Genomic DNA, 57,671 nt, shown 5'->3' on the forward strand with positions numbered 1-57,671 from the left:
CGCGCCGGCACAGGTCCGCCAGGTTGCGGCTGCGCGAATGCGCCACGGTCACCGTGCAATGCTCGCGCAGCAGCAACTGCGCCATCGGCTTGCCGACGATGTTCGAGCGCCCGATCACCAGGGCGTCGAGGCCCGACAGGTCGCCTAGGCGGTCGCGCAGCATGATCAGACAGCCCAAGGGCGTGCACGGCACCAGCCCGTCGCCGCCGGTGGCCAGCTTGCCGGCATTGATAACGTGAAAGCCGTCCACATCCTTCTCGGGCGCGATCGCGGCAATCACCGCCTGCTCGTCGATCTGCGGCGGCAGCGGCAGTTGCACCAGAATGCCGTGCACGGCGGGGTCGGCGTTGAGCCGGGCGACCAGCGCCAGCAAATCCGCCTCGGCCGTGCCGGCGGGCAGTTCGTGCTTGACCGAGGCCAGCCCCGCTTCGGTCGCCTGGGCGACCTTGTTGCGCACATAGATCTGGCTGGCCGGGTTGTCGCCGACGATCACCACATGCAGCCCCGGCGTGAGGCCGTGGCGCTCTTGGAGCGTCGCCACGTCGCGCGCCACATGGGCGCGCACCCGGGCGGCCATGGCCTTGCCGTCGATCAGGGTCGCTTGGGGGTCGGCCGGTGTCTGGGTCATGGGCGCAGGGTACTCTCCAACAGCGGGGCAAGGGCGTCGGGCGCGCCGACGATGAACACCGTCTTGTGCCGGGACGTGGCGCCGGCTTCAAGGGTCACGTCGCGTTTGGCGAGCCCGAGCCGCTTGGCCAGGAACGCGGTCAGCGCGGCGTTGGCGCGGCCCTTCTCGGGCACGGCGGTGACCTGGACCTTGAGCGCCGGGCCTTGGGCCGTGGTCTCGACGCCCTGGATGCCGGTGCGACCGGCCTTGGGCGTCAGTTTGACGCGCAGGCGCAAGCCGCCCTCGGCGCGGGTTGCCGCACCGTCGAGCACGGCCCAGCCCGCGCGCCCGTCTGCGCCCGCATCCGTCAAACCACCAGCGGCACCAGCGAGGTGGCGATGAACCGCTGCAGGAAGATCAGGATCAGGATCAGCACCAGAGGCGAGATGTCGACCCCGCCCAGATCGGGCATGATCTGCCGGATCGGGCGCAAGGCGGGTTCGGTGATCCGGTAGAGGAAGGTCCCGACCATATTGACGAAGTCATTGCGGGTGTTGACCACGTTGAACGCCACCAGCCAGCTCAAGATGGCCTGGAAAATGACCATCCACTGGTAGAGACCGATCGCGAGCATCAGGACTTCGAGAAGCGCCAGCATGGGCGAACCTCCATCGGTTAGACAGGCAGTCCCCCTTACTGGTTTGGCATGTAACGTGCAACCCATGGGCCCGGAGAGCGGCAACCCGGCAAATTTAGCCGCTTATCGCGACCGCCGCGATACGTTATAGTACGACGTTCAGTAGGGGGTTTTTGACCATGGCGATCTTGCCGCCGTCCAGCATTGCGACCTTGTTCCAGCCGCTCAGCAGCGGGTCGAACTCCGGATCCCTGTCGCTGTTCGGCAACCGGGGCAACACGTTCCAGGGCGTGTCGATCGGTGGGTCGCTGCTCAACCAGGCCGCCAATGCACGCATCGAACAGCAGGTGGCGCGCCTGCTCGACCCCGACGATTTCAAGCTTCAGCAGGGCCCGGACATCCAGCGCACGCCGTTCGACGAGCCCGAGGACGAGCGCGGCATCCGCGCCCAGGCGCGCGAGGTGCTGCGCAAGGACAGCTTGATCGACTTCGATAACCGCATCGTCGCCGACGCGGCCAACGAGCCCGACGCCCAGGCCACCTTCGTGCTCTACAACGCGCTGCGCGACCTCGAAGTCCTGGCCGAGGCGGCGAGCGAGAAGACCGCCACCGACGATTTCCGCGCCCGGCTCGACGAGCGGTTCCAGGCCGGCCTTGAAGAGGTGCGCCGGTTCATCAACGACAACCGCTCTGAGCAATTGTTCCTGCAATCGGGCGAGCGCGGCTTTTCCACCAAGAGCGAGACCTCGGTGGGCCGGGTGTCCAGCTTCGTCGACGGCGCGATCATCCAGACCGGCGCCAAGGGCTCGCCGGTGCCGGGGATCGAGGGCGACGAGGTGTTCGAACTCGACATCACCGGCAGCGACGGCTTCAACACCCGGGTCACGGTGGACCTGGCGACGATCTCGGGCGACGTCACCGTCGACGCGCTCAAGGAGGCGCTCAACGCCGCGATCACCTCGGTGCCCAAGCGCGACGATCTGGGCAATGTGGTGGTCGACGACGACGGCAACCCCGAACCGCGCTTCATCAGCCGCTTCGAGGTGTTCGAGAATGACGACGGCGATTTCGGCCTGGAGTTCCGCGGCTCGACGTTCGAGGACGTGCGCTTCGTGCCGCCCGCCGGCACCGAGCCCGGCCTGGTGGTCGCCGGCAGCCAGGGCCCGCTGATCGGCGAGGGCGCGCAGACCGGCCTGCTGGCGGAATTCAGCGACTTGTTCGGCGACCTGACCGCCGGCGAGGTCAGCGATTTCCAGAGTGTCGACCCGTTCGCCACCGAGACCGCGCGGGCCGAGGCCAATGAACGCGCCAAGGAATTCGACCCGCTCGGCCTGACCGACGATGATTTCGTCCTGCCGTCGATTCGCGACGCGCAAAACGCCGTGGTCGGTGCCGAGACGACGATTCGCGACATGGCGGTGGACAGCGACGGCTTCGTCTATGTGGTCGGCTCCGCGCAGGGCAATCTGGGCCAGAACCTCAATGTGGCGGAACAGGACGACCTGTTCCTGTCCAAGCTCGATTCGAGCGGCAAGGTGATCTTCAGCCGCTCGCTCGGGGTGTCCAAGGACGCCGATGGCGTCGCCCTGGCCATCGACAGCCGCGACAATGTGGTGGTCACCGGGCGCACCACCGACGAGGCGACCGAGGGCGACGTGTTCTCGGGCACCGACACGCTGGTCGCCAAGTTCGACGGCGAAGGCGGCGAATTGTTCCGTCGCCAGTTCGATTCGCCCGCCGACGATGAGGGCCTGACCGTCAGCGTCGGCGCCAATGACGAGATCTTCATCGGCGGGCTGGTGCGGCCCAATCAGATCGGCTCGTTCACGCCCACGTCGGACGCGCGGCTGCTGCGCCTCGACGGCGACACCGGCGAGATCACCGACGAGGCGGTGTTCGGCACCACCGGCGACGACCGGGTGGTCGACACCGTGCGCGCCAATGACGGCAGCCTGTTGGTGTTGAGCGAGGAAGACGGCCGCGCGGTGCTGTCCAAGCGCGACGCCGCCGACCTGTCCACCGAGGTGGCGCGGCTCGACCTCGGCGTGCTCGGCGAGGGCGGCGCGGCGGGGCGGCTGACCGTCGATCCCGGCGACGGCTCGATCTATGTGACCGGCACCACCGCCAATGCCGGCTTCACCGGCGGCGGCGCCACCCAAGCCAATGCGCCGAGCGGCGGCCAGGACGGCTTTTTGCTGCGCGTCGCCGACAATGGCGCCAGCCTGGCGTCCGATTATCTTTCGTTCGTGGGGTCGAGCGGCACCGACAGCCTCAACGATGTGGTGGTCAGCGGCGGCAAGGTGTTCGTCACCGGCACCGGCAAGGGCAGCGTCGAGGGCGCCGAGCGCAGCGGTTCGCAGGATGCCTTCGTCGCCCGGCTCGACGCCGCCACCGGCGCGGTCGAGGAGGTGGAGCAGGTCGGCAAAACGTTGACCAACTTCACCGGCGACGCGCTCGCCTTCGTGCCCACCGGTCGCTCGGTGATCGAGAAGCTGGGCTTCGCGCAGGGCAAGATCGTCCAGGACCAGCCGCGCGACATCGTCTCGCGCGCCGCGGTACGCGACGGCGACAGCTTCTTCATCCGCGCTGGCAACGGTCCGGCCAAGCGCATCACCATCGAAAGCGGCGATACGCTGCGCGACCTGGCACGGCAGATCAATGTGGCGGTGTTCCGGGGTGCGCGGGCGGAACAGCAGCCGGGCAGCAACGCGCTGCGGATCGAGGCGCTCGAAGGCCAGTCGGTGCAACTGCTCGCCGGCCCCGAGGGGCGCGACGCGCTCGCCCGGTTGGGCCTTGACCCCGAAACGCTCTATGGCAAGGACATCAGCCTGGGCCTGGGCGACGACGATGACGATGCGGGTGGCAGCGATCTGGGCGGCACCTTCGCGTTCAACCTCAACCAGCCGCTCAACCTCAAGGACGGGGCGGCGGCCAAGTTCAGCCTCAAGCAGATCGAAAGCGCGGTGTCCACCAGCCAGCGCGCGTTCCGTTCGTTGATCCCCAACCCGCTCAAGGACCTGTTGGAACAGCGCCAGAACATGTCCGGGACGCCGTCGCCGGCCCAACAGGCGCGCATCGCCAATCTGCAATCGGGGCTGGAGCGTCTGCAAAGCAGCCAACAACAATTGGCGTTCGGCAACCCGCTCAGCCTGCTGGTCTGAGGCCATTCGCCAACGCGTCTGCCGATGCGACCAGCGCCCGCTCGCCGCAGCCATCATGGCGAGCCGCCCTCTGGCGGCGCGGCAATCCATCGGGGCCGGCGGTCGGGCGGGACCGCGGCGGTGGCCCGGGGCCCAGGCCCGCGGCGGTTGGATGGCCTTGCTGCGCTTGGCCCGCGGCCACTGGCGGGGGATTGGCGCCTGGGGTGGCGCGATCGTCGCGCCGGGCGCAACCGACCTTGCGCTCGGCGGCTGGGCTGGCTACCCAGACGCCATCATGTCCGACCGTTCCGCTTCTTCTCCGCCCGCGCCGCCGCAGCCGCGCTTTGTCTACAAGATCATGACCGCCGACGAATGGGCCGCGGCGCGCGGTGCCGGGCGCTATGACGGGGCGGCCATCGACCGTGCCGACGGTTTCGTACATCTGTCGGCCGCCGATCAGGTGGCGGGCACGCTGGCGGCCCATTTCGCCGGCCGCGCGGATCTGGTGCTGGTGGCCTTCGCCGCCGCCGATCTGGCCGCCGCCGGTCTGGTGTGGGAGCCGTCGCGCGGCGGCGCCTTGTTCCCGCATCTCTACGGGCGGCTCGACCCGGCGCGGGCATGTGCCACATGGCCGCTGGCGCTCGACGGCGCCGGCCGGCATGTGCTGCCGGGCGCGGTGGCGGCCGACGCTGACAGCGCCCAAGGGGCGGCATCATGAGCGGGGCGTTTGGGCTGGTGCGGCCCTTGCTGCACGCGCTGCCGGGCGAGACCGCCCACGCGCTGACGCTGGCCATGCTGCGCACCGGCCTGGTGCCGCGTGCGCCGGCGCCCGACCCGGCGCTGGCGCGCACCGTGTGCGGCCTGCGGTTTCCCACACCGGTCGGGCTGGCGGCCGGGTTCGACAAAGACGCGCTGGCGCCGCGCGCGCTGTTCCGGCTCGGTTTCGGGTTTGTCGAGGTGGGCACGCTGACGCCGCGCCCGCAGCCCGGCAACCCGCGCCCGCGGCTTTTCCGCCTGACCGCCGACCGCGCGGTGATCAACCGCATGGGCTTCAACAATGCCGGCCACGAGGCCGCCGCGCGCCGGCTCGACGCGGTGCGCGCGGCGGGGCCTTTGCCCGGCCCGTTAGGACTCAATATCGGCGCCAACAAGGACAGCGACGACCGCATCGCCGACTATTGCGCCGGCGTGCGCCGGTTTGCCGCTTTGGCCGATTATCTGACCGTCAACATCTCGTCACCCAACACGCCGGGCCTGCGCGGGCTGCAAAGCGCTGCCGCGTTCGCCGAACTGGTCGACCGGGTGCTGGACACGCGCGCCGGCCTGGCCCAACGCCCGCCGGTGTTCGTCAAGGTGGCGCCCGACCTGACCGAGGCCGACATGGACGCGATCGCGGCCCAGGCGATCGACGCCGGCGTCGACGGGCTGATCGCCGGCAACACCACGGTCAGCCGCCCGGCGGGGCTCGGCGCCGCCGAAGCGGGGGAGACCGGCGGCCTGTCGGGCCGGCCGCTGTTCGACCTGGCGACCGCGACGCTTGCGGGCCTGTGCGCGCGGCTCGACGGGGCCGTGCCGGTGATCGGCGTCGGCGGCATCGACAGCCCGGCCACCGCGCGCGCCAAGCTCGACGCCGGCGCGGCGCTGGTGCAGCTCTACACGGGATTGGTGTTTGAAGGTCCGGGCCTGGTCAGCGAAATCAATCGTGGGCTGAGCGCGCCCACTGCCGCGTGAGTCGGTTGCCCCGGCGGTTCACGGACCCGGTCGCAAACTGAGCCGCGGATCGGGGTGCCGCTCCCCGCGACCGTGACCACCGTGACCGATGACGCCCTGTGGGCGGGCGGCCTGCGCCTGAGGCGGATGCGACGCGCGGTCTTCCAGGCGGTGGCGTCGCTCGGGAGGGCCTATGGCGCCGGCCGGGCCGTAAGGCGCCGGCCGGCGGGCTTCGCGCCGGGATGGTCGAACCAACCGCCCGGCGCCCGGTGTAGTCGACGGGTCGGGCTCAGTCGTCGCTGTCGCCGTCGCCCATATTGGCTTGGATATAATTCTGGATGCCGGCGCTGGCGATCAGCTTCTGCTGGGTTTCCAGCCAGTCCACATGCTCTTCCTCATTGTCGAGGATGCGGCGGAACAGGTCGCGGCTCACATAGTCGCGGATGCTTTCGCTATATTCGATGGCATCGCGCAGAGTCGGGATGGCGTCGTGTTCGAGCGCCAGGTCCGAGGCAATCACCTCTTCCACGGTTTCGCCGATCCGCAACGGGTGGAGCGATTGCAGGTTGGGCAGACCGTCCAGGAACAACACCCGCTGGATCGCCCAGTCGGCGTGGTTCATTTCCTCGATGGACTCCTGATATTCCTTGTCGCCCAGCCGCTTGAGCCCCCAGTCGTGGAGAATCCGGCTGTGCAGGAAATATTGATTGATCGCCGTCAGCTCGTTCTTGAGCACGGCGTTCAGAAATTCGATGACCTTCGCGTCGCCCTTCATGTCTGTCTCCCAAACCGGACCAAGCTGGTTGGGAAAATACTTACGCGATGCGCTAAGTCAATGGAAATAAACGCAAAAGCGAATGCGAGGCGTTTTCAAGCAGAGGCTGTCACCGCGCCGTCGCGGCGCACGCTCCCCGGTACTTGGTCGCCTAGAAGCTGCCGCGCCCGGCACAAGCAGCCACCGCACTTGGGCGCCTTCTGCAACCGGCCATAGGCTTCGATGGGACAATTTGTCGGGGTACCGGACAGCGCCGCGGTTTTCACCTGCTCGACACTCAGGGCATTGCAGCTACACAAGATCATCGGTGTTCACAGCCTCTCTCAAGACATCCGAAAGGTGGTGCAATTGAGAGTGATTGTCAATGGCGATCGTTGAACTGTCAAGTATTTTTGACGGAGCGATCTGTCAGCCTAACTGGACAGTCGCTCGGCGCACCATGCCCCCACCGCGGCCATCAGCGCGGCGGCGTCGGGCAGGCCGCGGCCCAGTTGCAGGCAGTCGTGGAACAGCCCCTGCGCCGGGTGCAGCTGGCTTGAAACCCCGGCGGACGACAGGGTGTGATGATAGGCCACCGTCTCGTCGTGCAGCATGTCGGCGGTGGCCGGCACCACCAGCGCCGGGCACAGACCGTCCGGCACCGGCGCGAGGGCAGGCGAGATGCGCGGGTCGCGACGGTCGGCGCCGGGGATGTACTGCGCCTTGAACCAGTCGTAGAGCGCCCTTGTCAGGATATGACCAGTGGCGAATCGGTGCAGGCTCGCCCGGTCGGTGACCATATCGAGGACGGGATAGAGCAGCACCTGCCCGGCCAGGGCGGGGCCGCCGTCCGTCGCTGCCCGGCGCGCGCAAACCGCCGCTAGATTGCCGCCGGCCGATTCGCCTGCCACCAGCAGTCGCCCCGGCGCCGCGCCCAGTCGTGGCGCCGCTTGAGCCGCCCAGCACAAGGCCGCCCAGGCATCGTCATGGGCGGCGGGAAAGCGGTGTTCGGGCGCGCGGCGGTAGTGCACGGACAACACCGGCGCGCCGCTCGCTGCGGCCAGGGCGCGGCAGGCGCGGGCGTGGGTCCACGGGCTGCCGATACAAAAGCCGCCACCGTGGAAATGGACGATCAGCCCGGCCGCTGTGGCCCTGTCCGAGCGGGCCGGCGGCGTATGCAGCAGGGCCCGCAGCGTTCCCGCCGCGCCGGCGGTGGACAGCGTCCGCGTCGCCACGCCGGGCGGATCGGGCAGGCCTTCGAGCGCCGAGACCAGGCGATAGCCGAGGCGCAGGCGCCAGGTCCCCAGGGCCCAGCGATCGGGCGGCTGAAGGCGGGTCAACCGCCGCACCTTGGCGGCTGCGGCCGGGTTCAACGGCGCCGGTTCGGCGACCGACCCGTTGGTGGCACGGGCTCTGGGTTCGGGTGTCGCGGTGGGCGTCGACCAGGGCTTTGACGGGCCCATCGGGTCGGGGTCGGACGCGGTCATGGCGGGCCTCCTCGTGCGGGTCCGACGGCGGTCAGGCGGCGGCCGGCTCGGCCAGCCGGGCGCGAACCAACGGCCGATACCACAGCGCCTGGGCCAGTCCGCGCAGGCCCATGAACACGGTCACCGCGGCCCATAGGCCGTGATTGCCCCACAGCGGCACAGCCCAAAGCGCGACCGCGGCGAAACCGGCGAATGCCAGGCCCATGGTGGCGAACATGGCGCGAAAGGCGTTGAGCCCCACAAACACGCCGTCGAATTGATAAGACCACACCGCCACCATGGGCATCGCCACCAGCCAGGCGAGGTGCGCGCCGGCGGCGGCGCGGACGCTGGCATGGTCGGTGAACAGCGCGACGATGGCATCGCCGGCGAGCGCATAGGTGGCGCTCAGCGCGGCCGCTGCCAGCGCCGACCACAGCGCGGTCACGGCGGTCATACGATGAACCAGCCGGCGGTCTTGGCGGCCGACCGCGCGGCCCACCTCGGCCTCGGCGGCATAAGCGAGGCCGTCGAGCGCCAGGGCGGCGAGCGTCAGGAATTGCAGCAGCACCTGATTGGCCGCGGCGATGGTGCTCGACACGCCGGTGCCGATCTTCCAGATCAGCGCGAACACCGACAGCAGAAGCAAGGTGCGCATCAGCAGGAAGGCGTTGCCCGACAACAGCGATGCGAAGGCGTCCAGGCGCCAGAAGCCCGGTGTGCGCAGGATCGCCGCCAGATGCGCCCGGCCGAGCAGCGCCAGCGCCAGGGCGAGCCCCAGCACCGCCGACAGCGCTTCGGCGATGGCGCTGGCCGCTGCCGCGCCGGCCAGCGCCCAGCCCAGCCCCCGGACGAACCAGACGGTCAGACCGGCATTGACCAGATTGACGAACACTTCGAGCGCCAGGGCGGTACGCGCCCGGCCGGTGCCCAGCAGGAGCCCGAGCACCACCAAGCGCGCCAACACCGCCGGCGCCGACCAGATGCGGATGCCGAAATAGGTGCTGATGGGCCCGTCCAGCCGGGGTTCGGGGTCGATGAAGGCGAGCGCGCCAGCCAGCAGCGCGTCGCGCAGCACCAGGACCAGCGCGCCCAGGGCCAGGGCCAGCAACAGGCTGCGCAGAACGATCCGGGCAATCCGGGTCTGGTCGTCCTGCCCGTGTGCCTGAGCGACCGTGCCGGTGGTGCCCATGCGCAGGAACCCGGCGGCCCAGAACAGATAGTTGAAGATGAACGCGCCGACCCCGATGGCCGCCAACAGCGCCGGGTCGGGCAAATGGCCGACCGCCCAGGTATCCACCAGCCCGATCAGCGCGGTCGACACATTGGCCAGGATCGCCGGCCCGGCGATGCGCCAGATGCGCGCATGGGCGCCGGTCCTGTCGACAGCGGCTCGGTCGGCCGGGGCTCGATCGGCGGGTGCGGGGTCGCGATCGGATGCGGTGGTGGCGGGGTCGGCGATGGTGGGCTTCTCCAACAACGGGCACGGTCGACGATGCGCCACAGCATAGCGGGCGATGGCGGGCCGGCAAGGCGCGGCCCGCGGGCGCAGGTCGGGCGCTCCGGTCGCCGTCGGCAGTGGGCTTCGGCGCAATGTCCCGGCCGAGCCGGTCGCCGCACCCAAGCCATCGGCCCCGCCCCATCGCTTGCGACCGGCCGTTTTGGACAACCGGCCATCAGCGGGATCGATCGGGTCGGCGCTAAGCCAGCGACAAGCCCGGTTGGAGCCGCCGATAAGCCAGGGCTTCGGCCACATGGGCGCGACCCAGCGCTTGCGCGCCGGCCAGGTCGGCCAGTGTGCGCGCAACCCTGAGCACCCGGTGATATCCGCGCGCCGACAGCCGCAGCCGCTCGACCGCCTGTTCGAGCAGCGCGGTGCCGGCGGCGTCCAGTGCGGCGACGCGGGCCAGCACGTCGCCGTCGGCCTCGGCATTGGTGGCGAAGCCCAGGTCGGCATAGCGCCGTGCCTGACGCGCGCGGGCATCGGCGACCCGCGCCGCCACCTCGGCCGACCCCTCCGCCGGGGCCGGCCGGGTCAGGTCGGCGGCGGTCAGTGCGGCCACGTCCACATGCAGGTCGATGCGGTCGAACAGCGGTCCGGAGATGCGGCTTTGATAGTCCGCGGCACAGCGCGGCGCCCGGCTGCACGCCAGGCCCGGGTCGTCCAGATGGCCACAGCGGCACGGGTTCATGGCCGCGATCAGTTGGAAGCGAGCGGGATAGCTCACATGGGCGGCAGCGCGCGCGATCACCGCCCGGCCGCTTTCCAGCGGCTGGCGCAGCGCTTCGAGCGCCGGGCGGGAGAATTCGGGCAATTCGTCAAGGAACAGCACGCCCTTATGGGCCAGCGACACCTCTCCCGGCCGGGCGCGGGTACCGCCGCCGATCAGCGCGGGCATGCTGGCCGAATGGTGGGGGGCGCGAAACGGTCGGGTGCGACCGATGCGGCCGTCGTCGAGCAGCCCGGAGATCGAGCGGATCATCGACACGTCGAGCGCCTCGGCGGCGTCCAGTGGCGGCAGCAGCCCGGGCAGGCGCGCCGCCAGCATCGACTTGCCGGCCCCCGGCGGCCCCACAAACAACAGATTGTGTCCGCCCGCCGCCGCCACTTCGAGCGCGCGTTTGGCGGTCTCTTGGCCCTTGATGTCCTTGAGATCGGGTTGGCGTTCGGTGGCGTCGAGCAGTTGTGGTGCGGGCTGCGGCAGGATCTGACTGCCCTTGAAGTGGCCGATCAGCGCGGCCAGGTCGGGCGCGGCCAGCACCGACAGCGCCCCGGCCCAGGCCGCCTCGCCGCCCTGTGGGCCCGGGCAGACCAGACCCTTGTCGAGCGCCACCGCCGCCATCGCCGCCGGCAGCACGCCCGGCACCGGGGTCAGCCGGCCGTCGAGCGACAGTTCGCCCAGCGCCACCAACTCAGCCATATCCTCGCGCGGCAGCACCTCCATGGCGACCAGCAGCCCGAGCGCGATCGGCAGATCGTAATGGCTGCCTTCCTTGGGCAGATCGGCAGGCGACAGATTGACGGTGATGCGCTTCGGCGGCAGCGCCAGGCCGACCGCTGTGAGAGCAGCGCGCACCCGCTCCTTGGCTTCGTTGACCGCCTTGTCGGGCAAACCGACGATGGCGAAGCTGGGCATGCCGCCAGCGACCTGCACCTGGACATCCACCGGCCGGGCTTCGAGCCCCATGAACGCGACCGTGGTGATGTGCGCAACCATGGCCTCTCCCCCCGCGCGCCCTGGCCTGTTTCGCAACCCGTGCGGCCGAAAACCGTGCTGGCCCTGGTTCCACGCGTGACCGTGACAGTGACGCGTTCGGTTACGCTCTCGCAAGATTTTTTCATTATACCGTGCGAGCTTTTACCATGTGGTCCCCGTAGCGCCGGCTGGCATAACCGTCACCTTGACGGCGGATGCCATCGGCGTATGACAGACCGAGGATCATATCTTGATAGGTCAACAGTGCTCCTTTGACAGCATCGCTGGCGTCGCGCTCCTGACAATAGTCCACTGAGAAAGCGGTGGTTTATCGGTTCTAAAGCCAACACGAGCGGGTTGATTCGGCGGCGGACACATGATTAATTCATTTTAATAAAAATGGGTCAGGCTCTGGCTGTTTGCGTGCACAGGCAGCCAAAGACGTACCGGCAAGACATGCACCTGATCTAATGCACCGGCTTAGAGGCGAGAGTTGTGGTAAAGAATGCAGAGTATGAGCGGGGTGACCGATACGCGGCGTGGCCTGACCCTGACGATGACGCTTCCGCCGATCTTTTCAATCGCCAGCATCTGAAAGCGGCGCTGCCGTTTCGCGATGCTCGGGTTTTGACGGCGTCGATTGCGACCAATCTATTGGCGTTGGCGCTGCCGCTGGTGGTGCTCCAGGTCTATGACCGGATCATCCCTAATGCGGCCTTGCCCACCTTGACCGTGTTGGTCGTCGGGCTGCTGTTCGCGCTGTTGCTGGATATGCTGGTCAAGCTGGCGCGCTATTATGTGGCCGGCTGGCAAGGGACGCAGTTCGAGCAGCGGGTCGCCACCGGGGTGATGAACCGGCTGTTGCGGGCGCGGCTCAACGCGGTCGAGAAGATCCCGGCCGGCGAACATCTCGACCGGCTCGGTGGCATCGAACGCTTGCGCGACTTCTATGGCAGCCAGGCGGCGCTGGCCTTGGTCGACTCGCCCTTTGTTCTGGTGTTCATCGCCATCCTGGCGGTAATCGCCGGCTGGCTGGCGCTGGTGCCGGTGGTGCTGCTGGGGCTGGCGATCTTTCTGACTGCGGTGTTGGGCCGCCGGTTGCGCGCCGCGCTGGCCGAACGCGACGGCTGCGACGATCGACGCTACAACTTCCTGATCGAAGCTTTGAGCGGTATTCATACCGTCAAGGCCATGGCGCTCGAACGGCTGATCCAGCGTCGCTACGACCGATTGATGCAGGCGAGTGCCGGCACCGGTTATGACGTGGCGTTCTACTCGGGCCTGACCCATAGCGTCGGCACGATCCTGTCCCAGCTTACCGTCGCCAGTGTCGCCGGGATCGGCAGCGTCTTGGTGATTCAGGGCCAATTGACCATCGGCGGGCTGGCCGCGTGCACCATGCTGGCCGGGCGCACGGTGCAGCCGGTGTTGCGCTTTATGAGCTTGTGGCCGCGCTACCAGTCGGTGCGGCGCGCCGAAACCAAGCTTGAAGAGATTCAGTCGGTGCCGGTGGAACGGCGTGGCCAAAAGGTCATGGACGGAATGCGCTCGCTCGACCTTGAGGCCGTCTCGTTCCGCTATGGCGACGATCTACCTTGGGTGATCCGGGATCTGTCCTTGTCGGTGGCGCCGGGCGAGGTGATCGGGATCAGCGGCGCCAACGGCGTTGGCAAGAGCACGCTTTTGCACCTGATGCTCGGGTCGCTGGAACCCGAAGCCGGCTCGGTGCTGCTCAACGGCGAACCGCCGAGCACCTTTCGCAGTGACAGCTTGAGCCGCAACTTCGCCTATCTGCCGCAAAAGCCGGTGCTGTTCAGCGGCACGGTGCTGGAAAACATCACCATGTTCCAGGAACAGACCTATCTGGAACACGCCCTCGATCTGGCCCATGCGTTGGGGCTCGACGAGGTGTTCGCGCGCATGCCCGACGGCTATGACACGCGCGTCGGCGATACCGCTTCTTCGACCCTGCCGGCGGGCGTCGCCCAGCGCATCACGATCGCGCGCGCATTGGTGCGCCGACCGCAGTTGATCCTGTTCGACGAGGCCAATACCGGCTTCGATACCGCCAGCGACGACAAGCTGCGCCGAACCCTGGAAGACCATCGCGGTGACGCTGCGCTGGTGTTGGTCAGCTTCCGACCGTCGCTGCTGTCGATCGCCGACCGGCGCTTCGTGCTGCAAGACGGCCGGTTGTTGCCGCGCATCGGCACCGGCGCGGCCGCCACCCCGGGCTCGGTTCAGATCCAGGGAGGCGGCCGATGACTGGGATGCCGTCGAACCGTGGGCGGCCGGGGCGCGTGCAGCCCGATGGCGTGTCGATGTCCGCCGACGCGGCGCGCGCGCTCGCGGCGTCGCTGCGCGAAGGCCAGATCGGCGCCTTCAAGGCCGAAAGCGATGTGGCCGCCTGTCTGATGCCGCTGTTGCGCGCGCTCAATTGGCGTGGCACCGGTCGCCGCATCGTCGAGGCGATGCCGCACTTTGCCAACGACCTGACCCTGGCCGATCTGCGCAATACCCTGGCCGAGCTGGGGTATCGCACCGTTGCCCGGCCGCTGCGCCAGGCCGGGGCGGTCGACCCGCGGGTGCTGCCGGCGCTGTTGATGACCGAAGACGGGCGGCCCTATGTGCTGTACGGCCGGCGCGCCGACGGCGGCTTCGACGTGTTCGACGGCCGGGCACGCGGCGAGGCGGTATTGGCCGAGACCGAGATCACCGGCACGCTGTTTCTGGTCGCCACCACCGAGCGCCGAAGCGAACAGCGCAAGGAACGCCAGGACAATTGGGTCGGCCAGATGTTCCGCCGGTTCAACCCGCTGACCCGGCGGCTGTTTGCCATGACCTTCGTGCTCAACCTGATGGCGTTGGTGGTGCCGCTGTTCATCCTGACGGTCTATGACCGGGTGATCCCGGCCCAGTCCACCGACCTGTTGATCCCCTTGGGGCTGGGCGTGCTGGGGGTGTTCGCGTTCGAGGCAGGGTTTCGGTTCGTGCGCAGCCGGATGCTGGCGCTGGTGGCCGGCCGGCTTGAACAGATCATCGCCACCTCGGTGTTTCGCAAGATCCTCGCACTGCCGTCGTCGCTGACCGAAAGCGCGCCTCTGGGTGCCCAGGTGGCGCGCATGCGCGAGTTCGACAGCCTGCGCGACCTGTTCACCGGCACGGTGGTGACGGTGTTGCTGGAGTTGCCGTTCGCGCTGTTGTTCATCGCCGTGATCGCGCTGCTTGGCGGCTGGATCGCGCTGGTGCCGGTGGCGATGATGCTGGTCTTTGCGGTGGTCGGGCTGTTGTTGCTGCCGACGCTGCGCCGGCGGGTCGCGGCCACCGGTCGGGCGCGCGCCGAGCGCCACGCCTTCCTGGTCGAGACGGTGTCCAACCTGCGCACCGTGCGCGAGGCCGGCGTCGAGGGCATCTGGGCCGAGCGGTTCCGCGACCTCAACGCCGAAGCATTGCTCAGCCAGTTCAAGTCGTCGCAGATCCACATGACCCTGCAGACCGTCGCCCAGGGCATCATGATGGCGGCCGGCGTGCTGACCATCGCGGTCGGCGTGGTGCAGGTGTTGGGCGGGGTGATGACCATCGGCGCGTTGATCGCCACCATGGCGCTGGTCTGGCGGGTGCTGTCGCCGATCCAGAACCTGTTTTTGACCCTGATGCGGGCGGAACAGGCGCAGAACGCCGTGCGCCAGATCAACCAGCTCATGCGTATGCCCGAAGAGGAACGGCGCGGCACCGGCTCGACCATCGAGCGGCGCTGGGCCGGACGGGTGGCGCTCAACCGGGTCAGCTTCCGCTACAGCCAGACCAGCGAGCCGGCGATCTTCGGCCTCAACCTGGTGGTCGAACCGGGCCAGATGCTGGCGATCACCGGCGCCAACGGGTCGGGCAAGTCGACCTTGCTGCGGCTGATCCTGGGGCTTTATCGCCCGCAGGCCGGGCAGGTGACCCTGGACGGGCTGGACATCCGCCAGCTCGACCCCGGCGAGGTGCGCCGGACCATCGCCTATGTGCCCCAAGAGACGCACATGTTCTACGGCACCATCGCCCAGAACCTGCGCATGGCCAATCCGGTGGCCGGCGACGACGACATCCGCCGGGCGCTCGACCTGGCCGGTCTGTGGCACGAGGTCCAGCAACTGCCCCAGGGGCTCGACACCCGGTTCGGCGATCAGTCGTTCCAGCAGCTCAATGCCGGCTTCCGTCAGCGGCTGTCGCTGGCGCGCGGGTTCTTGCGCGACGCCCCGGTGCTGTTGCTCGACGAACCGGCCCAGGCGCTCGACGAGGCCGGCGACCGGGCGCTGTGCGCGGCGCTCGAACGGCTCAAGGGCACGCGCACCATCATCATGGTGTCCTATCGGCCGAGCCACATCCGCATGGCTGACGCCGTGTTGGTGCTCGATGCGGGTGTGCCGGCGCTCTACGGCGCGCCGGACGACGTTCTCGCCAAGCTTCCGAAAGGTCTCCTGTAATGGCTCGTACCCCGAAACGCCCCGATGTGACCCCGCCGGCCCCGTCGGACGCCGGCACCACCCAGCCCACCGCTCCGGCCGCCAAGGCCGGGTCGGCGACGCTGTTGTCGCGCGCCGACAAGGCGGTGCTGTCGCGCTCGGTGCTGCTGGAGGAAACCGCGCCGCCGGCGCTGGTGCACGCCACCATCTGGATGGTGGCGGCGCTGTTGCTGGCGTTCATCGTCTGGGGCAGCCTGACCACGTTCGACGAACGCGCCCGGGCGCCCGGCGAAATCGTCCCCGCCGACCAGGTCATGCCGGTCCAGCATCTCGAAGGCGGCATCGTCGCCGATGTGGCGGTCGAGGAGGGGGCCACGGTCGCGGCCGGCGACGTTCTGGTGCGCCTCAACCCGATCGCCGCGCGCGCGGAATATGAGGGGCTGAAGGCTCGGGCGGCGGCCCTGGGCCTTCAGATCGAGCGGTTGCGGGCGTTCGCGCTCGACGAGCCGCTCGACCTGGGGCCGCTGGCCGGCCAGTATCCCGATCTGGCCGCCGATCAGCGGCGCATCTTCGAGACCCAGCAGGAAACCCGCATCGCCCGCACCGAGGTGGCGACCAGCCAGATCGTCGCCCGCCAGGAACAACTCAATGGGCTCAAGGCGCGCGAGGCGACGCTGCGCAAGCAGATCGTGTCGCTGAACGAAGAGGTCGAGTTGCAGCGCACCCTGTTCGAGCAGGGCCACGGTCGCAAGGTGACGCTGTTGGCCACCGAACGCGCGCTGACCGAGGCGCAGGGCAATCTCGAACAGGTGCTGGCCGACCAGAGCCGGGTCGAAGCGAGCATCGCCGAGGCCCGCAGCGCCAAACTGGAGACCGAGGAACGGCTGCGCACCGACGCGCTCGACACCCTGGGCACCCTGGCCGCCCAGCGCGCCGAGGTGGCCGAACGCATCCGCCGGCTTGAAGACCGCTTCGACCGCACGGAAGTGCGCGCCCCCACCGCCGGGGTGGTCAACGGGCTCGACCTGTCGCCGGGTCAGGTGGTGGCCGCCGGCGACAAGCTCATGGAAATCGTCCCGCAAGCGCGGACCATGGTCGCCAAGGTGCGCATCTCGCCGCGCGACATCGGCCATGTGGCGGTGGGCCAGCGCGCCCTGGTGCGGGTCGATACCTACAATTTCTCGCGCGCGGGCGGCATCGAGGGCCAGGTCGAGCGGATCTCGGCGACCAGCTTCGAGGACGAGGAGGGCCGGCCCTATTTCGCCGCCAAGATCAGCCTGGGCCAGAACCATGTGGGCAACGACCCGCGCTCCAACCGGGTCACCCCGGGGATGACCCTGACCGCCCAGATCCAGACCGGCGAGAAGAGCCTGCTGGCCTATCTGTGGCGGCCGGTGTCGCAATCGCTCGACAGCGCGTTCAGCGAACGCTGACCCCCGGCTGTCCCCCTGTCTGTTGTCTAGGAGGTCGCATCGCGGGTGTGGAAGGGAGCCCGTCCCCCCCAGGGCCGATGAGCCCGTGTGGGAGCAAGGGTCCCTTCCACGTAACGATCAACCTGAACAGTTGCCTGGGACGGCTGGCCCCGATCCCGCACGACATGGACAGGAGCCTTAACCATGCCACAAACCGTCATCGGCTGCGACCTCGCACGCGGCTGGATCGATACGCACGTCCTGCCGTCCGGCGCGACGGCGAGGATCGAGAATACGCCTGAAGGCATTGCGCGATGGATCGCATCCTGGGGGGACGGCGCACTTGTCGTCTTCGAGGCGACGAGCGGCTGCGACGGCACCCTGATCGAGGCGCTCGCCAGCCGCCACCAGACGGTGCCGCAACCCAGGGGCGCCGACGATCCGGGTATGGCCCGGCTTGGTCCGACGGCAAGGGCTGGCGGCGCTTGGATTGCGTCGATGCGCGTGGCTCGCGACCGCCGGGCGGGACGGGTTCCCGGCCACATCCGCGATGCGACCTCATCGACAACGGACAGGGCCGGTCAGGCGCAGGCGTCTTCGGCGTAGGCGACCGACCGTAGCAGCTCGAAGAAACGCTTGCGCAGCTTGGGATCCTCGATCCGGTAATAAGCGCGGACCAATTCCAATGTTTCGCGTCTTGATAGGTAGTCCGTCTCGAACGGTTCCGGCGGCTCTTCGGCCAGACCCGGTTGTGTGGTGACGATTTGCTCGGGCATGTCGTCGAAAAAGAACGAAACCGGCACCTCCAGAATCCGAGCGATACGGTAGAGGCGGCTGCTGCCAATTCTATTGGCGCCGCGCTCATATTTTTGTATTTGTTGAAAGGTCAAGCCCAGGGCGGTGCCGAGTTTTTCTTGGCTCATGCCCAGAAGGGTACGGCGCAACCGGACGCGGGAGCCAACATGCACGTCAATGGGGTCGGGATTGGCTGTCATGGGTGAACACCCCTTCTGAGACCTGTGCGGACGCGCACAGCCCAAGCGAGTGACCTTATAGAGGCCCCTATCTATTGCACCAAAAACGGTATCCGTCACTAAAATTTTGGGCGCGTTGGGGGCAACGTCAGGCAATCTTTCGTGCCAAAACCGGGCCGAAACCGAGGCTCCAGAGCGCCAACAAAAGCCCGGCCAACCAGGGCGCGATATGCGCCGCGGGTGGCGTGTGGTCCAGCGGTTTGGGCAGCGCGCCGGTTAGCGTGGTGCGTACCAACAGGTCGGTCCGGCCGGTGAACCGGCCATAGGGGTCGATGATCGCGCTGATGCCGCGTCCGGCGGCCCGCACCATGGGCAGGCCTTCCTCGACCGCGCGCATCCGCGCCAGCGCCAGGTGTTGGTAGGGCCCCCAACTGGACCCGAACCAACCATCGTTGCTGACGTTGAGCAGCCATTGCGGACGCGGCCCCGGGGCCACCACCTGGCCCGGAAAGATGCCTTCGTAACAGACCAGTGGCGAGAAGGGCGGCAGGCCGTCGAGGTCGAGCGTGCGCAGCCCGGGGCCCGCTTGCATGCTGATCCGGCCATAGGCGAACGACGACAATGTCAGGTCGGTGCCGAGCCAGGCCAGCAGCCGGTCGATCGACGCTTCAAGCGGCAGGTATTCGCCGAACGGCACCAGGTGTGCCTTGTCGTAGACCGCACGCACCCGGGCCTCGGGGTCGATGGCGACGACGCTGTTGTAATAGTCGGGCTCCCGGGCACCCGGGGGAAACGCGTAACGCTGCTGACCGGTCAGGAGCAGGCCGCCCGGCGGTAGCATCTCGGCGATGATCCGGCGCCGGCCGGGGTCGCGGTCCAGAAAGTAAGGCACGGCGGCCTCGGACCAGATCACCACATAGCGGCCGTCGGTCGGGCGGCCGGGCTCGCTCATGGCCAGGTGGCGGGCGAAGTGCCGGCCGCGCAGGTCGCGCTGCCACTTGATCGCTTGCGGGATGTCGGGCTGGACGATGCGCAGGGTGATGCCCGGCTGGACCGGCTGCGGTGTGTCGGGCAAGCGGGCCGCGCCGGCGGCCATGAGCGCGGCGAAGCCGGTCAGCGTCGCGGCGCCGACGGTCACGGTGCCGGGCCGGTGCGGCGGCAGCAGGGCGGCCGGGGCGAAGGCGGCGAGCGCGGTGGCCAAGCTGAACAGCCACGGACCGGCCCAGGCGAGCGGTTGCATGGTCGCGGCACTCAGGGTCCACACCGCCGACAGGGGGTTCCACGGAAACCCGGTGAACAGATGGCCGCGCAGCCATTCGGCCAACACCCACAGCCCGGCATAAAGCGCCAACCGGGCCCAGCGGGCGGCGGGCAGGCCGAGCCGGGCGGCGGCCCAGAACGGCACCGCATAGAACGCCGCCAGCGCCACCGCCAAGGCCAGCACGGCCACCGGTGCCCAGGCTTCGGGCACGCTGCTTTGGTGGAGAAAGCTCTCGCCGACCCACCAGATGCTGGCCAGGAAATGGCCGACGGCGAAACCGGCGGCGGTGAGCGCCAGCCCGCGGGGGCTGCGCGCCTGATCGAGCAGCAGGGCAAGGCCCGGAAATCCAAGCCATAGCACCGGCAGCCAGTAGAGCGGGGCGAACGCAAACGCCGTCAGCGCGCCGAGCCCGGCCGCCAGCACCAGCCGCCGCCACACCGGACGGACCAGCCGCGCTGCCGCGATCGCTCCCAAGGGGGCGGCGGCAGGGTCGAGCGACGCCACCGGCGCGGTCATGCGGGTCGGTCCGTCCCGGTCCCGCGCGCCGCATCCCGGGCGCCGAGCGTGCCTTGGCGGGCAGTGCCGCCGGCGCCCCGGCGGTGATCCGACGGCGCGGGCGCGTCGGCATTGCCGCCGGACGTGTCGCCGTCCTGTGGGGCGCCGTCCGCAGCGATGGCCGGCGTCGCGTCCGCCGCTTCGGTGCCGCCCGGCCCGTGGGCGTCGCCGCCGGCGTCGCGTCGGTCGCGTGCACAAATCGCCTGGGCCGCCCGGTCGGTTTGGCTGGTCTGGCCGGACGGGTCGGTTAGGTCGGATTGCGCCGGGGTGACGCGCAGGCGGGTGATGCGGCGCAGGTCGGCGTCCAGCACCTCGAACCGGGTGCCGCCGGCATCTGTGACGATTTCGCCGATTTCGGGCACGCGGCCGGCAAGCGTGAACACCAGGCCACCGACCGTATCCACATCCTCCTCGCGGCCCTCTCCGCCGCCGAGCGGCCGGTCGAGGGTCTGTTCCAGCGCCTCGATCTCGACCCGGGCGTCCACGTCCAGGCTGCCGTCGTCATTGGTGCGGATCTCGGCCACCGTCTCCAGGTCGTGTTCGTCGTGGATGTCGCCGACCACCTGCTCGACCAGATCCTCGATGGTGATCAGCCCGTCGGTGCCGCCATATTCGTCGACCACGATCGCCATGTGGGTGCGCCGCGCGCGCATCTTGGCCAGCAGGTCGAGCGCGCGCATGGACGGGGCCACGAACAGAACCGGCCGCGATATCTCGGCGATGGTCGGCAGAGGCGCGCCGTCCTGGGCGGCGTTGAGCGCGCGCATGCAATCCTTGACGTGCACCATGCCGGTGACATGGTCCAGATTGTCCTTGAACACCGGCATGCGCGAATGGGCGGCTTCGACGAACAGGTCGACCAGGGCGTCGAAGCTTTCGTCGGTGTCGATGGCGACCACGTCCGGCCGCCGGATCATGATGTCTTCGACCCGGCTGTCGCCATTGGTCAGCAGGTTGGTCAGCAGCGACAGCTCCTCGCGGCCGAGCGAGGCGCCGCCGGCCTCACGCACGCCGTGCTCTTCGATGACCTCTTCGATGCGTTCGCGCAGGCTCGGATCGGCGTCGCCGCGCAGAAAGCGGGTCATGCGGTCCCAGAACGAGTGGGTGTCGCTCATCAGCGCGCCCCCGCTGTGTCGACGGCGGCGGGGGGGGCGTAGGGGTCGGCGATGCCGACCGCGGCCAGGCCGGCGCGCTCCAGCGCTTCCATGACCGCCGCCTCGGCGTCGCTTTCATGGTCGAAGCCGGCCAGGTGCAACAGCCCGTGCAGGATCAGGTGGACGGTGTGATCGGCCAGCGTCTTGCCCTGTTCGGTCGCTTCGCGGGCGATGGTTTCGCGCGCCAGGACGATGTCGCCCACGCACGTCTCGCTGCCGTCGGGTAGCGCGTCGTCGGCGGGAAAAGACAGCACGTTGGTGGCCCGGTCCTTGCCGCGCCAGGCGGCGTTGAGCGGTCGGACCGTCGCGTCGTCGGCGAACAGCAGCGATGCGGTGCCGGCGAGACGCGGGCGGGCGTCCGCCACCGGTGCGGCTGCGGGCGCTTGGCCGGTGGCCAGGGCGTGCCAAGCGGCGGCCGCGCGCTCGGCGCAGGCGCCGGCGTCGGGCCAACCGGCCGGCGGCTCGACGCCCAGGTCAAGGGTCAGTGTCCCGGCGACGATGGCGCGGGATGATCCGGGGTCTTCGGGATCGTCGAGAGCGGAATGGTTGGCGGCCGCCGGGTCGGGGCCGGGTGCATCCCCGGCGGGGGCGGCGCTGGAATGGGTCATGATGATTGTTCGGTCAGCGCGGGTTGTCGGGTTTCGGATCGGGGTCGGCGGTCGCCGGCCGGGCGGACCCGGCCTTATCGGCCCGGTCATAGGCCTGGACGATACGGCCGACCAGGGCATGGCGCACCACGTCCTGCTGGCTGAAGCGGACGATGGCCACGCCCTGCACAGATTTGAGGGTGTCGAGCGCATGATGCAAGCCGGATTGTACCCGGGGGCCCAAATCCACCTGGCTCGGATCGCCGCACACCACCATGCGGCTGTTCTCGCCGAAGCGGGTCAGGAACATCTTCATCTGCACCGGCGTGGTGTTCTGGGCCTCGTCCAGGATCACGAAGGCGTTCTTGAGCGTCCGCCCGCGCATGAAGGCGAGCGGCGCCACCTCGATCTGGCCCGAGGCAAGCCGGCGTTCCACCTGTTCGGGCGGCATCGAGTCGTAGAGCGCGTCGTAGAGCGGGCGCAGATAGGGGTCGACCTTCTCCTTCATGTCGCCGGGCAGATAGCCCAGATTCTCGCCCGCCTCGACCGCCGGACGCGACAGGATGATGCGCTCCACCTCGCCGCGCACCAGGAGGGCGACGCCCATGGCGACCGCCAGATAGGTCTTGCCGGTGCCCGCCGGGCCGACGCCGAACACCAATTCATTGGCCTTCAAGGCGGCGATGTACTCGGCCTGGGCCGGCGAGCGCGGCATGATCGTGCGGCTTTTGGTTTCGATGCGCACCGCCGCCGGTGCGTCCGGCTCTCCCTGGGCGGCCATGTCGACGGCGGTCGGGCGCTTGGCCTTGCGCGTCGATCGGGATTTGGCGCGCCCGTCGCCGCGGCCCTGAGCGGGCGGCGCGGTTGGGGGTGTGGCGGTGGGCGGCGGGGTGGCGGCGGTCCGCTCCGCGTCGGCCCGGGCCATGCGCACCGCACCGTCCACGTCGCCCAGATCGATCACCTGGCCGTCTTCCAGGCGCCGATAAAGATCCCCCAATGCGGCCTGCGCGGCGCGGCACCGATCATCGGGGCCGCGCACCAGAACCCGGTTGCCGCGGCTGAGGATGGTGACGCCCAGTGCCTGTTCGATCCGGGCGAGATTTTGATCGTGCATGCCGAAGAGAGAGGAAAGAAGACGATTGTCTTCGAAATCGAGCACTATTTGCGCGGACGTATCCGCTGCATCGGTGTGGACAAAAGCGTTCAAGTCCGCAGCTCTCTCTCCTTCGGGTGAGGCGCCGGCCGGCCGATCCGTCAACCGCCCGCATTGCCCGAGGGGCCTGTCTCAACCGCCGCCCTGCAGGCGCGGCTCAAGCCGCGGTCCACTGGGGTGCGGCGATCCGGCCGCTGAGGCTGTTGGGGCCGCCCGCCTCGATGGTCACGGGGAATACCGTACCAATGAGTGCATGATATGACGACATGGTCTGATCGTCCAGGGTCACATGGACCGCTTGATTATAGGGGCTGCGGCCGAGGATCTGGCCCGGCCGGCGGCCCGGCCGCTCGATCAGCACGTCGAAGCGGCGACCCACCGTGGCGTCGTTGAAGGCTTGTTGCTGGCTGTCCAGCAGCGCTTGCAGGGCGGCGAGCCGGCGGCTCTTTTCGGCCTCGTCCACCTGGTCGGCCAGCACCGAGGCGGGCGTACCCGGGCGCGGCGAATATTTGAACGAATAGGCCTGGGCGTAGGTGACGTCGCGGACCAGCGCCAGCGTGGCCTCGAAATCGGCCTCGGTCTCGCCGGGGAAGCCGACGATGAAGTCGCCCGATAGCGCGATGTCGGGGCGCGCGGCGCGCAGGTCGTCGACGATGCGGCGATAGTCGTCGGCGCCGTGGCTGCGGTTCATGGCCTTGAGGATGCGGTCGGACCCGGCCTGCACGGGAAGGTGCAGATAGGGCATCAACTGCGGCACGTCGCGGTGCGCGGCGATCAGCGAGGCGGTCATATCGCGCGGGTGCGAGGTGGTGTAGCGGATGCGCTCGATGCCGTCGATCTCGGCGACCCGGTGGATCAGCTCGCCCAGGTCGGCGCTGCCGCCGTCGGCGCGGGCGCCGTGATAGGCGTTGACGTTCTGGCCCAACAGCGTGATCTCGCGCGCGCCGAGGCCGGCCAGCCGCCCGGCCTCGGCCAGCACCGCAGCGACCGGGCGCGACATCTCAGCACCGCGGGTATAGGGCACCACGCAGAAGGTGCAGAATTTGTCGCAGCCCTCCTGCACGGTCAGGAACGCGCTCGGGCCCGGTGCCGTGGCCTCGCCCGGCAGATGGTCGAACTTGTCGTCGGCGGGAAAATCGGTGTCGAGCACGCGGCCCGGCTTGCCCTCGGCGTGGGCGGCTTCGACCCGGGCCAGCAAGGCGGGCAGGCGGTGATAGGTCTGCGGGCCCAGCACCAGGTCGATCGCCGGCGCCCGGCGCATCATCTCCGGGCCCTCGGCCTGGCCCACGCAGCCGGCGATGGCGATGATCATGGTGCGGCCCTCGGCGTGCCGGGCGTCTTTGAGCGCCTTCAGCCGGCCGACCTCGGAATAGACCTTCTCGGCCGCCTTTTCGCGGATATGGCAGGTGTTCAGCACCACGAGGTCGGCGCCGTCGGGGCCGTCGACGGCCGTGTAGCCATCGGCCGCCAGCACGTCGCCGATGCGTTGGCTGTCATAGACGTTCATCTGGCAGCCATAGGTCTTGATGAAAACCGATTTGCTCACGCTGTCGATCCTTCGTGTGGCGGTCTGTGGTGGTGCGGCTTTGCCGTATGGCTTTGCCCTTACCGGCCTTGCGCGCCCGTCCCTCGGGCTCCTGCGGGCCGGCACGTCGAGGGCGGGCCGGCAGACCGGCGTCTACCGGGCCGGTCAGGCCGGGGTGTCTCCGGCGGACCGGGCTTGGCCCCGGCGGTCGTCGACCCGGCGGGCGTTGGCCGCGTCCAAGCCTCGGGCGACCGCCGCCTCGGCGCGGCGCGCCAAGGTCTTGCGGTCCATGTCGGCGGTGACCGGGATCGGCTCGTGGAATTGGATCACCGCCGTCACGCGGCCGATGTTTAACACATCGAGGAAATGCGGCAACAGGTCCATGTCGCCGATCCAGGCGAGCCGTGGCCGGTGGGCGCGCACCAGCGGCATGTTGTTGATGCGCGTGTAGGCCAGGGTCACCGGCTGGACATAGAGGCGCGCATCGCTGGCCCGCGCCGCCGCCTCGGCGACGCCGAACAGCGCGCTCTTGAACGGCTTGGTGCGCAAGCCGTCGGTCGAGGTGCCCTCGGCGAACAGGATGACGTTTTCACGGCGGTTGAACCGGGCGAGCAGGTCGGCCACCTGCGACCGGCTTTCGCTGCGCCGCTCGCGGTTGACGAACACGGTCCGCTGGAGGCGCGCCATGGCGCCGAAAACGCCCCAGTCATTGACCTCGCTTTTGGCGATGAACGATCCGTGGATGCGACTGCCCAGAACGGGAATATCCAGCCAGGACAAATGGTTGGCGGCAAACAGGCAGGGGCCGCGCCGGATCGGTCGGCCGTGGACGACCACACGCACGCCGATCATGGCGCAGGCAAGCTTGTGCCACAGCGGCGGCAGCCAATGGGATCCGCGCGGGTAGAGCCGGTTGACCACGCTTTGATAAACCAGCACCGGCAGAGTGCCGAGCCCGAGCACGGCAATCACCAATGTCAGCTTGACCACCGGTCGCCGCGCCGGCGCCGCGGGGCTGTCGGGGTCGGGTGACGGGCGGGCGAAAGAGGAAGCCACCATGTCCGAGGCGGGCGACGGCGACGGGCGACGAGCGGGCGGTGCCGCGCTCAGTCGTCGCCTTTCTGGTCCAGCGCCGCGTCCTTGAGCGGCGTGCCATAGAGTTCCATGCGATGATCGACCAACTCATAGCCCAGCTTGCGGGCGATCTCGCGTTGCAGGCGTTCGATCTCCTCGTTCTGGAACTCGATCACATTGCCGCTGTTCAGGTCGATCAGATGGTCGTGGTGCTCGTCGCTGGCCGGTTCGTAGCGCGACCGGCCGTCGCGGAAATCGTGGCGTTCCAGGATCCCCGATTCTTCGAAGAGGCGCACCGTGCGGTAGACGGTGGCAATGGAAATCTTGGGGTCGGCCTTCGTGGCCCGGCGATAGACTTCTTCCACATCGGGGTGATCGGTTGCTTCGGACAGCACCTTGGCGATGACCCGGCGCTGATCCGTCATCCGCATGCCCTTTTCGACACACAGGCTTTCGATATCGGTCATGGCGATCCCCGCGAACGTCCGCAGTGGGTGGGGCGCTGCTATGCGGCGCGGTTAACCGGCCCGTGCCCCGGCGTCGCGATTGCCGCGCGGGCAGGCGGCAGTGGCGCTGACACGGCCCTCCGCCCGGACCTTAGCCCTTCTTCCGCGATGTGCCAAGGCCGATCTTCTTGGCCAATTCCCGGCGTTGCTTGGCATAATTGGGGGCCACCATGGGATAGTCCGGGGCCAGATTCCAGCGCGCGCGATACTCCTCGGGCGTCATGTCGTAATGGGTCTTGAGATGCCGCTTTAACATCTTCAGCTTTTTGCCGTCTTCCAGGCAGATGATGTAGTCGGGCGTGACCGATTTCTTGATGGGAACCGCCGGCTCGGGCGTTTTTTCCTCGGCCGTCCCGCCATGGTTCATGGACGACAAAGTGATGAACACTTGCTCGATCAAGGTGGGCAGTTCACTGACTGGAACCGAATTGTTCGATACGTGCGACGCCACGATGTCGGTGGTCAACGCCAGCAATTCGTCGCGATTATCCTGCTCCATGTCCTCCATCGAACCGTCCTTAAATCTTTTCAATAAGCGCTTGCCGAAGCCTTCCGTCGGCGTCGAAGGTTTGTGTCGATCAGCGTTTCTTCAAGACAGCGCGTCCAGCCTTTGTCATCTTACATTCGCACTTGAGAGCGGACGGTAATAGGTTCTGCTCCCGAAATCAAATAAAACCACGTCTATCTTTGGCTGCGGAAAAGACTGTGATGAACCGCCCAACCGTGACGGGTAACTGTGGCAAGAGAGAGGGGGTCCAGATTCTTTGATCCCCAAGCTTTTGATAAAGAGAGTCGGACACCCTTTTCGCTTGGGTTAACGCGCTCTCGGATGCTCGGGGGCGCAGTTTTGGCGGATATTCAGGCGGTGCCGTTGAAAAGGTCGCGGCTTGTGTTAACCATCATGGTCAGGCCGTCGGTGCGCGTCCCGTCATGGGACAGGTAGTAGGCGCGGCGGCGACCGATCACCCGAAATCCGGCCGCCTCATAGAGGGCGCGCGCGGCCACATTGGTCTCGCGCACCTCCAGGAACACATGGCTCACGCCCTGACGCTTCAGTCGTTTGACCATCTGGCGGAGCAGATGCCGGGCACATCCCGACCGCCGATTGTCGGGCGCGACGCCGAGTGACAGGATCTCGGCCTGGTCAGCGGCGCGCCGGGCCAGGGCGTAGCCCATGGTGACGCCGGCCGGCGTTTCGGCCACCAACGCCGTCATGGTCGGCTGGTCGAGCGCGGCGACCAGGTCGCTGCGGCGCCAGAATTCGCCGCTGCGGGGGTCGAAACACTGAGCATGGACGGCATGCAGGCTTTCGGCGTCGGTGGCCCGCACCGGCCGGACGGTGGGTGGCTGACGGTCCGCCGCGGCTGGCTCGGGGCGGCCATCGGTCATCGCGGGCAGTCCTTCATCAACGGATCTCGGCGGCGGTAATGGGCATGGCGGCTCCGGTTCGGTTCGCAGCCCGGCTCAGGCGAGCAGCGCTCGCCCGGGGCGTTTGGCATCGGGCGGTCGCAGGTAGAGCGGTCTTGGCGTGTCGGCATGGTCGGCGAGCCGGCCGGCAGCGGCCAGGCGCGCCAGCGTAGCCGCGTCGGCGGTCACATCCGGCCCGGCGGTCAGGTGCTCGGGCGCCGTGGCGATCAACGCCGCTGCACCGCTGCCCACCGCGTGCGCCGCGACCCGGGTGTCGGTCAGGTGTGTCAAGACGCGGCCGGGCGCCGCTTCTTCGGCCGGGCCGGCGGCGACCAAGCCCTGCGGCCCGCGGTCGAAGCGTTGCCAATAGACGCTGTTCCGACGCGCGTCGATGGCGGCCAGAATGGCCCGGCCGTCGTCGGGCATCACGTCGGCGGCGGCGAGCGCGAGAAGCGCCAGCGTGGACACGGCCAGCGTCTCGGCGCCGGCGGCGAGCGCCAGCCCGCGTGCCGCCGCCAGCCCGACGCGCGCGCCGGTGAAACTGCCGGGTCCGCGCGTCACCGCCACCCGCCCCAAGGCGTCGAACGGCAGGCCGGCCTCGGCCATCACGGCCGCGACCATCGGCACCAGGGCTTCGGCATGGCCGCGCGCCATGGCCTCGGCGCGCCAGACCAGCCGACCCTGGGCGTCGATCACCGCGGCGGAGCAGGCCGGTCCGGTGGTCTCCACCGCCAGGGTCGCCAAGCCGGGCCGGGGGACTGGTCCCCGCGGCCGGGCGTCGGTCGCGCCGCGGCGTGTCACAGGACGCTGCACGCCTGGTCGAAGTCCAGGCGCGGGTGACGGGGGAAGATCGACTCCGGGTCGCCATATCCGATGCTGCAGAGGAAGTTGGAGCGCCATTCGCTGTCGGCGAAAAAGTCGGCGTCGACGGCGGCGTTGTCGAAGCCCGACATGGGTCCGCAGTCGAGCCCGAGCGCCCGCGCGGCGACGATCAGATAGGCGCCTTGCAAGGTGGCGTTGCGGAACATGGTCGTCTCGGCCAGGTCGGGATTGGGGGCGAACCACTCGCGCGCGTCGGGGTTGTGGGGGAACAACTCAGGGATCCAGTCGTAAAAACGCGGGTGTTGGGCGACGATCACGGTTACCGGGGCCTTGCGGATCTTCTCGGCGTTGGTCGCCATGGCATGGCCGGCGAGCCGCGCCTTGGCCTCGACGCTGCGGCAGAACAGGAACCGGGCGGGCGAGCAGTTGGCGCTGGTCGGCCCCCATTTGAGCAGGTCGTAGAGCCGGTGTAGCGTGTCCTCTTCGATATCTTTGTCCAGCCAATTATTGTATGTGCGGGCGTCGCGGAAGAGGGTGTCGAGGGCTTGCTCGGAGAGTTGCTCTGGCACGGGTCGGTCCTTTTTCGGCGGCATACTTGCAGGGAGAGCTACGATGTATATCGATTGGCGCACCGTGTTTCAAACGACGCTCCCGGGCATGGTCCCAAGCGTGCTCCCGGGCGTTGTTCTGGGCCTGCTGGTGACGGCGGCCAGCGCGGCGGTCAGCCCGCCGGCGGCGCACGCGGTGGAAGACGCACGCTCGGCGGTGGTATTGATGTACCACCGCTTCGGCGAACAAGACCTGCCGAGCACCAACATCAAGCTCGACCAGTTTCGTGCCCATCTGGCGGTCATCGAGGAGCGCGGCCAGCCGGTGCTGCCCCTGGCCGAGATGATGGCGCGCATCGAGGCCGGCGAGACCCTGCCCGACCGGTCGTTGGCGATCACCGTGGACGACGCCTATCGCTCGTTCATGACCGAGGCGTGGCCGTTGCTGAAGGCACGCGGCTATCCGGTGACCCTGTTCGTGTCCACCGACCCGGTGGACGAAGGCCATGCGCGCTACCTGTCGTGGGACGAGATCCGCCAGTTGCGCGACGAGGGCGTCACCATCGGCCACCATGGCGCGGCCCATTTGAACATGGTCGACGCCGGCGTCGAGGCGTCGCGCGCCGACCTGCGCCGGGCGACCGCGCGGTTCGAGGCCGAGTTGGGCGAGCGCCCGGATCTGTTCGCCTATCCTTATGGCGAATTTTCCCTGGCCATTCGCGACATGATCGAGGCCGAGGGCTTCAAGGCCGCCATGGCCCAGCATTCGGGCGGCATCCACACCGGCGACGATGTCTACACGATCCCGCGCTTCGCGTTGAACGAGCGCTATGGCGGCGCCGATCGGTTTCGGATGATTTCGCAGGTGCGCGCGCTGCATGTGACCGACGCGGTGCCGCCGGGCCCGGTGATCGCCGACCGCGACAAGAACCCGCCGGTCTACGGTTTCACGGTGGTGGACGGCGCGCCCGCCGCCTCGGCCTTCAACTGCTTCAGCAGCCACCAAAGCGGCCGGATCGAGCCCAAGGTATTGGGCGGCAAGCGGGTCGAGATCCGCTACGATCGGCCGATGCCCGCCGGGCGCCACCGCACCACCTGCACGGTGATGGGCGAGGGCGGGCGCTGGTACTGGCACGGCAAGTTCTTCTACGTGCCGGCGAATTGAAGCGCAGTCCCCCCGGCACCGGCCGATCATCGCGTCGGTTGGGGGCGGGCGGCCGGGTGGGCGGTCGCCGGCTCAGACCGGGCGCACCTCGACCACCTCGGGCACATAGTAGCGCAGGAGGTTCTCGATGCCGTTCTTCAACGTCATGGTCGAACTGGGGCAGCCCGAGCAGGCGCCTTGCATGTGCAGATAGACGATGCCTTCCTTGAAGCCTTGATAAACGATGTCGCCGCCATCTTGTGCCACCACCGGCCGTACCCGGGTGTCGAGCAGTTCCTTGATGGCGTCGGTCACTTGGGCGTCGGCGGGGTCGTCGTCCATGGCCACATCGGCGGTGCCCGCGGCGATGGTGGCATCGCTGGTGAACAGCGGCGCCTCGGAGCTGTAGTGCTGCATGACCGTGCCCAAGACCTGGGGCTTGAGCTCGGTCCAATCGGTGTCGTCGTCCTTGGTCACCGAAATGAAGTCGCCGCCATAGAACACACCGGTCACACCCGGCAGCGCGAACAGCGCTTCGGCCAGGGGCGATTGCCGGGCCAGGTCGGCATCGGTGAAATTGGCGGTGCCGTCTTCCATCACCACCCGGCCGGGAATGAACTTCAGCGTCGCCGGGTTGGGCGTCGGCTCGGTTTGAATGAACATCGACAATTCCTTCCTGTCTCGGCGCCGCGGCGCGCCGCTCCGCTTGATCATGTGGCCAAGTGCCGCCGGCGCGTCAAGCAAAAGACGACCTGATCGATCCGATTTTCCGGTGACGCCACGCCGGGGGGCTGTCGTCTGGCGGCGTAGCGGGGCGACGGTGTCGACGACCGGCCCACAAGAGCCGGCCGGACCGGCCGGTCAAACCATGGCGTCGATGTCTTCGGCGGACAGGCCGCCGGGCACGATGACCACCGGGCATTGCAGCGTGCCGGCCAGCGGCCCCGAGAAGTACTCCACCAGCGGGCCTGGGTCGCCTTCGGTGCCGGCGCCCAGGATCAGCGCGAACAGGTCGTCGCAGGCGGCGATATAGTCGCGCAGGGCCTCTTTTGGCTGGCCTTCGCGCACGACGATCTCGGGTTCGATGCCGCTATAGGCGCGGATTTCGTCGGCGCGCCGTTCCATCATGTCATAGGCGTCGGCCATGGCCTCTTCGCGCATGGTGTCGGCGACCGCCACCCAGTGCTGGAAGTTGGCCGGCGGGATCACATGAAACAGGATCAGCCCGCCACCGGTCATATGCGCCGCCCGGCCGGCCGCGAAGCGTGCCGCGATGCGGCTTTCGGGCGACTCGTCGACGACGGCGAGGAACTTGCGCCGCCGCGACGGCTGCGGGCTGAGGTCTGCGTTGGGCAGACTGCTGGGGGCCAGATTGCTCATTCGTTAACGATGGCGGCAGCGCGCGGCCCGCGCAAGCATCGGCTGTGGCGCACCGCGGTAAGCGCTTATTGGGCCAGGATATTCGTCAACTCGCGCAGCTTGGTGCGGGCGCGCAGAAGGTGGAAACCCTGCGCGGACAGATGATTCGGGAACAATGTGCCATCGGTTTGGCCGTTCATCACCATCAGCCACGGGTCCAGCCGCGCCGCGCGCTCCATGCTGCGCACCATTTCGTCGTAGATGGGCGTCAGTTCGCTCTGTTCGATCACCGACGCGAAGTCGCTGCGCAGCGCCCTGAGCACCATGACATAGCCGTAGAGTTTGCCTTTGGTGCGGAAGAACAGGTCGTCGGAACGATAGTCGACGCCCAGACCGCCGGCGCGTTCCTCGATAAAATTGTCGAGCACGGCCGCCGAACTGCCGAGGTCGAGGGCGATCCGGTCCAGGGTCTGGAGAAAATTGTCGGTGCGCTTGTCATAAATGGCGTCGCCGGCGGCCAGGCGGCGGTTGTAGCTGCGCAGGCCGTCGATGGCGCGGCGGAAATAGACCTCCGACGGCGTCTGGGGCAGCAGGCTGGGCAACTGCATGATCCAGGCATTGCCTTCTTTGGACAGATTGCCGGCCGCCACTTCCAAGTCGTCGTCGGCCGCCGACGAGCCGCGATTGCGGCCCAACTGGTCGCGCAATTCGAACGAGAAGCGGGCCAGGGCGTCGAACACGCCGCTTTGGAAGTTGGGCATGTTGTCAAGCAGCGAGGACGGAAAGAAGAACGGGTCGTTCTTCACCCAGCCATGGTCCAACTCGCGTTCGATCAGCGCGGCGGTCATGGCCACCGCGCGCGAGCCGCCTTCGGGCGGCGCGCCGGGGCTGAAGCTCACATCGTCGTCCACATGGTGCACGATCAACATCCCGATGACGTAATAGGCCGCCAACAGGCCCGCCAGCGCCACCAAGATGACCGCCCAGGTCCGGGCCGACAGCCCGGTCAGCAGGGCGGCCAGGCCGTGATAGGCGGCCGCAATGCGGCGCTTGAGCCAGCCCAGGGCGCCGCCGGCGCTACCGGCCAGCCGGCGGGTCCGCCCAGGGGACGAAGGGAAACGCGAGGAGGAGGTGTCAGCCATGCCGTATGTGTCCGCTCTTTCTGACGCGAGGGAAGCAGGAAGCCGGGCCGGCGCCGCGCCGCCACGCGCTCGGCGGCGAGCCTAGCCCGGCGGTGGCGATCCGTCCAGCAAGGCCGCGGCGGTGCGGCTCGCGGCCTTCCATATCGGTGGCCCCAGCGCCGCGGCCTTGAGACTGAGCCGCCTTCACACCGAGGGGCCCGACGCTTGGCGGCCCGGTCCCTCAGACTTGCGGGGCGCTGCAGCGAGATACAGGCTCAGAAGCCGCGTTCGGCCATGTCGGCGCGGTCGTCACCCTTGGCGACCTTGACGTCGATGCGCTGGGTCTCGCCGCTCTGGCCGGGGAAGTCGGCAAACATGGCCTCGACCAGATAGGGCATCACTTCTGGCAGATTGGGGCTGCGCCCGCGCGAGACGAGACGCCCTTCATAGACCATCCGGCCGCTGCTGGTGTCGACCATGTCGACCGCCAGATGTCGGTTGTAGACATCGTAGCTGTCGATCCGGTTGTCGGCAAAGCCGATCGGCGGATAGCCCCAGCCGGGGCCGTAGAAGGGGTGAAAGGCGCCATAGTAGCCCCACCCCCAGCCATAGCCGTAGCCGAGCCCGCCATAGGCGCCGCCGCGATCCTCGACCGCGGTGCGCGGGGCGGAGACGCTATAACCCACTTCGACGCGGATATCGGCATTGTCGGCCACCGGCTGATAGCCGTTTTCGATCAGCCGTTGGCGGACATAGCCGGCATAGGTCTCGAACTCCAGACTGCCGGCCAGGTTCTCGTTCATCGGCACGATACGCACCGTGGCCCCCCCCGGTTGGCCGATCTGGTGGAACTGGGAGACGTTGGTGGAGACGGTCTGGGCGCAGGCGCTCAGACCGAGCAGAATGACGACGGCGGCGAGTATGCGCATTTCAACCCTCATTCACGGCCACGTTCGGACAAGGCTTTTCCAGAAAAGTGGCATGTTTGCGGCCGGAATCAAGGCAGGCGTTTGGACGCGGGCGGCCGCTTGCCCAGGCCAGGGCGGGGCAGGCCAAGGCTGAGCCGGCAAAGACCGGCCAGGCCATGGCCGTGCCCTGACGTTCAGCCCCGCCGGCCGGCGCCCAACAGGCCGATGGTCTCCTTGACCTCGTCGAGCACCGGCTCTGCCAGGGCCGCGGCCTTCTCCGCGCCGCGGTCGAGGATCGCGTCCAGGGTCGCCGGGTCGCCCATCAGCCGCGCCATCTCGCCGGTCACCGGCGACAGATGCGCCACCGCCACGTCGACCAGCGCGTCCTTGAAGTCCTTGAAGCCCTTGCCGGCGAACTGGCCCAGCACCTCGGCCACCGGCAGGTCGGCCAGGGCGGCGTAGATATTGACCAGGTTGCGCGCCTCGGCCCGGTCGTCGAGGCCGTCGGCGGTCTCGGGCAGGGGTTCGGCATCGGTGCGCGCCTTGCGGAACTTTTGCGCGATGGTGTCGGCGTCGTCGGTCAGGTTGATGCGGGTCATGTCCGAGGGCTCGGACTTGGACATCTTTTTGGTGCCGTCGCGCAACGACATCACCCGGGTCGCCTCGCCGGTGATGATCGGCTCGACGATCGGAAACACCTCGCGGCCGAAATCATGGTTGAATTTCTGGGCGATGTCCTGGGTCAGCTCCAGATGTTGTTTCTGGTCCTCGCCCACCGGCACATGGGTGCCTTTGTAGAGCAGGATGTCGGCGGCCATCAGGGTCGGGTAGACATAAAGCCCCACCGACACCTTCTCGCGGTTCTTGCCCGCCTTGTCCTTGAACTGGGTCATCCGGTTGAGCCAGCCGATGCGGGCGACGCAGTTGAACATCCAGCTCAATTCGGCGTGACCGGCGACCCGCGACTGGTTGAACAGGATCGCGCGCTCGGGGTCGACGCCGGCGGCGATGTAGGCCGCCGCCGCCTCGCGGGTCTGGGCGGCGAGCCGGGCCGGGTCCTGCCAGACGGTGATCGCGTGCAGGTCGACGACGCAATAGAGGCATTCATAGTCGTCTTGCAGCTTACCCCAATTCTTGAACGCGCCCAGATAGTTACCCAGGTGCATGTTGCCGCTCGGCTGGGCGCCGGAGAACACGCGCGGGGTGAAGCTCTTGGTCGTCGTGGGGCGGTCGTCGGACCGGGCAGCCGTGTCGGACATGATACTCTCGAAGGCAGGGTGAGGGCGCCGCCCGAGGGACCGGTGGCGCGCAGGTGGCGCTGTTATCGCAACGCCCGCCGGAGCGGTCAAGCGGCGGCCCCGGCGCCCCCGGCATGGTCCCCCCCCCCGAACCGGCCCGAACCCAAACCCGAGCCTGCGGCCCCGGTCCCGGCTGGGCTGTCCGGTCTCAGCCCCGGCGCAGCAGCGCGCGCAGCTCGCCCGCCCGGACCGCGCCGGTGGCCAGCAGCCCGGCGCCGTAGAGGCCGAGCCCTGCGACCACCAACAGCGCGGCGGCCAGCGCCTGGTCGAGCTTGGCCTCGGGCGCGCCGATCCACACCGCCAGGGCATAGACCGCGCCGCCCATGGCGGCGGCGGCGAGCGCCAGGCGCGGCAGCGTGCGGGCCAGCCGGGCGTCAGGACGGTAGTGGCCGCGGCGCACCAGGATCGCCAGCAACACCAGCGCGTTGGCCCAGGCGGCGATGGCGGTGGCCAGGGCCAGGCCGGCGTGCGCCAACGGCCCGATCAGCGCCAGGTTGAGCGCCACATTGACCGCCACGGCGGCCATCGACACCGCCACCGGGGTGCGCGTGTCCTGGCGCGCGTAGAAGGCCGGGGTCAGCACCTTGACCAGCACATAGGCCGGCAGGCCCACCGCATAGGCGGTCAGGGCGGCGGCGGTGGCGGCGGTGTCGGCGGGCGTGAAGGCGCCGTGCTGGTAGATCGGCCGCAGCCAGGCGTCGGGCGCCAGCGCCAAGGCCACCGCCGCCGGCACGGTCAGCACCAGGGCGAATTCGAGCCCCCGGTTGAGCCGGTCGAGGCCCAAAGCTTCGTTGCCGTCGCTCAACGCCCGGGTGATGCTGGGCAGCAGCACGGTGCCGACCGCGATGCCGATGACCCCGAGCGGCAGTTGGTTGAGCCGGTCGGCATAGTAGAGGAACGACAGGGCGCCCTCGCCCAGAAAGCGCGACGCCAGCACCACGTCGACCAGCAGGTTGATCTGCATGACCCCGGCGCCCAGCGCCACCGGGCCCATGTTGGTGAGCAGCCGGCGCACCGGCGGGCTCAGCCGCGGCGCCCGCAGGCGCAGGCCAAAGCCCGCCCGGTGCGCGGCGATGGCGATGAACACCAGTTGCACCACGCCGGCGATGCTCAAGCCGGCAGCGAGCGCGCGCGCGGTGGTCACCGTGTCGTCGTGGCGCCAGATGAGGGCCGTTACCAGCACCAGGTTGAGCAGGATCGGCGCGGCGGCGAAGGCGGCATAGCGGCCGAGGCCGTTCAGGACGCCGCCGAACAGCGCCACCAGCGAGATGCTCAGCAGATAGGGGAAGGTCAGCCGGGTCAACTCGATCGCCAGCGCGGTCTTGGCCGGGTCGTCGTCGCGAAAGCCGCCGGTTAACAGCCAGATGATCGCCGGCGTGAACAACTCGGCCAGCGCGGTCAGCACGATCAGCGCCGGCAACAGCACCGCGAGCGCCTGTTCGGCGAAGGCGCGGGCGTCGCGCCGTTGGGCGTCGCCGGGATTGAGCCCTAAGCGTTCGGCGAACAGCGGCACGAAGGCGGCGGAAAAGGCGCCCTCGGCGAACAGCCGGCGGAACAGGTTGGGCAGCTTGAAGGCGATCACGAAGGCGTCGGCGGCCATGCCGGCGCCGAGGAAGCGGGCCATCAACAGGTCGCGGACGAAGCCCAGGACGCGGCTGACCAGGGTCAGCCCGCCGACGGAGAAGAACGAGCGGATCATCGCCGTTTAAGGCCATGGATCGGCGGCGGGATCAAGGCCGCTTCGGGCACCGGCGGTCAAACGCCATGGCGGGCGATCGGCGCGACCGGGCTAGGCCGGGTCGGTGGTATCGACGCCCAGCAGATGGACGGTCACCTCGGTGCCCTGGCCCTGCTCGCTGCGGATGGTCATGCGCGCACCCATGGCGGTGCACAGCCCGTCGCAGATGGTCAGCCCCAGCCCGGCACCTTCCTGGGCGGCGTGCATCACGTCGTCGGCGCGCCAGAACGGCTCGGTCAGCTTGCTGACCATGTGCGCCGGGATGCCCGGCCCATTGTCGCTGATCACCAGCGCGACGGCGTCGTTGCGGCGCTCGCTGGTGACGCGGATGGTGGCTTGCGGTGGGGTGTACTTGCAGGCGTTGGTGATCAGATTGTCGAGGATCTGGCGCAGCGCCCGGCGGTCGCCCCGGACCCAGGCAGCGTCGGCGTCGAGCGCGTTGACGAATCGATGCCGGCCATTGTCCTGGACCTCGGCGGTCTGCAAGGCGGTGGCCACCAGCGCGCGCAGGTCCACGGGCTCCAGCGTCATTTCCGGGGTCAGCCCTCGGGTCAGCTTGGCGGCGTCGATCACATTGTTGATGATCGACAACAGGTGCCGGCCTTGGTCGCGGATGATGGCGATGTTCTCGGCATAGCGCGGATTGTCGACCGGTCCGTGCACCCCTTCGTGCATCAAATCGGCGAAGCCGATGATGGCGTTCAAGGGCGTGCGAAATTCGTGGCTCATGGTCGCCATGAATTGGGATTTGGCCTGGCTGGCCTCCTCCGCCCGCCGCGCTTCGCGCTGCAAACGGCGCGACATCTCCACCAGCGCGGCGTTCTTGGCTTCGAGCGCCTGACGGTCGCGGATCACGACGACGGCGCCCTCGGTGCCGTCGATCGACAGGGCGCGCCGCACCACGGTGACCGGCCGGGTCGTGCCATCATCTCGCCGCGCCAGGAGCGGCCCGGACTCGGCCATCGTCCCGCCGGAGGGATCGGCGGGTTCGCCCTCGTCTTCGACCAGCAGATCGGCGAGGGGTCGGCCGATCAACACCGTCGGCGGATACCCCAACAGCGGCTCGAAGGCCGAATTGGCCTCGCGGATGGTGTCGTCGGCGTCGACCAGCAACAGCCCGTCGGGCATCGCCTCGAACAAGGTTCGGTAGCGGGTTTCGCGCTGGGCCAGAAGCTGGCCCTTGCGCGCCAATTCCTCGCGGCGCTGATGGTCGCCGGTGACGTCGAACATGAAGCCCTGAAGCAGGAAGCCGTCGGCCCGGTCGGTCACCGAGACCACATCGCGCAACCACAAGACGCGCCCGTCGCGGGTGACGACGCGGTATTCGAACTCATGGTCTTCGCGCGCGGCGGCGGCGCGCTGACAGAAGGCGACCGCCCAGTCGCGGTCGTCCGGATGGAGAATGCCGGCCCAGAAATTCTCGTCGTACCAGGCGTCGAGCGGGTAGCCGAGCAGGGCTTCGGCCTGCGGCGAGACATAGCTGAACCGCAGGCAGGAACTGTCGTCCATCTCCCAGTAGATCGCTCGGGTACTCTCCAACAGCGATTTGTGCACCGCCAGTTGTTCGCGTTCGTCGGTGACGTCGAAGAGAATGCCGGCCAGGCTGGCGCTGCCGTCGGGCTCGCGGCGAGGTTCGGCGCTGGCGAACACCCACTTGGCGACCGCGGAGCCGCTGCGGCGACCTTCGAATCGCCATGGCGTCAGGTTCCGGCCGGCCTCGTCCAGAGAGCGCAGCCAGCGTTCGGCGTCGACCGGGTCGAGCCCGAGCGCCGCCGGTGTCGACAACAGCGTGTCGCCGTCGACGCCCAGCAGTCGCTCGGCCTTCGGGCTGACCCATTGGAAATGCCCGGGGCCGTCGGGCGGCTGGCGCCAGACGAACGCCACCCCGTTGACCGTGGCAATGAAGCGATTGAAGCGGTCGCGATAGGCTTGCCGGTCGCGGTCGGCCTCGACCTCGTGGGTGACGTCGCGCCGGATCGAGACCGCATGGCTACAGCACCCGGTGTCGTCGGTGATCGGCGTCACCGTCAGATCCACCCACAGCGTGCTGCCATCCTTGCGCTTGTTGACCATGCGTTCGTGGACCGGGCTGTTGCGGTCGACGCGGGCCTGAAGGCGGTCGAGCGCACCGGGATGGACGCCCAAGTCGTACAGCAAGTCGGGCGATTGGCCGGCGAGTTCCTCGCTGGTCCAGCCGAACAGGCGCTCGAACGCCGGGTTGGCATAGGCGATATGAAACCGCCCCTGCGCATCCGGGACGCTGATCATCACCGCGTCGACGGTCGAGCCGGCGAAGCTCAAAAGGTCGCGCGCATTGTCGGGCAGCGCCGGGGCGGCGGGAGAAAATGGGGGTGCGCGCAAGATGGCCAGGCCTTTTCAAGTCGAACAGGTTTCTGTAACCAAACGCTAATTCTTGTAAATTTGAAGTTAAGGTTGCTGTCTCGACCACAACTCCCGTTGCAGTTCAGGCCCTTTTCGACGGTTTTGTCGCGTTGGTCAGCTCGGTTGCCGTGACGGTCGCGGCGGGCTTGGCGCCTATTCGGCCGCCGCGCTGCGGTCCGTGTCGGCCTGTGCCAGGTGTGGCGCGGTCTTTGCCCCTGTCTCGGAGCCTTTATCGGAGCCTGTCCCGGGGTTCGATTCGGGGCCGGATACGCCCGGGGCGGGGCTGTCGATCTCGCCGCGTGCCGCCGCCAGCAGCCGGGCTTCGATATTCTTCAGTCGGCGCGGGTGCAGGCATTTCCGGTCGTCGCGTTCCTGCACGTAAAACGTGTCGACGGCGCGTTCGCCGAAGGTGGTCACCTGGGCCGAATAGACCTTGAGCCGCAGCTTGTAGAGCGTTTCGGCCAGGTCGAACAACAGCCCCAGCCGGTCGCGGGCGTTGACCTCGATCACCGTCGCCCGGTTGGAGACATTGTTGTCGATATAGACCGCGGGCTCCACCTCGAAGGCGCCGCGTCGGCGGCCGGGCGGCTTTTGGCGCTTGTGGATCTGTTCGCGGGCCTTGAAGCGCCCCTTGAGCGTGGCGTCGAGCGCCTTATTCAGCCGCGCCAGCCGCGCCGGCTCGTCGAGTGCGGCGCCGTCTTCGGTCTGGACGACGAAATTGTCGAGCGCCCAGCCGTCGCTGGAGGTGTGGATGCGCGCGTCGGCCACCGACGCCCCGGCACCGGCGATGGCACCCGCGAGCCGTGCGAACAGCCCCGGCCGGTCGGCGGCGAACACCGACAGCTTGGCGGCGTCCTGGCCCGGGTCGACCTCAATGGCGATGCCGTGGCGGCGGTCCTGGGCCTCGGTCTCGGCGACCAGGCGGGCGTTGCGCGCCAGGGTGTCGGGGTCCTCGGCGATCCAATAGGGGTCGGTGAAGCGCGCCTGGAGCCGGTCGATCGCCGCCGGCGACCAGTCGGGCAGCCGCTCGGCCTGGGCGGCCTTCTGGTCGGCGACGCGCTGGGCGCGGCCGCGCGCGGCGTGGCCGGCGACCAGGATTTCTTCGGCGGCGTGGAACAGGTCGCGCAGCAATTGCGCCTTCCAGCCGTTCCAGGTGCCGGGCCCGACGGCGCGGATGTCGACCACGGTCAGGATCAACAGGGTCTTGAGCCGCTCCGGGCTCGACACGGTGCGGGCGAAATCTTCGGCGGTCTTGCGGTCGGAGATGTCGCGTTTGAACGCGGTGTGGCTCATCAGCAGGTGCCAGCGCACCAGCCAGGCGGCCAGATCCACCTCTGCCGTGGTCAGGCCGAGGCGCGGGCCCAGGCGCCGGACCACGCCTTCGCCGAGCACCGAATGGTCGCCGCCGCGGCCCTTGGCGATGTCGTGGCACAACACCGCCACATAGAGCGCCCGGCGGCTGGCGATCTTGTGGATCAGATCGCTGGCCAGCGGGTGGTCCTCGGCCAGTTCGCCGCGGTCGATGCGGGCCAGCAGTTCGATGGCGTGGATGGTGTGCGCGTCGACCGTGTAGTGATGGTACATGTCGTACTGCATCATCGCGACCACGCGGCCGAAATCGGGCACGAATCGGCCGAACACGCCGGCTTCGTTGAGGCGGGTCAGATTGACCTCGGGGTGGTCGGGCGAGGTCAGGATCTCCAGGAACAGTGCGTTGGCCTCGGGGTCGTTGCGCAGGGTGTTGACCAGGCGCAGGTTGCGGCGGATCAGCCGCAGCGCTTCGGGGTGGATGTCGAGCCCGGTGCGGTGCGCGACGGTGAAGATCTTGACGATCCGCACCGGCTCGTCGGCCAGGTCCTCGCCGGGGCGGAAGGTCAGCCGGTCATTGTCGACCCGGAAGCCCGAGATCGAGCGGCGCGGCGCCAGCCGTGCGAGCGAGAACAGCGGCCGCTTTTCGGCGCGCGCCTCCAGCACCGCGCAGACCACCCGGGTCAGGTCGCCGACCTGCTTGGCGACCAGGAAATAGTGCTTCATGAACCGCTCGACGCCCGACAGCCCGGCGCGGTCGCGATAGCCCAACTGGTCGGCCAATGCGCGCTGCACGTCGAAGGTCAGGCGCTCTTCGGGCTTGCCGGTCAGATAGTGCAGCGCGGTGCGCACGGTCATCAAAAACCGCTCGGCGTCGATGAACCGGCGCAACTCGCCCTGGCTCAGGATGCGCTCGGTGACCATGTCCCGGGGCCGTTCGACCCGGTAGAGATATTTGACGATCCAGTAGAGCGTGTGCAGGTCGCGCAGGCCGCCCTTGCCCTCCTTCAGATTGGGCTCGACCACATAGCGGCTGTCGTTGAAGCGCTGGTGGCGCTGGTCGCGTTCGGCGAGCTTGGCCTCGACGAAATCGGCGCCGGTGCCGGTGATCACGTCGGCCTCATAGGCCTGGGTCATGGCGTCGAACAGCAGCCGGTCGCCAATCAGAAAGCGCGCTTCGAGCAGGGCGGTGCGGATCGACAGGTCTTCGCGTGCCAGGCGCACGCAGTCGCCCGGCGTGCGCGCGGCGTGGCCCACCTTCAGGCGCATGTCCCACAGGGTGTAGAGCATGGTCTCGGCGACCTGCTCGCCCCAACTGGTGCGCTTGTAGGGAAACAGGAACAGCACGTCGACGTCGGAGTGCGGGCACAACTCGCCGCGGCCATAGCCGCCGGTGGCGACCACCGCGACCCGTTCGGCCTCGGTGGGGTTGGGGCGCGGGAACAGCCGGCCGGTGACCACCTCGAACATCAGCACGATCAACTGGTCGATCAGGTGACAGCGCAGGGCGGCGGCCTGGCGCCCGTTGAGCCGCAGCGCCTCGAAGTCGCGGCGGATCAGGTCATGGCCCCGGTCGAGGGCGGCGGCGAGCACGCCGGTGACCTCGGCACGCTCGGGGCCGCTGGCGCCCTGGTCGGGAATGTCGGCGAGCACCGCGCGCACCTCGCGCGGGTCGATCACGTCGGTTTTCTTGAGCGCCCGGGTCATGCGCCCCAGCCTAGCACGCGGTGCGGCGGTGCACCAAGGCGGCGCGCGCGGCGAGCGATGGGACGGTGGCAAGCCGGCCGCTGCCCGACGGCGCGCACCCCGCCCCGGTGCCGAGGGGGCGGGCGGCCCGGTTCGGCCTGGCGGAGGTCCGGCCGGGGTCAGGGGGGGCAGGCGCCAGGTCGGCCGAGCCCGCCCCGGTCGGGGCCAGGGCTGCCAGGGCCAGGGCCGCCGGTGGCCGGGCTGCCAGGGTCAGGGCTGCCGGGGTCAGGGCTGCCGGGGTCAGCCGGCGGTGCCGAGTCGTTCCAGGTGGCGGCGCACGTCGGGGTCCACGTCCGGGCCGAGGCAGTCCAGCGCCTCGTCGGGGGTCATCCAGCGCGCTGCGGTCATCTTGTCGGGTTCGGCGGGATGGGGATCGCCGGTCTGCCAGTCGCAGCGCCAATAGGTTACCCTGCGGCCGGTGCGCGGATGGGTGCGCACCTTGATTTGGACGAGCGGGCGACAGGTGACGCCGGCTTCTTCGCGGACCTCGCGCGCCGAGGCGTCGGCCAGGGTTTCGCCGGGCTCCACCTTGCCGCCGGGGAACACCCAGGCCAGCCCTTCCGACCGGTCCCGGCGCTGTACCAGCAGAATCTGCGGGCCGTTGGCGGCCATGCGCTCGACCAGGGACAGCACCACCGGCTGCGGGTCGGGCTCGGACAGCGATTGTTGGATGGCGGTAGCGACGCGTGCGGTCATGGGCCTGTTCAGTCTGCCGACGGGAGGGTGCTGCGCTCTGATAGTCGTTCCAGATACCGGTGCACGCTCGAAAATGAGTCGGGAATATACCGCGTAAGGTCGCGAATATCAATCCACTCGACAGTTTCGTTCTCGTCGGGCGCCGCATTGTGCACCTCGCCGCCGAGAAAGGCGCAGTGGAAATAATGGATTTCGGCGCCGGTGCGGGGGTGAGTGCGCGTGCCGATCTCGCTTTCGACGCGCACATGGGCGCCGGTCTCGTGGCGCGTTTCGGCCTCGGCGCGTTCGGCCGCGGTCTCGGTGGGGCGGGTCAGGCGGCCGCTGGGAAACATCCACACCAACCCTTCCGACCGGTCGCGTCGCTTGACCAGCAAGACCCGGCCCCGGTGCGCCACCACCGCTGCGGCGATAAGGGCGGGCGGCGCGACGGCGGGCCGATCCGGCTGGTCGGGGCGGTCGGCGGCTCCGATGACGGCGGCGCGGTCATCGGCAGGCGGGTCGGAGGGACGCCGATCATGGCGGGCCCGGTCTTGCGGAGACGGCGGGTCTTGAGGGCTGCGCCCTGGATCGAGTGCCGCCGGCACGTGCCCCGTGCCGTTGACGCGCGCGGGCGGTCCGCGCCATTGCGGCCACCAAGTGAAGCGGTCGCGCGCCCAACGGTGGACGGCGATCAGCGCACCCGTCATGGCCACCAACGCCGACCCGACGATGAAAACCTCAACCATGACAGCGCCCCTCTAACCGCAATGATCGACTGCGACTGCCGGTTGAGCCTAGAGGGGGCAAAAGGCGAAAATCAATAAAAATTTAACGTTTTTAGCTGTGTTGGTCGCCGGCCAGTCGCTTCAGCTCGTAAAGCAGGTCGAGGGCGGCGCGCGGGGTCAGGCTGTCGGGGTCGGTCTCGGCCAGGGTGTCGAGGACGGGATGGGCGCCGGCTGCTGGGTGGGTCGCCGGTTCGGACGCGGCCTGGGCCGCGGCCATGGCCTGGAACAGCGGCAGGTCGTTGACCAGCGCGGTCGGTCCGGTGCTCGACGCCTCCAACTGGGCGAGCACCTGACGTGCGCGCTCGATCACCGGCGGCGGCAGACCGGCGAGCTTGGCCACCTGGATGCCGTAGGAGCGGTCGGCCGCGCCCTGGACCACCTCGTGCAGGAAGATCAACTCGCCGTCATATTCCTTGACCCCCATGGCGCGCAGGGCGAGCGCGTCGAGCCGTTCCTTGAGCACGGTCAGTTCGTGATAGTGGGTGGCGAACAGGGCGCGCGCCCGGTTGAGGTCGTGCAGATGCTCGACCGTCGCCCAGGCGATCGACAGGCCGTCATAGGTGGCGGTGCCGCGGCCGATCTCGTCCAGGATCACCAGCGCGCGCTCGCCGGCCTGGTTGAGGATCGCCGCGGTCTCGACCATCTCGACCATGAAGGTGGAGCGGCCATGGGCCAGGTCGTCGGACGCGCCGACGCGGCTGAACAGCCGGTCGACGACGCCGATATGGGCGGCGTCGGCGGGGACGAAGCCGCCCATCTGGGCGAGCACGGCGATCAGCGCGTTTTGGCGCAGGAAGGTGGACTTACCGGCCATGTTCGGCCCGGTGACCAGCCACAGCCGGCGGTCGCGGCGCAGGTCGCAGTCATTGGCCACGAAGCGCGCCGCGCCCTGGGCGATCAGGGCGGCCTCGACCACCGGGTGGCGGCCGCCCTCGATCCCGAAGGCCAGGCTGTCGTCGACGATCGGGCGCACCCAGCGCCGGGTCTGGGCCAAATCGGCGAGCGCTGTGGCCACGTCGAGCGCGGCCAGCGCCTCGGCGATGGCGGTCAGGGCGAGGCCGGCGTCGAGCACCGCGTCGCTCAGGCGCTGGAAGATCTCCTGTTCCATGGCCAGCGCGCGGTCGCCGGCCTCGGCGATCTTGCGTGCCAGGTCGGCCAGGTCGGTGGTGGTGAAGCGGACATTGTTGGCCAGCGTCTGGCGGTGGATGAAGCGCGCGTTCAAGGGCGGCGCCAGCAACGCTTCGGCGTGGCGCGCGGTGACGTCCACGTGGAAGCCGAGCACATTGTTGTGCTTGATCTTCAGGCTCTGGATGCCGGTTTCCTGGCGATAGTCGGCCTCCAGCCCGGCGATCAGGCGGCGGCTTTCGTCGCGCAGCCGGCGGTGGTCGTCGAGGGCGGCGTCATAGCCCGGCGCCACGAAGCCGCCGTCGCGCGCCAGCACCGGCGGTTCGGCCACCAGCGCGCTGTCCAGCAGGGTGCTCAAGCTGTCGTCGGGTCCCAGGGCGGCCAGGCCCTGCTGCGCCGCGCTCAGGTCGCTGGGCAGCCGGTCCAGGTCGTGGTCCGCCGGGGCCAGCCGGGCGCGGATCGCCCGCGCCGCGGCCAGGGCGTCGCGCACCGCGGCCAGGTCGCGCGGGCCGCCGCGGCCCACCGACAGCCGGGCGAGCGCGCGTTCCAGGTCGGGCGCCTGGCGCAGCAGGCCGCGCAGGTCGGCGCGCCGGTCGGCGTCGTCGACGAAGAATTCCACCGCGTCGAGCCGGCGGTTGATCGCCTCGGCGTCGGTCAGGGGGGCGGCCAGGCGCCGCGCCATGGCCCGCGCACCGGCGCCGGTGACCGTCTTGTCGATCTCGGCCAGCAGGCTGCCGCGCCGCTCGCCGGCCAGTGTCCGGTCGAGCTCCAGATTGCGCCGGGTGGCGGCGTCGATCAGCATGGTGCCCGCCGGATCGCACCGCCGGGGGGCGGTCAGGCGCGGCAGCCGGCCCTTCTGGGTGTCTTCGAGATAGCCCAAGAGCGCGCCCAGGGCCGCCAGGTCGGCGCGGCTGAGGTCGCCGAAGCCGGCCGTGGTCGCCACGTCGAACAGCCGCGTGAGCCGGCGTTCGCCGGCGTCGCTGGCGAAACGCGCGGCGGGTTCGCGGGTGATCGCGGTGCCCGCCGCCTCGGCCGCCTCCAGCCCGCCAGCCGGCGGCGCGCCGGCGTCGTCGCCGCCAGCGCCGCTAGCGCCGCCGGCGCCCTGGGTCCAACCGCTGTCGTCGGGGACCAGCAGTTCGCCCGGTGCCAGTTGGGCGAGCGTGGCGGCCAGGGTCGCGGGCTCGACCGGCTGGACCGACAATTCGCCGGTCGACATATCGGCCCAGGCCAGCGACCAGGCGTCGCGTACCCGCGCCAGGGCGGCCAGATAATTGTTGGCGCGGGCGTCGAGCAGCGCGTCCTCGGTCAGCGTGCCGGGGGTGACCAGGCGTACGATTTCGCGCCGCACCACCGCTTTCGAGCCGCGCTTTTTGGCCTCGGCGGGGTCCTCGGTCTGTTCGCACACCGCCACCTTGAAGCGGTGTTGGATGAGCCGTGCCAGATAGCTGTCGGCGGAATGCACCGGCACCCCGGCCATGGGGATGTCCTGGCCCAGATGCTGGCCGCGCTTGGTCAGCGTGATGTCGAGCGCTTCGGCCGCCTTGACCGCGTCTTCGAAGAACAATTCGTAGAAGTCGCCCATGCGGTAGAACAACAGACAGTCGGGTGCCTGGGCCTTGATCTCCAAATATTGCGCCATCATGGGCGTAACGCCCTGGGCCGTTGCGTCGAGGGCGGGCATTTGCGTACTTGCGCCGCCGGGTGTGGAGGTGCTTGAAGCAGGCATGGGACTGTGGAACCTTGGCGCGCGGCGGAGCCGTGGGAAGCCACGACCCAGAGACATTTGTTCCCACTCTTAACGAAGCCCGAGACGCGCCACAACCGGGCGGCGGAGAACCTTGAATGGCCGACGACACCAATCGCTTCAGCGACGAAGAAGCCCTGCGCTTCCACAGCTTCGACAAGCCCGGCAAGCTGGCGATGGTGCCGTCCAAGCCCATGGCGACGCAGCGCGACCTGTCGCTGGCCTATTCCCCCGGTGTCGCGGTGCCGGTGCAGGCGATCGCCGACAATCCCGACAGCATCTTCGACTACACCGCGCGCGGCAACATGGTGGCGGTGATCTCCAACGGCACGGCGATCCTGGGCATGGGCAATCTGGGCGCGGCTGCGGCCAAGCCGGTGATGGAAGGCAAGGCGGTGCTGTTCAAGCGCTTCGCCGATATCGACTCGTTCGACCTGGAGCTCAACACCGAGGACGTGGACGCGTTCTGCAACGCCGTGCGGCTGTTGGAGCCCACCTTCGGCGGCATCAACCTGGAAGACATCAAGTCGCCCGAATGCTTTTTGATCGAGCAGCGGCTGCGCGAGGAAATGTCGATCCCGGTGTTCCACGACGACCAGCACGGCACGGCGATCATCACCGCCGCCGGGTTCATCAACGCGCTCGACCTGACCGGGCGCAAGATGGCCGACACCAAGGTGGTGATGCTCGGCGCCGGGGCGGCGGCCATCGCGTGCGCCGAACTGCTCAAGGCCATGGGGCTGCCGCACAACAATCTGTTGATGTGCGACCGGCGCGGGGTGATCTATCAGGGCCGCGAAGATGGCATGAACCAGTGGAAGTCGGCGCACGCCGCCGACACCACCGATCGCAGCTTCGAAGAGGCCATGAAGGGCGCCGACGTGTTCATCGGCCTCGCGTCGCGCAATTCGGTGACCCAGGACATGGTGCGCTCGATGGCCGCCAAGCCGATCATCTTCGCCATGGCCAACCCCGACCCCGAAATCTGGCCCGAGGAAGTGGCGGCGGTGCGCGGCGACGCGATCATGGCCACCGGCCGCTCGGACTATCCCAACCAGGTCAACAATGTGCTCGGCTTCCCCTACATCTTCCGCGGTGCTTTGGACGTGCGCGCCAAGAGCATCAACGAGGAGATGAAGCTGGCCGCCGCCCACGGGCTGGCCGAACTGGCGCGCGAGGAGGTGCCCGACGAGGTGGCGACGGCCTATGCCGGCAAGAAGCAGTCGTTCGGCCCCGATTATATCATTCCGACGCCGTTCGACCCGCGGTTGATGGAAACGATCCCGCCCAAGGTGGCGCAGGCGGCGATGGATTCGGGCGTCGCCCGGCGCCGGATCGAGGACATGGGCAGCTACCGCGCCCAGTTGCGCACCCGCCAGGACCCGTCTTTGGCGCGCCTGAATTCCATGTTCGAGAGCCTCAAGGGGCTCAAGCGCCGGGTCGTGTTCGCCGAGGCCGAGGAAGAGCGCGTGCTGCGCGCGGCGATCGGCTTCAAGGCGGCGGGCTATGGCGAGCCGGTGCTGGTTGGCTATGACGACGCGGTCGCCGACCAGTTGCGCGCCATGGGCGTCAACCCCGACGACTTCGACATCCGCTCGGCCAAGACCAGCCCGCGGCGCGAGGACTATGTGAATTATCTCTACGAGCGGCTGCAACGGCGCGGGCACATGTTGCGCGACGTGCAGCGGCTGGTGAACCGCGACCGCAACATCTTTTCGGCCTGCATGGTGGCGTTGGGCGACGCCGACGCCATGGTCACCGGGATCACCCGGCACTATTGGCAGGTGCTCGAATCGGTGCGCAAGGTGATCGACCCGATGCCGGGCTATCCCAAGCCCATGGGGCTGTCGCTCTATATCAGCCGCGGTCGCACGGTCTATATCGCCGACACCACGGTCAACGAGCGCCCGACCGCCGAGGAACTGGCCGATATCGCCGTCCATGCCGCCGAGGCGGTGCGCCATCTGGGCCACGAACCGCGCGTGGCCCTGTTGAGCTTCTCCAACTTCGGCAACCCCATGCGCGCCAAGGCCAACCATGTGCGCGAGGCGGTGGAGATCCTGGCCAAGCGCGGGGTCAATTTCGAGTTCGACGGCGAGATGTCGGCCGACACCGCGCTCAACCCCGATCTGTTGGCGCTTTATCCGTTCGCGCGCCTGTCGGAGCCGGCCAATGTGCTGGTGATGCCGGCGCTGCACTCGGCCAATATCTCCTACAAGATGCTGTCGGAACTGTCGTCGGACAGCCGCGTGGTCGGGCCGCTCTTGTGGGGCATGTCCAAGTCGGTGCAGGTGGTGCGCATGTCCAGCCGCACGTCCGAACTGGTCAACATGGCCGCCTTCGCAGCCCTCGGCGCCGGCGAGCCCAAGCGCACGGCCCCCGACGAGACCGACCCCGCCTAGGGCCGAACGAAAACCGGCGCCCCGGATGGTTCGGGGCGCCGGCTTTGGTCGTGGCGGTCAAAAGCATGTCGGCCAAGGCGGCCGCGGGCGCGCTCAGCCCTCGGCGGCGGTGCGATCCTCGGTGCCGGTGTTGGCGGCTTGGGGCGCGCCGAACTTGGTCGAGTAGCGCTTGGCGACCCGCTCCACCGGCAGCAGGATAAACACGTCGGTGGTGTTGAACTGGTGGTCGACCACCGCGCCGTCGCCGATGAAGCAGCCGAGCCGCAGATAGCCCTTGACCAGCGGCGGCAACTCGCGCCGTGCCTGGCGGATCTCATAGTCGCCGGGCTTGCACATCTCCATGGGCCGGTACTGGTCGGGCAGGGCGCGGACCATGAAATCGTCCGGGCACAGATGCTCGTGATAGAGATAGCTCATGGCGCGGGCATGGGCGTGGGGGTTGGCGCCGGGGAAGCTCGCACAGCCGAACATATAGGCGATGCGGTGTTCTTCCAGATAGCTGGCGATGCCCTTCCACAACAGGTTGATGGTGTGGCTGGTGCGGTAGTCGGGGTGGACGCAGCTGCGCCCCAGTTCCAGCAATTGCTTGTCGTGGCCCATCTGGGCGCGGAATTCCGGCCGGGTCAGCGGGCTGAGGTCGTATTCCTGGCTGGAATAGAAGCCGGCGAAGCGGTCGGCCACGTCCTGGCGCAACAGCCGGTAGGTGCCGACCACGGCCTCGCGCCGGGGCGCGGCATGGTCGATCACCAGCAGATGATCGCAGATGCCGTCATAAGGGTCCATGTCGCGCCGGGTGCGCTTCATGCGCCAATCGGCCTGGGCGGCCCATTCCTCATAGAAGACGGTGTAGCGCAGGCGCTGCGACGCCTTCACGTCTTTGACGTCCTGAGCCAGGCGAACCTCCAGGTTGCCGTGGCGGGCGTAGGACGGTGCGGACGCCAGGGTCTGGGCCGCGATCACCCGGTTGCGTAGCCGGGCGTATTTGCGGGGCATCTTTTTTGCCATGAGTGCGTCTCGTCTTGCTCCCCAAGGGCCGGCGGCGAGGCCGGAACGCAGGCGGGTCTTCCCAAAGCCCGCTTTGGTGCCGACCGGCGGCGATTGCAACACGCCGGCCTTAGCCCCAAGTCGGCACGGGAAGCGGCGGCGTCAAGTGGCCGCCGATTGAGAGCGCGACGCCTCGGGCTCCACCTGAAGCCCACGACGCCACAGCCATATCAATAGCCCAAGCCCCGGCAGGGCGACAACCGTTGTGATCACATAAAAGGCGGGCCAGCCAACCGCTTCGACCAGATAGCCCGACGGCGCGGCCAGGAAATTGCGTGCCGTCGTGGCCAGCGCCGACAGCAAGGCATAATGGGTCGCCGTGTAGGCCAGATTACACAACCCCGACAGATAGGCCACGAACACGCTCAAGCCGATGCCGGTGGCGAAATTCTCGAAGCCCACAGCCACCGCCAGCATCGCCGGCACGTCGCCCGCCAGCGCCAGGACCGCGAACAACAGGTTGGTCGCCATCATCAACACGCCGGTGACCAGAAGCGCGCGGAACAGTCCCAGCACCTTGACCGCGCCGCCGCCGAGCGCAGTGCCCAGCAACAAGGCCCAAAAGCCCACCAGCTTGTTGGCCCAGATATAGTCGGCGTCGGAAAAGCCCAACTCGACCACCAGCGGCGACAGCATCACCTGGCCCATGGCGTCGCCGAGCTTGTAGATCAGCACGAACGCCAGGATCGCCCAGGCATAGGGCCGGGCGAGAAACTCCTGAAACGGCGCCACCACGGTGGCGTAGAGCCAAGCCAAGATGCGCGCCTGGCGCTTCGGCGTTTCGGTGCGTCGGGCGAGCCAGGCGCGCGCCCGGCCTTCGGCGGCGTCGGCCTCGTGGGTGTCGTGGCGCGCGGGCTCGCCCAGGGCCCAGGCGGCCCCGGCGCCGACCAGCACCAACAGCGCCATGGCGTAATAGGTGACCTGCCAGCCGACGGCGATCTGCAACGCCACGGCGCCGGCGCCGGCGATCAGATTGCCGGTGCGGTAGCCGAAGATCAGCATCGCCGCGCCCTGGCCCTGGTCGTCGAGCGCCAGGGTTTCGATTCGGAACGCGTCGATGACGATGTCCTGGCTCGCCGAGGCCAGGGCGACGGCGAAGGCGCACACCGCCATCAGCCCCAGGTCGTGCGCCGGGTCGCCGCTGCCGAGGCCCAGGATCGCCAGCACCAGCAGCGCTTGCGTGGCGAACAGCCAGGCCCGGCGCTGGCCGACCCGCTTGGCAAGCCAGGGCAGGGGCACCCGGTCGATCATCGGCGCCCACAGGAATTTCAGCGAATAGGGGATCAACAGCGCCGAGAACAGCCCGACCTCGCCCTTGGACACGCCCTCCTTGGACAGCCAGTAGGTCAGCGTCGCCAGGATCAGGGTCAAGGGAAAGCCCGACGACAGCCCCAGGCAGAACACGCCGATCAGGCGCGGGCGCAGATAGCCTGTTAGACCGGCGAGCCAGCGCGGTGCGGGCTGGGGTGCAGGCATTGGCGGCCTTCCTCCTTGGCTGTGCCGGGTGGCGTGTCAGGGCGTCGCCGCCGGTCGCTCAGCCCGCGCCCCACGCCGCCAAAAGCCGCGCGAAAGGCTGGTCGCGGGCGGCCGGGGCCCGAAGGGAGCGACGCGCCGTGTCCCCTCCCCAAACACCCACGAGCCCGGCCGGGCCCGTGGGGTGGGGTGAGGGCCGGGGCCCCTAGAGCGTGCCGTCGATGACGTATTTCAGCAGCCGCACCACCTCGGCCGGGGTTTCCGCGACCGCAAGGGCGGCGGCGTCCACCTCCTTGAGTGCGTGGCGATGCTCGGCCGGGTGGATGACCACCAGGGGCGTGCCCAGGGCGGCGGCATAGCCGGCGTCGAAGGCGGCGTTCCATTGCTTGTACTTGTCGCCGAAGCGCACCACCACGATGTCGGCTTGTTCGATCAGCGTGCGGGTGCGAATGGCGTTGAGCTTGGCGCCCTTGTGGTCGTGCCAGAACGGATCGTCCTCGCGGCCCAGGATCTCGACGCCGCAATCGTCCGACGCGCCATGATCGGTCACCGGCGCGGTGAACTCGACCGCGAGACCGGCGGCCTCGGCGCCTTGCTGGATTTCCTCGCGCCAGTCGGTGTGAATCTCGCCCGACAGATAGACGGTCCAGAAGGTCATCGGCTCAGCCTCCCTGTTGTTGCCGGTTCCACAGCTTGAGCCGCAGGGCGTTGAGCTTGATGAAGCCCTGGGCGTCGCGCTGGTCGTAGACGCTGTCTTCCTCGAACGTCACATGCTCTTGCGAATAGAGGCTGTGGGGCGACCGTCGGCCGACGATGCTGACCGAGCCCTTGTAGAGCTTGAGCCGCACGGTGCCGGTGACGAAGCGCTGGCTGTGGTCGATGGCGGCTTGCAGCATCTCGCGTTCGGGGCTGAACCACAGGCCGTTGTAGATCAATTCGGCGTAGCGCGGCATCAACTCGTCCTTGAGGTGGGCCGCACCCCGGTCGAGGGTGATCTGCTCCATGCCCCGGTGCGCGGCGAGCAGCACGGTGCCGCCCGGCGTCTCATAGATGCCGCGCGACTTCATGCCGACGAAGCGGTTTTCCACCAGGTCGAGCCGGCCGATGCCGTTGGCGCCGCCCAACTCGTTGAGCCGGGTCAGCAACGCTGCCGGGCTCAGCGCCTCGCCGTCGATGGCGACCGCGTCGCCGCGCTCGAACGCCACCTCGATATAGGTCGGCTGGTCGGGCGCCGCCTCGGGCGCCACCGAGCGCGAATAGACATATTCGGGTGCTTCCTCGGCCGGATCTTCAAGCACCTTGCCCTCGGCCGAGGTGTGCAGCAGGTTGGCGTCGACCGAGAACGGCGCCTCGCCGCGCTTGTCCTTGGCGATCGGGATCTGGTTGGCCTCGGCGAAGGCGAGCAGCTTTTCGCGGCTGTTGAGGTCCCATTCCCGCCACGGCGCGATCACCTGGATCGACGGGTCGCAGGCATAATAGCCCAACTCGAAGCGCACCTGGTCATTGCCCTTGCCGGTGGCGCCGTGGGCGACCGCGTCGGCACCGGTGGCGTGGGCGATTTCGATCTGGCGCTTGGCGATCAACGGCCGGGCGATCGAGGTGCCGAGCAGATAAAGCCCCTCGTAAAGCGCGTTGGCGCGCATCATCGGGAACACATAGTCGGCGACGAACGGTTCGCGCAGGTCCTCGACGACGATCTCGGCCGCGCCCATCATCTCGGCCTTTCGTCGTGCGGGCTCCAACTCCTCGCCCTGGCCCAGGTCGGCGGTGAAGGTGACCACCTCACAGCCATATTCGCTCTTGAGCCATTTCAGGATGATCGAGGTGTCGAGCCCGCCGGAATAGGCGAGGACGACCTTCTTGGGCGCCGCTGACATGGGGCACGGTCCTTTCCGAAAACAAAACCAACAAAGCCCGGCGCGATGGGCTCGAACACCGGGCTTCTTTGCTGTAGCGGGCGCAAGGGCGCCGCTTCAAGGCCGAACTGGGGCGATCTGAGGCCAATGCCGGCGATCGCCACGCCCGGACGCGGCCGGCGCGGTGGGGGTGGCGGCGCGCCGCCGGCCCCGATGACGGCTGGGAAGGGGGGCAGGCCTCGGCGATGCGTCTTACCAGATCGGCTCGGCCATCTGGACGTTTTCCAGCAGCTTGCCGCTGGCGCTGCGCTTCTGGCTGGCCGATTTGAGCTGGCCGCAGGCGGCCATGATGTCCTCGCCCCGGGTGCCGCGGATCGGCGCCGAGATGCCCGCTTCATAGACGATGTCGGAGAAGCGCTTGATCCGCTCGCGGCTCGAACAGGCGTAGGGCGCCTGGGGCCAGGGGTTGAACGGGATCAGATTGACCTTGGCCGGCAGGTCGTAATGGCGCAACAGGCGGACCAGTTCGTGCGCCGCCTCGTCCGAGTCGTTGATGTCCTTGAGCATCACATATTCGAAGGTGATGCGCCGGGCATTGTGGGCGCCGGGATAGTCGGCGCACGCCGCCAGCAAGTCCTCGATCGGGTATTTCTTGTTGATCGGCATGATCTTGCTGCGCATCTCGTTGCTCACGCCGTGCAGCGACACCGCCAGATTGACGCCGATCTCGGCGCCGCAGCGGCGCATCTCGGGGATCACGCCCGAAGTCGACAGGGTGATCCGCCGGCGCGACATCTGGATGCCCTGTTCGTCCATGACGATCTGCAGGGCCTTCTTGACATTGTCGAAGTTATAAAGCGGTTCGCCCATGCCCATCATGACGATGTTGGTGACCCGGCGGCCCTCGGTCGAGGTCGGCCATTCGCCCAGATCGTCGCGCGCCACCATCACCTGGGCGACGATTTCGCCGGCGGTCAGGTTGCGCACGAAGCGCTGGGTGCCGGTGTGGCAGAACCGGCAGGTGAGCATGCAGCCCACCTGCGACGAGACGCACAAGGTGCCGCGATCCTCGTCGGGGATGTAGACCGCCTCGGCCTCGTGACCGTCGGCGAAGCGCAGCAGGTATTTGCGCGTGCCGTCGGTGGAATAGAGCGCTTGCGACACCTCGGGCCGCGAGATGCGGAACCGTTGGGCGAGCATCTCGCGCACCGGCTTGGCGATGTTGGCCATCGCGGCGAAGTCGGTGACGCCGCGGTGATAGACCCAGTGCCAGACCTGTTTCGCGCGCATGCGGGCGTCGCGGTCGGCGAGCCCGGCGTCGAGCAGCGCCTGCTTCAACTCGGGGCGGGTGAGGCCGAGGATATCGCGGCGCGGGTCGGCGTCGGGCTTGCGCTCGGCCACCACGGGATCGATGGCACCGGGGATCTGCATGGGCGGTCTCTCTTTCCTGTGGGGCGCGCCGTGGGTGTGTGCGCGTCCTGGTCCTATGCGGCGGGCCTGTTTGGTGCGCGGCCTGGTTTTGCGGGCGCGTCGGGGGCGCGCACCAGCACCGCGCGGCTTTCCCGCAGCGTGCGTTGCGCCCGGTTCGCAGCACCGGTCGCGCGGGCGCGGCCGGGCGGTTCGCGCCGCCGCTGCCGCCCCGCCTCCTTTAGCGATTCGCGGCGGATTTGGAAAGGGGGACCGGATCGGTCCGGTTGGCCCTTCGGTTGCGACCTGGCGGCTATTTGGTGCCGTAGAGCCGGTCGCCGGCGTCGCCGAGGCCGGGCAGGATATAGCCCCGGTCGTCCAGGTCGCGGTCGAGGGCGGCGGTGACGATCTCCACGTCCGGGTGCGCGCGGCCCAGCGTCTCGACCCCCTGCGGCGCGGCGAGCAGGCAGACGAAGCGCAAATCCTTGGCGCCCGCCGCCTTGAGCCGGGTGATCGCATGGGCGGCGGAGTTGCCGGTCGCCAGCATCGGGTCGAGCACATAGACCCGGCGTTGTTCCAGGTCCTTGGGCACCTTGAACAGATATTCCGTCGGTTGCAGCGTGGTGTCGTCGCGCACCAGGCCCACATGGCCGACCCGCGCCGAGGGCACCAGTTCCAGCATGGCGCCCATCAGCCCGTCGCCGGCGCGCAGGATCGACACGAAGCACAGCTTCTTGCCGGTCAGCACGGGCATTTGGGCGGTTTCCATGGGCGTGGCCACCGGCCGGTCTTCAAGCGGCAGGTCGCGCATCGCCTCATAGCCCAGGAACAGCGTGATCTCGCGCAGCAGGTGGCGAAAGCTGTTGGTCGGGCAGGTGGCGTCGCGCATCAGCGACAGCTTGTGGCGCACCAGCGGGTGCTGCACCAGGGTGACGTTAGCCGGCGTCTCGGGCGGCGTCTCTGCCGGCGTCGGCGTGGGCGTGGCGGTGTGATCGGGCATGGGGCGCGGGCCTTTCGCTGGGGGCTCGGCAAAACATGGCGCCCCGCTTAGCTCAAGCCGCCGTCCACGCCAAGGGGCGCTGTTGGCGACACGCGCCGCGCGCCAAGGGCGGTCAGCGCGCCGCCCGGCGGTCGCGCCGCCGGACGGTCCATTTGTGCGCTTCCTCGACCACGAACAGGATCGACGCCACGCCCAGCAGCAACAGCCATTCGCGCGGCGTCACCGGCTGGAGTTGCAGCACGTCGCTGATCACCGGCAGGTGCAGGGCGGCGATGTGGATGATCTGGGCCAATGGCACGGCGCAGATCAGGAACGGGTTGGCGAAGAACGGGATGCGCAGCAGCGAACGGCGTTCCGAGCGGCTGTTGAGCGCGTGGATGTTGCCGAACAGCACCATCTGCATGAGCACCAGGTTGCGCGCCTCGGCCTCGGGGATGCCGATGTGCAGCACATACCAATAGACCGCGAAGGCCAGGCCGCCCATCACCGTGCCGGTCAGCAGCACATGCTCGATGATGTGGCGCTCGAAGATCGGTTCGCTGGGCCGGCGCGGCCGGGCGTCCAGTTCGCCGCCCTCCTTGGGCTCGAACGCCAGCGCCACGTCCTGCAGGCCGTTGGCCACCAGGTTGAGCCACAACAGCTGCACGGCGATCATCGGCATGGGCAGGGCGGGCCCGAAGAAGCCGGCGAGCGCGGTCAGGAAGAACAGCAACAGCGCGGAAAAGCCGGTGGCGATCAACAGCGCGATCACCTTGCGGATATTGTTGTAGACGATGCGGCCCTGTTCGATGCCGTCGACGATCGAGGCGAAATTGTCGTCGGTGATGATCAGGTCGGCGGTCTCGCGCGCCACGTCGGTGCCGCGCTTGCCCATGGCGATGCCCACATTAGCGGCACCCATGGCCGGGGCGTCGTTGACGCCGTCGCCGGTGACGCCGACGAAATGGCCGCCGCGCATCAGGCTGGTGACGATCTGTTCCTTCTGCTGCGGCTCGATGCGGGCGAACACCCGGGCCGGACGGATCAGCGCGTCGGCGGCGTCGGCGCCCTGGGCGGTGGCGGCGCGGATGTCGGTGCCGGTGACCACCGGGTCGTCGGGGCCGCACAGGCCCAACTCGGCGGCGATGGCGCGCGCGGTCGCCGGATGGTCGCCGGTGACCATGGCCACCTCGATGCCGCCGGCCCGGCAGCGCGCCACCGCGTCCTTGGCCTCGGGGCGGATCGGGTCGATCATGGCGACCAGGCCCAGGAAGGTCATGTCGGCCAGCGCCTCGGCGCTGTCGGCCTGGCGCCGGGCCAGCGCCAGCACCCGATAACCCTGGCGCCCCAGGCTCTCGAACTCTGCCTGGATCGCGGCGGCGTCGAGGGCCACCGGCGTGCCGCTGGCGTCGATCATTTGCGTGCAGCAGGCGAGCATCTTCTCGGGGCTGCCCTTGACGTAGAGCCAGGTGGTGTCGCCGTCGCGGTTGAGCGAGCCCGAATAGGCGTTTTCCGATTCATACGGGATCATGTCGAGCCGGCGCTGGCGCTCGTTGATGTCGCTGATCGACAGGCCGAGCTTCTTGGCCAGCACCAGGAACGCCACGTCGACGATGTCGCCGCTCGAGTCCCATTCGCCGCCGGCATAGTCGAGCTGGCTTTCGTTGGCGAGCACGCCGGTGATCGCCAGGTCGCGCAGCCGGTCGGTGTTGCCATTGCCGTCGATGGCGCCGCCGGGCGACACGCCCTCGCCCGACACGTCGAAGCGGCTGCCGTCGGGCAGCACCACCTTGCGGATGGTCAACTCGTTGACGGTCAGCGTGCCGGTCTTGTCGGAACAGATGAACGTGCACGAGCCCAAGGCCTCGACCGCGATCAGCTTGCGGATGATCACATTGTGCGCCGCCATGCGCCGCATGCCGATGGCCAGCGCCACCGTCAGCGCGGCCGGCAGGCCCTCGGGGATCGTCGACACCGCCAGGCCGATGGCCATCAAGATCATGCCCTCGGCGTCATAGCCGCCGCTCATCAGCATCATGGCGACCAGCAGCACGATGGCGACGAAGATCGCCGCCGCCACCTTGTAGGTGAATTTGCGGATGCGAATCATCAGCGGCGGTTCGGAGGTGCGCGGTGCGCTCAGCCGGCCGGCGATCTTGCCCAGTTCGGTGTCGAGCGCGGTGGCGGTGACCAGCCCGCGCGCCCGACCGTGGGTCATGATGGTGCCGGCGAACAGTTGG

The 57,671-nt window shown here is 68.7% G+C and carries 46 protein-coding genes (2 of these 46 cut by a window edge); 9 read left to right on the forward strand and 37 right to left on the reverse strand.

Annotated features, from left to right (window positions below; translation table 11 throughout):
* The 3 genes in view from EV659_RS05125 to EV659_RS05135 are tightly spaced (each overlapping or abutting the next) and all read right to left on the reverse strand, a layout consistent with a single transcriptional unit that may run on beyond the window.
* Nucleotides 1-628, reverse strand: partial view of a bifunctional methylenetetrahydrofolate dehydrogenase/methenyltetrahydrofolate cyclohydrolase gene (locus EV659_RS05125; protein WP_132707788.1) — the 5' portion only. The gene continues 305 nt to the left of window position 1, outside the view; only the first 628 of its 933 coding nucleotides appear in the window; the start codon lies at nt 626-628; the stop codon falls past the left edge of the window.
* Nucleotides 625-978, reverse strand: coding sequence for a DUF167 domain-containing protein (locus EV659_RS05130; RefSeq protein WP_200287329.1), 354 nt, complete (start codon nt 976-978; stop codon nt 625-627). The genes EV659_RS05125 and EV659_RS05130 overlap by 4 nt, the downstream gene beginning before the upstream one ends.
* A complete protein-coding gene (locus tag EV659_RS05135; RefSeq protein WP_132707789.1) occupies nt 975-1,265 on the reverse strand; it encodes a YggT family protein in 291 nt (96 codons plus the stop codon). Before EV659_RS05135 ends, EV659_RS05130 begins: the two co-directional genes overlap by 4 nt.
* 158 nt (nt 1,266-1,423) lie before the next feature.
* Here EV659_RS05135 and EV659_RS05140 point away from each other — a divergent pair, with 158 nt between their 5' ends.
* From EV659_RS05140 to EV659_RS05150, 3 genes are all read left to right on the forward strand, one after another.
* The gene (locus tag EV659_RS05140) at nt 1,424-4,405 is read left to right on the forward strand and encodes an SBBP repeat-containing protein (protein ID WP_132707790.1); all 2,982 of its coding nucleotides are present in this window, start codon (nt 1,424-1,426) and stop codon (nt 4,403-4,405) included.
* 274 nt (nt 4,406-4,679) lie between these two features.
* Nucleotides 4,680-5,102 carry a DUF952 domain-containing protein gene (locus EV659_RS05145; protein ID WP_132707791.1) on the forward strand — a complete coding sequence of 141 codons (423 nt, stop codon included), beginning with the start codon at nt 4,680-4,682 and terminating at the stop codon, nt 5,100-5,102.
* Nucleotides 5,099-6,115, forward strand: coding sequence for a quinone-dependent dihydroorotate dehydrogenase (locus EV659_RS05150; RefSeq protein ID WP_132707792.1), 1,017 nt, complete (start codon nt 5,099-5,101; stop codon nt 6,113-6,115). Before EV659_RS05145 ends, EV659_RS05150 begins: the two co-directional genes overlap by 4 nt.
* A 268-nt stretch (nt 6,116-6,383) precedes the next feature.
* Here the strand turns inward: EV659_RS05150 and bfr are convergent, their stop codons facing one another.
* The 4 genes from bfr to EV659_RS05170 form a co-directional block, all read right to left on the reverse strand.
* A complete protein-coding gene (gene bfr, locus EV659_RS05155; protein ID WP_132707793.1) occupies nt 6,384-6,869 on the reverse strand; it encodes a bacterioferritin in 486 nt (161 codons plus the stop codon).
* 413 nt (nt 6,870-7,282) lie between these two features.
* Nucleotides 7,283-8,335, reverse strand: coding sequence for an alpha/beta hydrolase (locus EV659_RS05160; RefSeq protein ID WP_132707794.1), 1,053 nt, complete (start codon nt 8,333-8,335; stop codon nt 7,283-7,285).
* Between the two features lie 31 nt (nt 8,336-8,366).
* A complete protein-coding gene (locus tag EV659_RS05165) occupies nt 8,367-9,794 on the reverse strand; it encodes an MATE family efflux transporter (protein ID WP_165878737.1) in 1,428 nt (475 codons plus the stop codon).
* A gap of 220 nt (nt 9,795-10,014) precedes the next feature.
* Nucleotides 10,015-11,532 (reverse strand): YifB family Mg chelatase-like AAA ATPase, encoded by a 1,518-nt coding sequence (locus EV659_RS05170; RefSeq protein WP_132707796.1) that lies wholly within the window; start codon nt 11,530-11,532, stop codon nt 10,015-10,017.
* Nucleotides 11,533-12,138: 606 nt separating this feature from the next.
* Here EV659_RS05170 and EV659_RS05175 point away from each other — a divergent pair.
* From EV659_RS05175 to EV659_RS05190, 4 genes are all read left to right on the forward strand, one after another.
* On the forward strand, nt 12,139-13,776 hold the full coding sequence (locus tag EV659_RS05175) for a peptidase domain-containing ABC transporter (RefSeq protein WP_165878738.1): 1,638 nt from the start codon (nt 12,139-12,141) through the stop codon (nt 13,774-13,776).
* On the forward strand, nt 13,773-15,980 hold the full coding sequence (locus EV659_RS05180; RefSeq protein ID WP_132707798.1) for a peptidase domain-containing ABC transporter: 2,208 nt from the start codon (nt 13,773-13,775) through the stop codon (nt 15,978-15,980). The genes EV659_RS05175 and EV659_RS05180 overlap by 4 nt, the downstream gene beginning before the upstream one ends.
* Nucleotides 15,980-17,392 (forward strand): HlyD family type I secretion periplasmic adaptor subunit, encoded by a 1,413-nt coding sequence (locus EV659_RS05185; RefSeq protein WP_132707799.1) that lies wholly within the window; start codon nt 15,980-15,982, stop codon nt 17,390-17,392. Before EV659_RS05180 ends, EV659_RS05185 begins: the two co-directional genes overlap by 1 nt.
* Nucleotides 17,393-17,575: 183 nt before the next feature.
* Entirely contained in the window at nt 17,576-17,977 is a 402-nt protein-coding gene (locus EV659_RS05190) for a hypothetical protein (RefSeq protein WP_132707800.1), read from the forward strand.
* Here EV659_RS05190 and EV659_RS05195 read toward each other — a convergent pair.
* From EV659_RS05195 to EV659_RS05250, 12 genes are all read right to left on the reverse strand, one after another.
* Entirely contained in the window at nt 17,953-18,366 is a 414-nt protein-coding gene (locus EV659_RS05195) for a helix-turn-helix domain-containing protein (protein ID WP_132707801.1), read from the reverse strand. The two genes, EV659_RS05190 and EV659_RS05195, sit on opposite strands and share 25 nt — an antisense overlap.
* Before the next feature lie 127 nt (nt 18,367-18,493).
* On the reverse strand, nt 18,494-20,122 hold the full coding sequence (gene lnt, locus EV659_RS05200; protein ID WP_132707802.1) for an apolipoprotein N-acyltransferase: 1,629 nt from the start codon (nt 20,120-20,122) through the stop codon (nt 18,494-18,496).
* A complete protein-coding gene (locus tag EV659_RS05205; protein ID WP_200287328.1) occupies nt 20,119-21,276 on the reverse strand; it encodes a hemolysin family protein in 1,158 nt (385 codons plus the stop codon). The genes lnt and EV659_RS05205 overlap by 4 nt, the downstream gene beginning before the upstream one ends.
* Nucleotides 21,276-21,923, reverse strand: coding sequence for an rRNA maturation RNase YbeY (ybeY, locus tag EV659_RS05210; protein WP_132707803.1), 648 nt, complete (start codon nt 21,921-21,923; stop codon nt 21,276-21,278). Before ybeY ends, EV659_RS05205 begins: the two co-directional genes overlap by 1 nt.
* A 13-nt stretch (nt 21,924-21,936) precedes the next feature.
* Complete coding sequence (locus EV659_RS05215) at nt 21,937-23,016, reverse strand: PhoH family protein (RefSeq protein WP_132707804.1); 1,080 nt, start codon at nt 23,014-23,016, stop codon at nt 21,937-21,939.
* A gap of 196 nt (nt 23,017-23,212) precedes the next feature.
* Nucleotides 23,213-24,601: a tRNA (N6-isopentenyl adenosine(37)-C2)-methylthiotransferase MiaB gene (miaB, locus tag EV659_RS05220; RefSeq protein WP_132707805.1), complete on the reverse strand. Its 1,389-nt coding sequence runs from the start codon at nt 24,599-24,601 to the stop codon at nt 23,213-23,215.
* Nucleotides 24,602-24,745: 144 nt separating this feature from the next.
* The gene (locus EV659_RS05225; protein WP_165878739.1) at nt 24,746-25,570 is read right to left on the reverse strand and encodes a lysophospholipid acyltransferase family protein; all 825 of its coding nucleotides are present in this window, start codon (nt 25,568-25,570) and stop codon (nt 24,746-24,748) included.
* A 116-nt stretch (nt 25,571-25,686) separates the two neighbouring features.
* Entirely contained in the window at nt 25,687-26,121 is a 435-nt protein-coding gene (locus tag EV659_RS05230; protein WP_132707807.1) for a Fur family transcriptional regulator, read from the reverse strand.
* Between the two features lie 130 nt (nt 26,122-26,251).
* The gene (locus EV659_RS05235) at nt 26,252-26,668 is read right to left on the reverse strand and encodes a Ros/MucR family transcriptional regulator (protein ID WP_132707808.1); all 417 of its coding nucleotides are present in this window, start codon (nt 26,666-26,668) and stop codon (nt 26,252-26,254) included.
* Between the two features lie 350 nt (nt 26,669-27,018).
* Entirely contained in the window at nt 27,019-27,549 is a 531-nt protein-coding gene (locus EV659_RS05240) for a GNAT family N-acetyltransferase (protein WP_132707809.1), read from the reverse strand.
* Nucleotides 27,550-27,624: 75 nt separating this feature from the next.
* Entirely contained in the window at nt 27,625-28,296 is a 672-nt protein-coding gene (tsaB, locus tag EV659_RS05245) for a tRNA (adenosine(37)-N6)-threonylcarbamoyltransferase complex dimerization subunit type 1 TsaB (RefSeq protein WP_200288063.1), read from the reverse strand.
* Between the two features lie 68 nt (nt 28,297-28,364).
* Nucleotides 28,365-28,958 carry a malonic semialdehyde reductase gene (locus EV659_RS05250; protein ID WP_200288062.1) on the reverse strand — a complete coding sequence of 198 codons (594 nt, stop codon included), beginning with the start codon at nt 28,956-28,958 and terminating at the stop codon, nt 28,365-28,367.
* 43 nt (nt 28,959-29,001) lie between these two features.
* Here EV659_RS05250 and EV659_RS05255 point away from each other — a divergent pair, with 43 nt between their 5' ends.
* A complete protein-coding gene (locus tag EV659_RS05255; RefSeq protein ID WP_132707812.1) occupies nt 29,002-30,102 on the forward strand; it encodes a polysaccharide deacetylase family protein in 1,101 nt (366 codons plus the stop codon).
* Nucleotides 30,103-30,174: 72 nt separating this feature from the next.
* On the opposite strand, the gene EV659_RS05260 is transcribed toward EV659_RS05255, so the two are convergent.
* The 11 genes from EV659_RS05260 to mutS all read right to left on the reverse strand — a co-directional run bounded on the left by EV659_RS05260 (nt 30,175) and on the right by mutS (nt 46,252).
* Entirely contained in the window at nt 30,175-30,744 is a 570-nt protein-coding gene (locus tag EV659_RS05260; protein ID WP_132707813.1) for a NifU family protein, read from the reverse strand.
* Nucleotides 30,745-30,942: 198 nt separating this feature from the next.
* On the reverse strand, nt 30,943-31,461 hold the full coding sequence (locus EV659_RS05265) for a universal stress protein (RefSeq protein WP_132707814.1): 519 nt from the start codon (nt 31,459-31,461) through the stop codon (nt 30,943-30,945).
* A 65-nt stretch (nt 31,462-31,526) separates the two neighbouring features.
* Nucleotides 31,527-32,582 carry a DUF2333 family protein gene (locus EV659_RS05270; protein ID WP_132707815.1) on the reverse strand — a complete coding sequence of 352 codons (1,056 nt, stop codon included), beginning with the start codon at nt 32,580-32,582 and terminating at the stop codon, nt 31,527-31,529.
* A gap of 254 nt (nt 32,583-32,836) precedes the next feature.
* A complete protein-coding gene (locus EV659_RS05275) occupies nt 32,837-33,490 on the reverse strand; it encodes a DUF4136 domain-containing protein (RefSeq protein WP_165878740.1) in 654 nt (217 codons plus the stop codon).
* Nucleotides 33,491-33,663: 173 nt separating this feature from the next.
* A complete protein-coding gene (trpS, locus tag EV659_RS05280; RefSeq protein WP_132707817.1) occupies nt 33,664-34,728 on the reverse strand; it encodes a tryptophan--tRNA ligase in 1,065 nt (354 codons plus the stop codon).
* A 187-nt stretch (nt 34,729-34,915) separates the two neighbouring features.
* The gene (gene murJ, locus EV659_RS05285; protein ID WP_132707818.1) at nt 34,916-36,466 is read right to left on the reverse strand and encodes a murein biosynthesis integral membrane protein MurJ; all 1,551 of its coding nucleotides are present in this window, start codon (nt 36,464-36,466) and stop codon (nt 34,916-34,918) included.
* A 90-nt stretch (nt 36,467-36,556) separates the two neighbouring features.
* Nucleotides 36,557-38,866, reverse strand: a complete 2,310-nt coding sequence (locus tag EV659_RS05290) for a PAS domain-containing sensor histidine kinase (protein ID WP_132707819.1) — start codon at nt 38,864-38,866, stop codon at nt 36,557-36,559.
* A gap of 174 nt (nt 38,867-39,040) precedes the next feature.
* Nucleotides 39,041-41,902 carry a [protein-PII] uridylyltransferase gene (locus tag EV659_RS05295; RefSeq protein ID WP_132707820.1) on the reverse strand — a complete coding sequence of 954 codons (2,862 nt, stop codon included), beginning with the start codon at nt 41,900-41,902 and terminating at the stop codon, nt 39,041-39,043.
* Nucleotides 41,903-42,181: 279 nt separating this feature from the next.
* Complete coding sequence (locus EV659_RS05300; protein ID WP_132707821.1) at nt 42,182-42,637, reverse strand: NUDIX hydrolase; 456 nt, start codon at nt 42,635-42,637, stop codon at nt 42,182-42,184.
* 8 nt (nt 42,638-42,645) lie between these two features.
* Nucleotides 42,646-43,362, reverse strand: coding sequence for an NUDIX hydrolase (locus tag EV659_RS05305; protein WP_132707822.1), 717 nt, complete (start codon nt 43,360-43,362; stop codon nt 42,646-42,648).
* 91 nt (nt 43,363-43,453) lie between these two features.
* Nucleotides 43,454-46,252, reverse strand: a complete 2,799-nt coding sequence (gene mutS / locus EV659_RS05310) for a DNA mismatch repair protein MutS (RefSeq protein ID WP_132707823.1) — start codon at nt 46,250-46,252, stop codon at nt 43,454-43,456.
* 116 nt (nt 46,253-46,368) lie between these two features.
* Between mutS and EV659_RS05315 the strand changes: the two genes are divergently transcribed.
* Nucleotides 46,369-48,672 (forward strand): NADP-dependent malic enzyme, encoded by a 2,304-nt coding sequence (locus EV659_RS05315; RefSeq protein WP_132707824.1) that lies wholly within the window; start codon nt 46,369-46,371, stop codon nt 48,670-48,672.
* Nucleotides 48,673-48,765: 93 nt separating this feature from the next.
* On the opposite strand, the gene olsB is transcribed toward EV659_RS05315, so the two are convergent.
* The 7 genes from olsB to EV659_RS05350 form a co-directional block, all read right to left on the reverse strand.
* Nucleotides 48,766-49,677: a l-ornithine N(alpha)-acyltransferase gene (gene olsB, locus EV659_RS05320; RefSeq protein WP_200287420.1), complete on the reverse strand. Its 912-nt coding sequence runs from the start codon at nt 49,675-49,677 to the stop codon at nt 48,766-48,768.
* A 141-nt stretch (nt 49,678-49,818) separates the two neighbouring features.
* Complete coding sequence (locus EV659_RS05325; RefSeq protein ID WP_132707826.1) at nt 49,819-51,192, reverse strand: AmpG family muropeptide MFS transporter; 1,374 nt, start codon at nt 51,190-51,192, stop codon at nt 49,819-49,821.
* A gap of 202 nt (nt 51,193-51,394) precedes the next feature.
* Nucleotides 51,395-51,847, reverse strand: a complete 453-nt coding sequence (locus tag EV659_RS05330; protein ID WP_132707827.1) for a YtoQ family protein — start codon at nt 51,845-51,847, stop codon at nt 51,395-51,397.
* A 4-nt stretch (nt 51,848-51,851) separates the two neighbouring features.
* Nucleotides 51,852-53,066, reverse strand: a complete 1,215-nt coding sequence (locus EV659_RS05335; protein WP_132707828.1) for an argininosuccinate synthase — start codon at nt 53,064-53,066, stop codon at nt 51,852-51,854.
* A 231-nt stretch (nt 53,067-53,297) separates the two neighbouring features.
* Entirely contained in the window at nt 53,298-54,476 is a 1,179-nt protein-coding gene (gene rlmN / locus EV659_RS05340) for a dual-specificity RNA methyltransferase RlmN (RefSeq protein WP_132707829.1), read from the reverse strand.
* A 289-nt stretch (nt 54,477-54,765) separates the two neighbouring features.
* Nucleotides 54,766-55,452 carry a uracil phosphoribosyltransferase gene (upp, locus tag EV659_RS05345; RefSeq protein WP_132707830.1) on the reverse strand — a complete coding sequence of 229 codons (687 nt, stop codon included), beginning with the start codon at nt 55,450-55,452 and terminating at the stop codon, nt 54,766-54,768.
* Nucleotides 55,453-55,564: 112 nt separating this feature from the next.
* Nucleotides 55,565-57,671: the 3' portion of a cation-translocating P-type ATPase gene (locus EV659_RS05350; protein ID WP_132707831.1), read on the reverse strand. 563 nt of this gene lie beyond the right edge of the window; only the last 2,107 of its 2,670 coding nucleotides appear in the window; its start codon lies beyond the right edge, outside the window; its stop codon occupies nt 55,565-55,567.

Source organism: Rhodothalassium salexigens DSM 2132 (assembly GCF_004341375.1).
GTDB classification, from domain to species: domain Bacteria; phylum Pseudomonadota; class Alphaproteobacteria; order Sphingomonadales; family Rhodothalassiaceae; genus Rhodothalassium; species Rhodothalassium salexigens.

What these genes read in the sequence shown, in the direction of transcription:
- EV659_RS05135 (WP_132707789.1), bottom strand. Translation starts at nt 1,265, where the DNA reads ATGCTGGCGCTTCTCGAAGTCCTGATGCTCGCGATCGGTCTCTACCAG.
- EV659_RS05140 (WP_132707790.1), top strand. Translation starts at nt 1,424, where the DNA reads ATGGCGATCTTGCCGCCGTCCAGCATTGCGACCTTGTTCCAGCCGCTC.
- EV659_RS05145 (WP_132707791.1), top strand. Translation starts at nt 4,680, where the DNA reads ATGTCCGACCGTTCCGCTTCTTCTCCGCCCGCGCCGCCGCAGCCGCGC.
- EV659_RS05150 (WP_132707792.1), top strand. Translation starts at nt 5,099, where the DNA reads ATGAGCGGGGCGTTTGGGCTGGTGCGGCCCTTGCTGCACGCGCTGCCG.
- bfr (WP_132707793.1), bottom strand. Translation starts at nt 6,869, where the DNA reads ATGAAGGGCGACGCGAAGGTCATCGAATTTCTGAACGCCGTGCTCAAG.
- EV659_RS05160 (WP_132707794.1), bottom strand. Translation starts at nt 8,335, where the DNA reads ATGACCGCGTCCGACCCCGACCCGATGGGCCCGTCAAAGCCCTGGTCG.
- EV659_RS05170 (WP_132707796.1), bottom strand. Translation starts at nt 11,532, where the DNA reads ATGGTTGCGCACATCACCACGGTCGCGTTCATGGGGCTCGAAGCCCGG.
- EV659_RS05180 (WP_132707798.1), top strand. Translation starts at nt 13,773, where the DNA reads ATGACTGGGATGCCGTCGAACCGTGGGCGGCCGGGGCGCGTGCAGCCC.
- EV659_RS05185 (WP_132707799.1), top strand. Translation starts at nt 15,980, where the DNA reads ATGGCTCGTACCCCGAAACGCCCCGATGTGACCCCGCCGGCCCCGTCG.
- EV659_RS05190 (WP_132707800.1), top strand. Translation starts at nt 17,576, where the DNA reads ATGCCACAAACCGTCATCGGCTGCGACCTCGCACGCGGCTGGATCGAT.
- EV659_RS05195 (WP_132707801.1), bottom strand. Translation starts at nt 18,366, where the DNA reads ATGACAGCCAATCCCGACCCCATTGACGTGCATGTTGGCTCCCGCGTC.
- lnt (WP_132707802.1), bottom strand. Translation starts at nt 20,122, where the DNA reads ATGACCGCGCCGGTGGCGTCGCTCGACCCTGCCGCCGCCCCCTTGGGA.
- EV659_RS05205 (WP_200287328.1), bottom strand. Translation starts at nt 21,276, where the DNA reads ATGAGCGACACCCACTCGTTCTGGGACCGCATGACCCGCTTTCTGCGC.
- ybeY (WP_132707803.1), bottom strand. Translation starts at nt 21,923, where the DNA reads ATGACCCATTCCAGCGCCGCCCCCGCCGGGGATGCACCCGGCCCCGAC.
- EV659_RS05215 (WP_132707804.1), bottom strand. Translation starts at nt 23,016, where the DNA reads ATGCACGATCAAAATCTCGCCCGGATCGAACAGGCACTGGGCGTCACC.
- EV659_RS05230 (WP_132707807.1), bottom strand. Translation starts at nt 26,121, where the DNA reads ATGACCGATATCGAAAGCCTGTGTGTCGAAAAGGGCATGCGGATGACG.
- EV659_RS05235 (WP_132707808.1), bottom strand. Translation starts at nt 26,668, where the DNA reads ATGGAGGACATGGAGCAGGATAATCGCGACGAATTGCTGGCGTTGACC.
- EV659_RS05240 (WP_132707809.1), bottom strand. Translation starts at nt 27,549, where the DNA reads ATGACCGATGGCCGCCCCGAGCCAGCCGCGGCGGACCGTCAGCCACCC.
- EV659_RS05255 (WP_132707812.1), top strand. Translation starts at nt 29,002, where the DNA reads ATGTATATCGATTGGCGCACCGTGTTTCAAACGACGCTCCCGGGCATG.
- EV659_RS05260 (WP_132707813.1), bottom strand. Translation starts at nt 30,744, where the DNA reads ATGTTCATTCAAACCGAGCCGACGCCCAACCCGGCGACGCTGAAGTTC.
- EV659_RS05265 (WP_132707814.1), bottom strand. Translation starts at nt 31,461, where the DNA reads ATGAGCAATCTGGCCCCCAGCAGTCTGCCCAACGCAGACCTCAGCCCG.
- EV659_RS05270 (WP_132707815.1), bottom strand. Translation starts at nt 32,582, where the DNA reads ATGGCTGACACCTCCTCCTCGCGTTTCCCTTCGTCCCCTGGGCGGACC.
- EV659_RS05275 (WP_165878740.1), bottom strand. Translation starts at nt 33,490, where the DNA reads ATGCGCATACTCGCCGCCGTCGTCATTCTGCTCGGTCTGAGCGCCTGC.
- trpS (WP_132707817.1), bottom strand. Translation starts at nt 34,728, where the DNA reads ATGTCCGACACGGCTGCCCGGTCCGACGACCGCCCCACGACGACCAAG.
- murJ (WP_132707818.1), bottom strand. Translation starts at nt 36,466, where the DNA reads ATGATCCGCTCGTTCTTCTCCGTCGGCGGGCTGACCCTGGTCAGCCGC.
- EV659_RS05295 (WP_132707820.1), bottom strand. Translation starts at nt 41,902, where the DNA reads ATGACCCGGGCGCTCAAGAAAACCGACGTGATCGACCCGCGCGAGGTG.
- EV659_RS05300 (WP_132707821.1), bottom strand. Translation starts at nt 42,637, where the DNA reads ATGACCGCACGCGTCGCTACCGCCATCCAACAATCGCTGTCCGAGCCC.
- EV659_RS05305 (WP_132707822.1), bottom strand. Translation starts at nt 43,362, where the DNA reads ATGGTTGAGGTTTTCATCGTCGGGTCGGCGTTGGTGGCCATGACGGGT.
- mutS (WP_132707823.1), bottom strand. Translation starts at nt 46,252, where the DNA reads ATGCCTGCTTCAAGCACCTCCACACCCGGCGGCGCAAGTACGCAAATG.
- EV659_RS05315 (WP_132707824.1), top strand. Translation starts at nt 46,369, where the DNA reads ATGGCCGACGACACCAATCGCTTCAGCGACGAAGAAGCCCTGCGCTTC.
- olsB (WP_200287420.1), bottom strand. Translation starts at nt 49,677, where the DNA reads ATGGCAAAAAAGATGCCCCGCAAATACGCCCGGCTACGCAACCGGGTG.
- EV659_RS05325 (WP_132707826.1), bottom strand. Translation starts at nt 51,192, where the DNA reads ATGCCTGCACCCCAGCCCGCACCGCGCTGGCTCGCCGGTCTAACAGGC.
- EV659_RS05330 (WP_132707827.1), bottom strand. Translation starts at nt 51,847, where the DNA reads ATGACCTTCTGGACCGTCTATCTGTCGGGCGAGATTCACACCGACTGG.
- EV659_RS05335 (WP_132707828.1), bottom strand. Translation starts at nt 53,066, where the DNA reads ATGTCAGCGGCGCCCAAGAAGGTCGTCCTCGCCTATTCCGGCGGGCTC.
- rlmN (WP_132707829.1), bottom strand. Translation starts at nt 54,476, where the DNA reads ATGCAGATCCCCGGTGCCATCGATCCCGTGGTGGCCGAGCGCAAGCCC.
- upp (WP_132707830.1), bottom strand. Translation starts at nt 55,452, where the DNA reads ATGCCCGATCACACCGCCACGCCCACGCCGACGCCGGCAGAGACGCCG.